At 67.3% G+C, this 57,671-nt stretch carries 43 protein-coding genes, 1 tRNA gene and 1 pseudogene (1 of these 45 cut by a window edge); 21 read left to right on the top strand and 24 right to left on the bottom strand.

All coding sequences use genetic code 11. The features are described 5' to 3' along the window. Positions 1 to 1,322, bottom strand: the 5' portion of a protein-coding gene (locus tag F8S13_08265; protein ID KAB8143882.1) for an MATE family efflux transporter. 82 nt of this gene lie to the left of the window's left edge; the window shows 1,322 of its 1,404 coding nt (coding positions 1–1,322); it begins with the start codon at positions 1,320 to 1,322; the stop codon falls past the left edge of the window. Between the two features lie 373 nt (positions 1,323 to 1,695). On the opposite strand from F8S13_08265, the gene F8S13_08260 reads away from it, so the two are divergent. After that, complete coding sequence (locus F8S13_08260) at positions 1,696 to 4,203, top strand: hypothetical protein (GenBank protein ID KAB8143881.1); 2,508 nt, start codon at positions 1,696 to 1,698, stop codon at positions 4,201 to 4,203. Between the two features lie 452 nt (positions 4,204 to 4,655). On the opposite strand, the gene F8S13_08255 is transcribed toward F8S13_08260, so the two are convergent. The 7 genes from F8S13_08255 to F8S13_08225 all read right to left on the bottom strand — a co-directional run bounded on the left by F8S13_08255 (position 4,656) and on the right by F8S13_08225 (position 11,253). Continuing rightward, positions 4,656 to 4,889, bottom strand: coding sequence for a DUF2267 domain-containing protein (locus F8S13_08255; protein KAB8143880.1), 234 nt, complete (start codon positions 4,887 to 4,889; stop codon positions 4,656 to 4,658). Between the two features lie 589 nt (positions 4,890 to 5,478). Further along, positions 5,479 to 6,129 (bottom strand): hypothetical protein, encoded by a 651-nt coding sequence (locus tag F8S13_08250; GenBank protein KAB8143879.1) that lies wholly within the window; start codon positions 6,127 to 6,129, stop codon positions 5,479 to 5,481. Positions 6,130 to 6,337: 208 nt separating this feature from the next. Next, on the bottom strand, positions 6,338 to 6,772 hold the full coding sequence (locus tag F8S13_08245; GenBank protein KAB8143878.1) for a hypothetical protein: 435 nt from the start codon (positions 6,770 to 6,772) through the stop codon (positions 6,338 to 6,340). 191 nt (positions 6,773 to 6,963) lie between these two features. Next, on the bottom strand, positions 6,964 to 8,058 hold the full coding sequence (locus F8S13_08240; protein ID KAB8144099.1) for a spermidine/putrescine ABC transporter substrate-binding protein: 1,095 nt from the start codon (positions 8,056 to 8,058) through the stop codon (positions 6,964 to 6,966). A gap of 292 nt (positions 8,059 to 8,350) precedes the next feature. Beyond that, complete coding sequence (locus F8S13_08235; GenBank protein ID KAB8143877.1) at positions 8,351 to 9,223, bottom strand: ABC transporter permease; 873 nt, start codon at positions 9,221 to 9,223, stop codon at positions 8,351 to 8,353. Then, positions 9,220 to 10,077 carry an ABC transporter permease gene (locus F8S13_08230; GenBank protein KAB8144098.1) on the bottom strand — a complete coding sequence of 286 codons (858 nt, stop codon included), beginning with the start codon at positions 10,075 to 10,077 and terminating at the stop codon, positions 9,220 to 9,222. Before F8S13_08230 ends, F8S13_08235 begins: the two co-directional genes overlap by 4 nt. A 78-nt stretch (positions 10,078 to 10,155) precedes the next feature. After that, on the bottom strand, positions 10,156 to 11,253 hold the full coding sequence (locus F8S13_08225; protein ID KAB8143876.1) for an ABC transporter ATP-binding protein: 1,098 nt from the start codon (positions 11,251 to 11,253) through the stop codon (positions 10,156 to 10,158). A gap of 753 nt (positions 11,254 to 12,006) precedes the next feature. On the opposite strand from F8S13_08225, the gene F8S13_08220 reads away from it, so the two are divergent. Continuing rightward, positions 12,007 to 12,936 carry a cytochrome c biogenesis protein CcdA gene (locus tag F8S13_08220; protein ID KAB8143875.1) on the top strand — a complete coding sequence of 310 codons (930 nt, stop codon included), beginning with the start codon at positions 12,007 to 12,009 and terminating at the stop codon, positions 12,934 to 12,936. A gap of 287 nt (positions 12,937 to 13,223) precedes the next feature. Here F8S13_08220 and F8S13_08215 read toward each other — a convergent pair whose 3' ends face one another. The 3 genes from F8S13_08215 to F8S13_08205 all read right to left on the bottom strand — a co-directional run bounded on the left by F8S13_08215 (position 13,224) and on the right by F8S13_08205 (position 16,741). After that, the gene (locus F8S13_08215) at positions 13,224 to 14,795 is read right to left on the bottom strand and encodes a DUF790 family protein (GenBank protein KAB8143874.1); all 1,572 of its coding nucleotides are present in this window, start codon (positions 14,793 to 14,795) and stop codon (positions 13,224 to 13,226) included. A gap of 23 nt (positions 14,796 to 14,818) precedes the next feature. Beyond that, positions 14,819 to 16,156: a DEAD/DEAH box helicase gene (locus F8S13_08210; protein KAB8143873.1), complete on the bottom strand. Its 1,338-nt coding sequence runs from the start codon at positions 16,154 to 16,156 to the stop codon at positions 14,819 to 14,821. Positions 16,157 to 16,258: 102 nt separating this feature from the next. Continuing rightward, entirely contained in the window at positions 16,259 to 16,741 is a 483-nt protein-coding gene (locus tag F8S13_08205) for a hypothetical protein (protein KAB8143872.1), read from the bottom strand. A gap of 344 nt (positions 16,742 to 17,085) precedes the next feature. Between F8S13_08205 and F8S13_08200 the strand changes: the two genes are divergently transcribed. Next, on the top strand, positions 17,086 to 17,673 hold the full coding sequence (locus F8S13_08200; GenBank protein ID KAB8143871.1) for a response regulator: 588 nt from the start codon (positions 17,086 to 17,088) through the stop codon (positions 17,671 to 17,673). A 57-nt stretch (positions 17,674 to 17,730) separates the two neighbouring features. Continuing rightward, entirely contained in the window at positions 17,731 to 18,312 is a 582-nt protein-coding gene (locus F8S13_08195) for a hypothetical protein (GenBank protein ID KAB8143870.1), read from the top strand. A 3-nt stretch (positions 18,313 to 18,315) separates the two neighbouring features. Here F8S13_08195 and F8S13_08190 read toward each other — a convergent pair whose 3' ends face one another. Then, positions 18,316 to 18,618 (bottom strand): helix-turn-helix domain-containing protein, encoded by a 303-nt coding sequence (locus tag F8S13_08190; protein ID KAB8143869.1) that lies wholly within the window; start codon positions 18,616 to 18,618, stop codon positions 18,316 to 18,318. A 181-nt stretch (positions 18,619 to 18,799) separates the two neighbouring features. On the opposite strand from F8S13_08190, the gene F8S13_08185 reads away from it, so the two are divergent. Together F8S13_08185 and F8S13_08180 are read left to right on the top strand one after the other, a co-directional pair. Then, positions 18,800 to 19,966: a tungsten formylmethanofuran dehydrogenase gene (locus F8S13_08185; protein KAB8143868.1), complete on the top strand. Its 1,167-nt coding sequence runs from the start codon at positions 18,800 to 18,802 to the stop codon at positions 19,964 to 19,966. 33 nt (positions 19,967 to 19,999) lie between these two features. Further along, positions 20,000 to 20,830, top strand: a complete 831-nt coding sequence (locus tag F8S13_08180; GenBank protein ID KAB8143867.1) for a reverse transcriptase-like protein — start codon at positions 20,000 to 20,002, stop codon at positions 20,828 to 20,830. Here the strand turns inward: F8S13_08180 and F8S13_08175 are convergent. After that, complete coding sequence (locus tag F8S13_08175) at positions 20,827 to 21,180, bottom strand: DUF983 domain-containing protein (GenBank protein KAB8143866.1); 354 nt, start codon at positions 21,178 to 21,180, stop codon at positions 20,827 to 20,829. The two genes, F8S13_08180 and F8S13_08175, sit on opposite strands and share 4 nt — an antisense overlap. Positions 21,181 to 21,370: 190 nt before the next feature. On the opposite strand from F8S13_08175, the gene F8S13_08170 reads away from it, so the two are divergent. The 3 genes and pseudogenes from F8S13_08170 (at position 21,371) to F8S13_08160 (ending at position 24,975) form a co-directional block, all read left to right on the top strand. Beyond that, positions 21,371 to 21,925: a PadR family transcriptional regulator gene (locus F8S13_08170; GenBank protein ID KAB8143865.1), complete on the top strand. Its 555-nt coding sequence runs from the start codon at positions 21,371 to 21,373 to the stop codon at positions 21,923 to 21,925. A gap of 37 nt (positions 21,926 to 21,962) precedes the next feature. After that, positions 21,963 to 24,068: an FAD-dependent oxidoreductase gene (locus F8S13_08165; protein KAB8143864.1), complete on the top strand. Its 2,106-nt coding sequence runs from the start codon at positions 21,963 to 21,965 to the stop codon at positions 24,066 to 24,068. A 703-nt stretch (positions 24,069 to 24,771) separates the two neighbouring features. Then, positions 24,772 to 24,975: pseudogene (locus F8S13_08160) on the top strand (hypothetical protein). A gap of 89 nt (positions 24,976 to 25,064) precedes the next feature. Here the strand turns inward: F8S13_08160 and F8S13_08155 are convergent. Beyond that, positions 25,065 to 25,141, bottom strand: a tRNA-Val gene (locus F8S13_08155). Between the two features lie 406 nt (positions 25,142 to 25,547). On the opposite strand from F8S13_08155, the gene F8S13_08150 reads away from it, so the two are divergent. From F8S13_08150 to aroC, 3 genes are all read left to right on the top strand, one after another. Beyond that, a complete protein-coding gene (locus tag F8S13_08150) occupies positions 25,548 to 27,158 on the top strand; it encodes an amidohydrolase (protein ID KAB8143863.1) in 1,611 nt (536 codons plus the stop codon). Next, positions 27,155 to 28,429 carry a hypothetical protein gene (locus F8S13_08145; protein ID KAB8143862.1) on the top strand — a complete coding sequence of 425 codons (1,275 nt, stop codon included), beginning with the start codon at positions 27,155 to 27,157 and terminating at the stop codon, positions 28,427 to 28,429. Before F8S13_08150 ends, F8S13_08145 begins: the two co-directional genes overlap by 4 nt. A 92-nt stretch (positions 28,430 to 28,521) precedes the next feature. After that, the gene (gene aroC / locus F8S13_08140; protein ID KAB8143861.1) at positions 28,522 to 29,598 is read left to right on the top strand and encodes a chorismate synthase; all 1,077 of its coding nucleotides are present in this window, start codon (positions 28,522 to 28,524) and stop codon (positions 29,596 to 29,598) included. 53 nt (positions 29,599 to 29,651) lie between these two features. On the opposite strand, the gene F8S13_08135 is transcribed toward aroC, so the two are convergent. From F8S13_08135 to F8S13_08115, 5 genes are all read right to left on the bottom strand, one after another. Next, positions 29,652 to 30,248: a hypothetical protein gene (locus F8S13_08135; GenBank protein KAB8143860.1), complete on the bottom strand. Its 597-nt coding sequence runs from the start codon at positions 30,246 to 30,248 to the stop codon at positions 29,652 to 29,654. A gap of 219 nt (positions 30,249 to 30,467) precedes the next feature. Further along, a complete protein-coding gene (locus F8S13_08130) occupies positions 30,468 to 31,280 on the bottom strand; it encodes a biotin--[acetyl-CoA-carboxylase] ligase (GenBank protein ID KAB8143859.1) in 813 nt (270 codons plus the stop codon). Between the two features lie 26 nt (positions 31,281 to 31,306). Next, positions 31,307 to 31,537: a hypothetical protein gene (locus F8S13_08125; protein KAB8143858.1), complete on the bottom strand. Its 231-nt coding sequence runs from the start codon at positions 31,535 to 31,537 to the stop codon at positions 31,307 to 31,309. Between the two features lie 173 nt (positions 31,538 to 31,710). Continuing rightward, a complete protein-coding gene (locus tag F8S13_08120) occupies positions 31,711 to 34,194 on the bottom strand; it encodes a beta-glucosidase (protein KAB8143857.1) in 2,484 nt (827 codons plus the stop codon). Between the two features lie 63 nt (positions 34,195 to 34,257). Next, complete coding sequence (locus F8S13_08115; protein ID KAB8143856.1) at positions 34,258 to 35,532, bottom strand: MFS transporter; 1,275 nt, start codon at positions 35,530 to 35,532, stop codon at positions 34,258 to 34,260. A 194-nt stretch (positions 35,533 to 35,726) separates the two neighbouring features. Between F8S13_08115 and F8S13_08110 the strand changes: the two genes are divergently transcribed. Both F8S13_08110 and F8S13_08105 read left to right on the top strand, forming a co-directional pair. Then, positions 35,727 to 36,785, top strand: coding sequence for a LacI family transcriptional regulator (locus tag F8S13_08110; GenBank protein ID KAB8143855.1), 1,059 nt, complete (start codon positions 35,727 to 35,729; stop codon positions 36,783 to 36,785). Positions 36,786 to 37,083: 298 nt separating this feature from the next. After that, a complete protein-coding gene (locus tag F8S13_08105) occupies positions 37,084 to 38,901 on the top strand; it encodes a peptidoglycan DD-metalloendopeptidase family protein (GenBank protein ID KAB8143854.1) in 1,818 nt (605 codons plus the stop codon). An 80-nt stretch (positions 38,902 to 38,981) separates the two neighbouring features. Here the strand turns inward: F8S13_08105 and F8S13_08100 are convergent, their stop codons facing one another. Next, entirely contained in the window at positions 38,982 to 39,791 is an 810-nt protein-coding gene (locus tag F8S13_08100; protein KAB8143853.1) for a DeoR/GlpR transcriptional regulator, read from the bottom strand. Between the two features lie 271 nt (positions 39,792 to 40,062). On the opposite strand from F8S13_08100, the gene F8S13_08095 reads away from it, so the two are divergent. The 3 genes from F8S13_08095 to pfkB all read left to right on the top strand — a co-directional run bounded on the left by F8S13_08095 (position 40,063) and on the right by pfkB (position 45,476). After that, positions 40,063 to 41,853 (top strand): PTS fructose-like transporter subunit IIB, encoded by a 1,791-nt coding sequence (locus F8S13_08095; protein KAB8143852.1) that lies wholly within the window; start codon positions 40,063 to 40,065, stop codon positions 41,851 to 41,853. A gap of 120 nt (positions 41,854 to 41,973) precedes the next feature. Then, positions 41,974 to 44,448 carry a phosphoenolpyruvate--protein phosphotransferase gene (ptsP, locus tag F8S13_08090; protein ID KAB8143851.1) on the top strand — a complete coding sequence of 825 codons (2,475 nt, stop codon included), beginning with the start codon at positions 41,974 to 41,976 and terminating at the stop codon, positions 44,446 to 44,448. A 65-nt stretch (positions 44,449 to 44,513) separates the two neighbouring features. Beyond that, on the top strand, positions 44,514 to 45,476 hold the full coding sequence (pfkB, locus tag F8S13_08085; protein KAB8143850.1) for a 1-phosphofructokinase: 963 nt from the start codon (positions 44,514 to 44,516) through the stop codon (positions 45,474 to 45,476). A gap of 696 nt (positions 45,477 to 46,172) precedes the next feature. Here pfkB and F8S13_08080 read toward each other — a convergent pair. Together F8S13_08080 and F8S13_08075 are read right to left on the bottom strand one after the other, a co-directional pair. Further along, the gene (locus tag F8S13_08080) at positions 46,173 to 47,288 is read right to left on the bottom strand and encodes an IS200/IS605 family element transposase accessory protein TnpB (protein KAB8143849.1); all 1,116 of its coding nucleotides are present in this window, start codon (positions 47,286 to 47,288) and stop codon (positions 46,173 to 46,175) included. After that, entirely contained in the window at positions 47,285 to 47,527 is a 243-nt protein-coding gene (locus F8S13_08075; GenBank protein KAB8144097.1) for a helix-turn-helix transcriptional regulator, read from the bottom strand. Before F8S13_08075 ends, F8S13_08080 begins: the two co-directional genes overlap by 4 nt. 361 nt (positions 47,528 to 47,888) lie before the next feature. Here F8S13_08075 and F8S13_08070 point away from each other — a divergent pair, with 361 nt between their 5' ends. Both F8S13_08070 and tnpA read left to right on the top strand, forming a co-directional pair. Continuing rightward, complete coding sequence (locus F8S13_08070) at positions 47,889 to 48,443, top strand: hypothetical protein (GenBank protein KAB8143848.1); 555 nt, start codon at positions 47,889 to 47,891, stop codon at positions 48,441 to 48,443. Continuing rightward, positions 48,443 to 48,856, top strand: a complete 414-nt coding sequence (tnpA, locus tag F8S13_08065) for an IS200/IS605 family transposase (protein ID KAB8143847.1) — start codon at positions 48,443 to 48,445, stop codon at positions 48,854 to 48,856. The genes F8S13_08070 and tnpA overlap by 1 nt, the downstream gene beginning before the upstream one ends. A gap of 328 nt (positions 48,857 to 49,184) precedes the next feature. Here tnpA and F8S13_08060 read toward each other — a convergent pair whose 3' ends face one another. Next, a complete protein-coding gene (locus F8S13_08060; GenBank protein ID KAB8143846.1) occupies positions 49,185 to 51,200 on the bottom strand; it encodes a flotillin family protein in 2,016 nt (671 codons plus the stop codon). Between the two features lie 201 nt (positions 51,201 to 51,401). Between F8S13_08060 and F8S13_08055 the strand changes: the two genes are divergently transcribed. Next, complete coding sequence (locus F8S13_08055; protein ID KAB8143845.1) at positions 51,402 to 53,756, top strand: hypothetical protein; 2,355 nt, start codon at positions 51,402 to 51,404, stop codon at positions 53,754 to 53,756. Between the two features lie 515 nt (positions 53,757 to 54,271). Continuing rightward, complete coding sequence (locus F8S13_08050; GenBank protein ID KAB8143844.1) at positions 54,272 to 54,841, top strand: hypothetical protein; 570 nt, start codon at positions 54,272 to 54,274, stop codon at positions 54,839 to 54,841. On the opposite strand, the gene F8S13_08045 is transcribed toward F8S13_08050, so the two are convergent. Further along, the gene (locus F8S13_08045) at positions 54,838 to 57,387 is read right to left on the bottom strand and encodes a PBP1A family penicillin-binding protein (GenBank protein KAB8143843.1); all 2,550 of its coding nucleotides are present in this window, start codon (positions 57,385 to 57,387) and stop codon (positions 54,838 to 54,840) included. The two genes, F8S13_08050 and F8S13_08045, sit on opposite strands and share 4 nt — an antisense overlap. Positions 57,388 to 57,671 lie beyond the last annotated feature (284 nt).

The raw sequence follows: 57,671 nt of genomic DNA, 5'->3' as shown, positions 1-57,671 counted from the left end.
CCGATCCACACGCCAGTCAGGCCCCAGCCCAGGTGCAGCATCAGCATGATCAGCGGCAGGCGCACGCCCCAGGTGCTGATCAGCTTGGTGATCAGGGGCCAGCGGGTGTCGCCCGCGCCGCGCAGGCCGCCCGACATAATGAAGTTGACGGCCAGCAGCGGCTGGAACAGGCCCGCCAGCCGCATGGCGTTCGCGCCCGCGTCGGCCACGGCGGGGTCGGGGGTGAACAGGCTGATCAGCTGGTGGGGGAAGAGCATCATCACCACGCCTAGTGCGCTCATCATCAGGGTGCCCTGGATCTGGGCCTCGTAGACATCGGCCTCGGCGTCGGCGGGGCTGCCAGCGCCCAGGTTGTAGCCCACCAGCGCCGAGGCGGCGATGGCGTAGCCAAAGCCGGGCAGGAACGAGAGCGACTCGATGTTGAGCACCACGTTGTGGGCGGCGTAGGCCACCGTGCCCAGGCCGGTGACGAAGCGCACGAAGATCAGGATCGCGCCCTGGAACACCAGCTGCTCCAGCCCGCTGGGCGCGCCGATGCGCAGGATGCGCTTGATCATCTCCACGTGCGGGCGCAGGTCGAAGCTGAGCCGCATGCCGCCGCGCCCGCTGCGCAGCAGGATGGCCAGCAGTATGAGCGCGCCGACGGTGCGGGCGGCGGATGCGCCGATGGCGGTGCCGCGCACGCCCAGCGCGGGCGCGCCGAGGTTGCCGTTGATCAGCAGCCACGAGCCGAGGATGTTGATGGCGTTGACCACCAGCATGATCCACAGCGGGGTCTTGGTGTCGCCCGCGCCGCGCAGCGCCGAGGTGGCCAAGAACAGCACCGCCGCAGGCGCGAACGAGAGCGCGGCGATCTGCAGGAACTCGACGCCCAGCGGCCTGACCTCGGGGGCCGCGCCGAGCATGTCCATGGTGGCCGGGGCCAGCAGCAGCATGAGCAGGGTAGAGAGCAGGCCCATGCCCAGGCCGATCAGCAGCGACTGGCGTAGGGCCAGGTTGGCCGAGGCCATGTCCTTCGAGCCGCGCGAGCGGGCGATCACCGCCGTGGCCCCCACGCCCACCGCGCTGAACAGCACGGTGATCAGGCCCACGACCTGGTTGGCCAGGCCCACGCCGTTCAGCGCGTCGGTGCTGGTGTAGCCCAGCTGCTGGGCCGCCTGCCAGCTGAGGTGGCCTATGAGGAAGGTGTCGGCCAGGCCCACAAAGGTGTTGAGCACCTGCTCGCCCACCGCTGGCAGCGCCAGCCGAAACACCCGCGCGCGCCGCGTGGGCGGGGCCTGTGTCGCACAATCCGATTGCTTTGTCGCCAGAGCCATGACCATTTTCTCCAGTTCAACCTAATAGCTTTCAAAGCGTAAGTCTACTGCCGTTTGCGATTCTGCGCCTCATTCACAAGGCGGGGAACCGTTTTTACCACCAAGACGCGAAGGACAAAAAGATCCGTTTTACCACCAAGACTCCAAGACGCCAAGGGGAAGAAAAACCGTTTTTACTATAAGAGATCTTAGTGTCTTGGTGCCTTGGTGGTGAATCTTCTTGGTGTCTTGGTGCCTTGGTGGTGAATCTTCTTGGTGTCTTGGTGCCTTGGTGGTGAATCTTCTTGGTGTCTTGGTGTCTTGGTGGTGAATCTCCCCAGCGTGCCGTGCTACAATGGCGCTTTTGTGGCACCTGCCTGTTTCTGCACACGATAGATCTATGTCAACATCTACACTTCCCCCAACCCCGCCCGACGAGCGCCCCACCCTGGCGTGGCTGGCGCTGCGCGGTATCGGCGGGGCCATTGCGGCCCTGGTGGTGGCCGCGCTGCTGGCGGGCCGCGCGGGCCTGCCGATCGCCCCCGCGCTGCTGCTGGCCGCCGCCGCGCTGGGGCTGCTGCCCAGCCTGCGCGATCTGGCGCGCGGGCGCTGGCGGGCCGCGCCGGGCGAGCTGGCCACGGCGGCGCTGGCCCTGGCGCTGGTGGGCGGCGTCTCGCTGTGGCTGGCCTGGCCCGCGCTGCTGCCGCTGGGTCGCTCGGTGGATGCCGTGCACCAGTTTCAGCTGGTGGATTGGGTGGCCCGCGAGCAGCGCCTGCCGCCGCTGGACTCGCAGACGCGCGGCCTGATGGGCGAGATGATCGCCTACCCGCCCGGCTTCGCCTTCTTCACCAATGCGCTGGCCGCGCTGGCCCGCACCCCCGCGCTAGAGGCGACCTTCCCGGCGGCGGCGCTGCTGGGCGGGCTGTGCGCGGCGCTGGTCGCGCTGCTGGCCGCGCAGGCTGGCGGCGCCACGGGCTGGCGCGCGCTGCTGGGGCTGGCCGCGCCGCTGCTGCTGCTGGCCCACCGCATGTTCTTCCTGGATGCCTACATCGACCACAGCTACTACGCCCAGATGCTGGGCCTGCTGCTGGTGCTGCTGGTGTGCGCCTGGGCCACCCGCGCCCAGCCCCTGACGCCCTGGGATGCTGCGCAGGCCGGGCTAGCCCTGGCCGCGCTGGAGGCGGCCTACCCGCTGTGGCTGCCGGTGCCCGCCGCCGCGCTGGCCCTGGCCGCGCTGGCCCCCTGGCGCGCTGGCCCGTGGCGGGGCCGCGCCGCCGCGCTGGCCCTGGCGCTCGCGCCCACGCTGGCCCTGGTGCTTGTCGATCTGCCCGCCCGCATGCGCACTGGCCAGCTGGTGCTGGAGCACCAAGGCGTGGTGGCCGACCCCACGCTCCATGGCCTCGCGCCGCTGCTGCTGGCCGCGCCCGCCGCGCTGGTGCTGGCGATCACATCGGCGGGCGGCGCTGGGCTGCCGCGCTGGGCCGCCGCGCTGGGCCGCGTGCCTACGCTGGCCTTGCTGCTGGCGCTGGCCCTGCTGGAGCTAGCGGGGCTGGGCCTGGCCGCACGGCTGGGCCTGGCCGCGCCCTACCACAGCACCAAGATGCTGTTCGTGGCCGTGCCGCTGGGGGCAGCGCTGGTGGGGGCCGCACTCACCCGGTTGGCCGGGCTGCGCGCGCCAATGCGCTGGGCCGCGCCGCTGGGGGCCGCGCTGCTGGTGCTCGCCAGCGCCCCCGGCGCGCTGCCCCTAGCCGCCGAGCACATCCCCACGCCCGACCTGGTGCGGGCCGCCCGCTGGCTGCGCGCCAGCGACCCCAAGGCCGCCGAGAAGGCCGTGCTGGTGGGCGCGCCCGCCGGGCCGATGGCCTACTGGCTCCAGGTGGCGCTGCTGGGCCAGCGGCGCGACCAGGCCGAGGCCGCCATGGCCGCGCTGGCCGCCGCGCCGCCCACCACCGAGGGCTGGGCCATGGACCGCCACCAGCCCAAGGTGGCGGTCTCCACCAGCCTGAGCGCGCCGCCGCCCGGCACCGAGGTGCTGGCCCAGTTCGGCCATGTGGCGGTGCTGCGCCGCGCCAGCCTAGACAGAGAGAGCGCCAACCCGCTGGTGGTGCGCTACAGCTCGCGGCTGGAGGATGGCAGGCTGAAGGCGGCGCTGGAGCTGGTGCACCCGATCTCGGGCACGCTGCCGCTGGCCGAGCTACGCCTGCTGCGCGGGGATGATCTGGTGGCGCGCTACCCGCTGGCCCCGCGCGAGGACGTGAACAAGGATCAGTACCTGGGCGTGGAGATCGACCCCGCGACGCTGGGCGGCTCGGGCTACATCAACGACGACAGCTTCCCCTCCTTCGCGCCGCCCGCCGCCGCGCCCGAGGGCCACATGGAGCTGCGCCTGCGGCTCTCGTTCGACGGGGTGTCGGTGGATGAGCGCACCCTGGCCAGCTTCGACCGCACCCAGGAGGGCCAGCTGCTGAACCTCTCGCCCCACAGCGGCGAGCTGGTCTACCTGCGGCGCGAGGACAGCGCGCCGGTGGCGGCGGCCCACGCCCAATTCGGCGCGGTGCTGGCCCTGGATGGCTGGCAGAGCGCGGGCGTGGCCGAGGGCGCGCTGTCCGTGCGGCTGCGCTGGCACGCCCAGACGCCCATCCGGCGTCCGGTGGCGCTGGAGCTGCGGCTGCTAGATGCCAGCGGGGCCACGGTGGCATCCAGCGCGGGTGCGCCGCAGGGCGGCTTCTACCCGGTGTGGCGCTGGCGGGCCGGGGAGATCGTGGCCGAGACGCGCAGCCTGGCGCTGCCCGCCGACCTGCCCGCCGGGGCCTACACCCTGGCCGTCGCCGCCTTCGACGAGGGCGCGCAGGCCGCGCTGCCGCTGACCGAGGGCAGCGCCACCCTGGGGCAGGTGCGCATCCCCTAGCAGCACAGCGGCACGGTAGAAAAGCGGAGGCGAGGCTGTTTTCGGCCTCGCCTCCGCTCTTTTTGCCCGCACATCGCCGTATTGATCGCTTGCGCAACCAGATTCGGCTACGGTGAGTCGTGCTGCGCCGTGATTGCAGAGCGCTTCAGCTCTTATGCAAGCAGCTTCCACAGCAGCGCCGTATGCATCAGGCGCTTGGCGGCGTGATTTGCCCATGGTGCATGTGGATTCAGCGCTTGCGCGGCGTGCTTCCGCGAACAGATGGGCTTTTCAACACCTAAGCAGCTCGCGCAGCGAGCACAGCACGCCGCCGAAGTCCTCCAGCGCCCCTCTGCCTAGCGCAAGCTACCCGCGAAAAGAAGGCTCGCCGCACCAGCGGGCAAGCCTTCTTTCAAAAGGCAAACAAAAGCCCTGCAAGACACACAAGTCCCACAGGGCCAGCAGCAGGCGAGCTACTTCTTCTCGTCGTCGTCCTTCTTGCCGAAAAGGCCGCCGAGCGCATCCAGCGCCTGGCCCGCCATCGCGCCAAACTGCGGGTTGCTGATGATCGGGTCGATCTGGCCCTTGATCGGCTCCGGCGCACGCTCTTTGATGAAATCGATCACCACCTGCGCGGCCTGGCGCGCCATCTCCGGCGGCAGGCCGGTCTGCGCGCTGATGCGGCTCACAAGCTCTTCCATCCTCATGCCTTTCGTTGCGCGGGGCGTCGGGGCGACACCCAAGAAATACGCTCCGCCATTATCGCCCACAACGGCTGCATCTGACAAGTAGGAACGAGAAAATTCACCACCAACACACTAAGGGAATGCGAAGACCGATTCACCACGAAGACGCGAAGGCATGAAGGGGACGAGAGACCCGTTTACCACCAAGACTCCAAGGCTCCAAGGGAACAAACGGCTTTAAAACGGCGCGGGGCCAGCCCTACCCACCTGGCCCATGCGGCGAAGGTGCCGCTCGTGCGGGCGATGCGATCATTGACGTAGGGGCGGGTTTGGTGCCCGCCCGCGCAGCGCCCATCGTATGCATCCCAGGGGCGTTCGATGACGCCGATGCACGCGAAGCGGATCAGCATCGCCACGCGCCGTTATCATCGGTTGGTGTTCGATGCCTGCGGCGGGCTGCGGTGGGGCGGGCACCAGACCCGCCCCTACGGCTTGGCGGGGCAGCGTGGTCATCGGAACGAGGGCGATGCCGACAATGGTGATCATCGGCAGCCGACCGCGCATGGTTGCCAAAAAGGCCGTGAAGAGGGACACCATGGGGCGATGCCCTTCAGCCGCCAGCGCCGACCGCGCGCTCATAGGCCAGCGCGGCGGCCTGCACGCCCAGCCGGGGGCTGCTGAGGATGGGCACGGCGATGCCCTGGCAGAGCGCCGCCGCGCCCGCCATGGAGGCCTGGGCCAGCACCAGCACATCGGCCTGGGGCGCGGCCTGGGCCAGCTGTGCGGCGATGGCGCGGTGGTACGCCGCCATATCGCCGCGCTCGAAGTGCGCCCACGCGCCCTCGCACAGCAGCTCGGCGATGGCAACCTGGGCGGCGCTGGCCTGGGCCACGCTGGCGATCAGTTCGCGGGTGGGGGCTAGCGTGCTGGCCAGCGCGGCCAGCACCACGATGCGCGGGCCAGCCGCCACCGCCGCCTCGGCCATGGCGCGGTCCACCCGCAGCGCGCCCGCCTCCTCCGCCGCGCCGCCGATGGTGGAGCAGGTGCAGAGCACCAGCGCGGCCCCCTGGGCGGCGGCCTGGGCCACGCGCCGCGCGATCTGGCCGCGCACCTCCGGGGTCAGGCCGTGGGCGCGCGCCGCATCCAGCAGGGCCTCGTCGACCACATGGGCCACGGGGATGTGCGGGGCCAGCTCGGCGGCCAGCCGCCCGAAGGTCTCGATGTGCACGGGCGAGGTGTGCAGGAAGGTGAGATTGGGCATAGCGTTTTCTCCTAGAGAGATTTACCACCAAGACGCCAAGACACCAAGAAAAGAAAACGAATACCATGAAGACGCGAAGGGAACAAATACCACAAAGGCGCGAAGGAACGAAGGTTTTCACCACCAAGACGCCAAGCCACCAAGGGGACAAAAGAGAACGAGTGCCGCGATGGCGCGAAGGGAGGAAAAGGAAAAGAGCGCTGCTGCGCTAGAATGCGCCGACCGCCAGCACTGGCCTGCCAAGACTCTGGGACTGCCGCGCAAAATCGCACATCTCGCCAAGCACAATTGCCAGATCGGGCACAGGCCACGGCTCCAGCTCCTCGTTCTGCTGCCAGAGCGCGGCGACGCTCTCGTGCTCGCTCGGCGCGAGCGAGGCGAGGATCGCCACCAGCTCGGGGCTGACCGCCCAGACAAACGGGCCTTCTTCCGAGCCTTGCAAGAGCAGCTCCGCCCCGTCGCCGACCGCATCCATCGGCAGACCGCGAAGCTGCGCTTCGAGCAGCATCAGATCGATCTCGCCGATATTTTGCAGCGAGAGCCATGGCCAGCCCTCAGGCGGATACTGCTCCTCATCCAGCGATTCGGCGATAGCGGCAGCATCGGCAGGGTCGGCGATCACCCACTCAACAAAAAAGCTCATGGCAGATCCTCTCCAATTATCGCGGGTAGCGGGGGCCTCGCCCCCGCCCATCCGGCGAAGGCGCGGGCGGCGGCACGCTGGCCATGATCACGACCAGCGCGACGAGGCCGCGCCGCACGAGGCGGGCGCACTTCCCCAAAAAGCAAAGCGCGGGGCCGCCCGCAGGCAGCCCCGCGCCGCAATGGGCAGGGCTACTGGCCCTTCACCGCCGACCACAGCGTGCTGAACGCGTCGCTGCCCGTCACCTTGGTGCGCTCTAGGCGCTTGTACATCTCGTCGTTTGGCGCGAAGCCCTGGGCGTAGAGGTCTTGCACCTTCTGCGGCAGCTGCTTGACGGCCTCGGCGTTGGGCGTCAGGTAGTTCACGTACGCGGCGTTCTTGGCCGCCACATCCGGGCGCATGGTGAAGTCGATGAACTTGTGGGCCAGCTCCACGTTGCGCGAGTCCTTCACGATCGCCAGGTTGTCCTGCCACACGATGCCGCCCTCCTTGGGCAGCACCCAGCCGATGTCGTCGCTGCCGGGGAACTCGTCGCCGAGGCCCAGGATGGCCTGGATGGCCATGCCGTTGTAGGCGTGGGCGATCACGTACTCGCCGCTCACCAGCTTGCGGTTCACGTCGTTGGAGTTGTAGGTGGCCAGGTAGGGCTTCTGCTTGATCAGCAGCTCCTGCACCTGCTGGAGCGCCGCCGCGTCGGTCTCGTTCACCGACTTGCCCAGGTAGCGCAGGGCCGCGCCGGGCGTCTCGCGCTCGTCGTCGAGCATGCTCACCTTGCCCTTCACCGCCTCTAGCTTGGCCGTGTCGAACAGGTCGGCCCAGCTATCGGGCGGGGTGGGGTAGGCCTTCTTGCTGTAGGCGATGCCGGTGACGCCGTAGAGGTAGGGCACCGAGTAGCCGTTCTCGGGGTCGAAGTACTGGCCCATGTTCTCGGGCAGAATGTTCTTGAGGTTCGGCAGCTTGCTCTTGTCGAGCGGGGCCAGCAGGTTCTCCTTCACCATGATGTCCACGGCGTAGTCCGAGGGCACCACCACATCGTAGCCGGAGTTGCCGACGCGCACCTTGGCGATCATGTCCTCGTTGGTGTCGAAGGTGTCCAGCACCACCTTGACGCCGTACTCCTGCTCGAACTGCTGCACCACCGCCGGGTCGGTGTAGTCCGACCAGGTGTAGACGTAGAGCGTGCCGCCGCCCGTGGCCGCCGCCCCGCTGGTGGCGGATGTGGCCGCGCCGCCGCTCGCCCCGCCGCACGCGGCCAGGGCCACCGTGGCTGCCAGCAGCAGCCCCATGGAAACAATGCCTCGCTTCAAATTCGGTTCCTCCGTTCATGCCCAGCGCGGGCACACGCAATCTGAGAAGCGCCGTGTGGCGCGAGAGACCATGTTCAGCATACCGCAGCGGCGGGCCAGCCGCCTCGTGCGCAGGTGGGAAGCCAGGGCCGACACGTTCGGCAGCGCGTTTTACCACCAAGACTCCAAGACACCAAGGGGCAAAAGAGAGCAAATCGTCATCATCTCAGCATTGCGCACCCGATCTCGCTCGCTTGGTGTTGCAGAACGCATAGCCCCTGAGCGGGGAAACCTAGCGCTTCTGGCGCTGCACCAGCTGCGAGAGGCCCACCAGCGCCATGGAGAACAGCAGCATCAGCGTGGAGATCGCATTGATCTCGGGCGTGACCGAGCGCTTCACGCGGTTGTAGACCTCGACAGGCAGCAGCAGCGTGCCGGGGCCAGCCACAAACAGGCTGATGATAAAGTCGTCGAGCGAGAGTGTAAATGCAAGCAGCGCGCCGCCGATGATCCCCGGCAGGATGAGCGGGAAGGTCACGCGGCGGAAGGTCTGGAAGCGGCTCGCGCCCAGGTCCATGGCGGCCTCCTCCAGGCGCTGGTCGAAGCCGCGCAGGCTGGTGCGCACCGTCACCACCACGAAGGCCACGCTGAACGTCACGTGCGCGATCACCACCGTGGCCATGCCCTGCTGCATGTGGATGCCGAACAGCGACTCGGCCAGGTTGAAGGCGAAGGCGAAGAACGACAGCAGCGCCACCGCCAGCACGATCTCGGGGATGACGATCGGCAGGTAGAGCAGTGTGTCGGTGGCGCTGCGCCCCCGGAAGCGGTAGCGCTCCATGGCCAGGGCCAGCATGGTGCCCAGCACGGTGGCCACCAGCGTGGAGAGCGTGGCCACCGTGAGGGTGTGGATGGTCGCGTCGATCAGGCGGGTGTTGGACAGCAGCTTCGCGTACCAGTTGAGCGTGAAGCCTGTCCAGCGGATGCCGAACGGGTCGGAGGTGAACGAGAAGATCACCAGCACCACGATCGGCGCGAACAGGTACACGTACATCAGCGCGGCCTCGGCCCCCAGCAGCCAGGTGCGCCACGAGATGCCGCGCTCCTCTAGGCCGGGGGCCTTGTACACGGGCCGCACGTCCGGCGTCGTCTCAGGGTCGCTCATCGGTCATCCTCCGTCGTGCCCCGGAAGTACAGCACAATGATCATGGTCAGGATCAGCATCACCACCACCGCCATGGCCGAGCCGAGCGGCCAGTTCGGCGGGTTGGATCGCAGGAACAGGCGCTGCAGCAGGTTGCCGATGTAGTCGACCTTGGCCCCGCCCAGCAGCTCGGAGACGACGAACTGGCCGATGGTGGGGATGAACACCAGCACCGACCCGGCCACCACGCCCGGCATAGTCAGCGGCAGCATCACGCGCAGGAACGAGCGCCAGCGGTCGGCCCCCAGGTCGGCGGAGGCCTCCAGCAGGCGGAAGTCGAAGCGGTCGAGCGAGGTGTAGATCGGCAGCACCATGAAGGGCAGCTCGCCGTACACCAGGCCGAACAGCGTGGCCCACTCGGTGTAGAGGATCTTCTGCGGGGGCAGCCCGATAGAGCGCAGCGCCATGTTCAGCACGCCGTTCTCGTTCAGGATGATCATCCATGCGTAGGTGCGCACCAGGAAGTTGGTCCAGAACGGCAGCAGCACCAGGAACAGCAGGATGGTGCGCCAGCGGCGCGAGCGCTGGACGATGAAGAGCGCCATGGGGTAGGCCAGCAGCACGGTGATCAGGGTGGTGAGCACGCTGATCACGATGGAGCGCCAGTAGGCGTTGAGGTAGACCGAGCTGGTGAACAGCGTGAGGTAGTTCTTGGTGGTGGTCGCCCACTCCACGCCGCCGAAGCGGCCAGGGGCGAGGAAGCTGTACAGCACAATGATCAGCAGGGGCAGCGCGAAGAACAGCAGCACCCATGCCAGGCCAGGGCTGAGCAGGCCGGTTAGGCGGGCGCGCTCGTTGCGCCGCAGCGCGGCCATGGTCTCGGCCCCGCGCTGCTCGGATGAGGAAACAGACTCTCTTGCCACAGCATATTGCTCCTACACACAGACAGACGGCTACTTGGCCAGCACCAGCGCGTTATCCTCGGGCCACCACAGCCAGCCCTTCTCGCCGGGCTGCCAGTAGGCGCTGCGGTCCAGGGTCGAGCGGTCGTTGGCCTCCCACACGTCGAAGCGCTGCTCGTCGCCCAGGCGCACCACGATCCGGGTGTCGCTGCCGATGTAGGCCACGCGCTGCACCTCCACGGGGAACACGTTCACATCGCGGCTGGGCTGCTCGGTGGTCAGGTAGGCCTTCTCGGGGCGCACCGAGACGGTGACGCGCTGGCCCTGGCTGGCGGCGAAGTCGGCGTAGCCGCGCATCACCAGGCCGTTGGCGGCGCGCACGGCGGCGGCCTGGCCCACCTGCTCGATCACCTCGCCATCCACAAAGTTCGACTCGCCGATGAAGTCGGCCACGAAGCGGCAGTTGGGGCGCTCGTAGATCTCGGTGGGCGTGCCGACCTGGAGCATGCGGCCCTGGTCCATCACCGCGATCCGGTCGGACATGGTCAGCGCCTCCTCCTGGTCGTGGGTCACAAAGATGAAGGTGATACCCAGGCGCTCCTGCAGGCCGCGCAGCTCGAACTGCAGCTCCTTGCGCAGCTGCTCGTCGAGCGCGCCCAGCGGCTCATCCAGCAGCAGCACCTCGGGCTGGTTGATCAGGGCGCGGGCGAGCGCCACGCGCTGCTGCTGCCCGCCCGAGAGCTGGCGGGGGTAGCGCTCGTCGAAGCCGGTGAGTCGCACCATCTCCAGCGCCGCCGTCACGCGGCTGCCGATCTCGGCGCGCGCCACCTTCTTCATCTCCAGCCCGAACGCCACGTTCTGCGCCACCGTCATATGCGGGAACAGCGCGTAGGACTGGAACACCGTGTTCACGTTCCGCCGGTGTGGCGGGGTGGCCCCGATCGAGACGCCGTGCAGCACGATCTCGCCAGCGCTCGGGTAGTCGAACCCGGCGATCATGCGCAGCGTGGTAGTCTTGCCGCAGCCCGACGGCCCGAGCATGGAGAAAAACTCGCCGTCGCGGATCTGCGCGCTCACGTGGTCGACTGCCACGACATCGCCAAAACGCTTGACAACATCGCGCAGTTCGACTGCGGTCCCTTCTTTCAACGCGCCCTCCTCATGCTGCCAGGCAGCAGCGAACACACAAGAACCGCAGGCGGAGCAGGGAACAAAGCGTGCATCGCTTGCAGCTACTTCGTCCGCCGGCGTCCACCTGCGGTTTGTGAACGATCAATTCGTCGGTGTTGCGTGATGTTAAAGCTATCGCCCCGCGTGCGGCGGGAGGATACCCCACATATCAGAGAGAACAGCACCCGCAAGAATGACCACAGTGCAAACAGGGCAGTGGATTCTTGCGCTGATTATTTGCCGTATCAAATTAGGCCCCGATTATACCATATTCATTTTTTGGCGCGGTCTACCCCGGCGCTTGCTTGGCAAATGATGAGCATCGGCGGAGCTAGGGCCTGTACGTTCAGCAAAACATGGTTACCACCAAGACTCCAAGGCTCCAAGAAACAAAAGAAACACCTCCTCCGGCTTCAGCATGGCTCGCGTAAGCTCGATGGGTTGGGGTTGGAAAACGCATAGGCGATGCGACAAGAGGCAAATACATAGCTTTTCATCCCTTCGCGCCTGCGCGTCTTGGTGGTAGACGGTTCCCCTTGCCGTCCTTCGTGCCCTCGCATCTTCGTGGTAAACGGTTCCCGTTCCACACCTTGGTGTCTTGGTGGTAGACGGTTCCCGTTCCACACCTTCGCGTCTTCGTGGTTAAGAAACCTCATCTCCCGCGTATTGTGCTTTTGCTCACAACTGTTCGGGGGTATAATACCGCCGTATACCACATGGAGGAGCCAGACTATGTCCGCAGAACTTCCGCCTTCCGCCCTGCCCACTGCCGAGGCCCCGGCCCCTGCGCGACGCCCGAGCGCCCGCGCCATCGGCATTGGCGCGCTGCTCGCACTAGGGCTGGTGGGGCTGCTCATCCTCAGCCTGGGCAGCGACAGCAGCGTCGCCGGGGGCGGCGGCAGCGTGCTGCTCTTCGCGCCTGCGGCCTTCTTGGCCGGGGTGTTCAGCTTCCTCTCGCCCTGCACACTGCCCATCTTGCCGGCCTACTTCGCCTTCACCTTCCAGGCCCGCCGCGAGCGGATCGTGCTGATGACCGTCTCGTTCTTCCTGGGCCTGGCCACTACCATGGTGGTCCTGGGTACCATCACCTCGGCGATCAGCCAGTTTCTGATCTACCGTGTGGATAAGCTGACCCTGATCGGCGGCGTGATCGTGGTGATCCTGGGGGTGATGAGCTTCTTTGGCAAGGGCTTCACTGGTGTGAAGCTGCTAGACCGGCCCTCGGCCAGCGCCGCCGGGTCGTACCTCTACGGGGCCACCTTCGCGCTGGGCTGGTCGGCCTGCGTCGGCCCCATCCTGGGTGCGCTGTACACCCTCATGGCATCGCAGGGCATTGGCGTGCTGCAGGGCGCGGTGCTGTCGTTCATCTACGCCATGGGCCTGGGCATGCCCCTGATCATCATCGCCACGTTCTTCAGCAAGCTGGGGCGCGGCTCGCGCTTCTGGACCTTCATCCGTGGGCGCGCGTTCGAGATCCCCGTCGGCGGCACCACGATCATGCTGCACACCACCAGCATGGCCAGCGGGCTGCTGCTGATCTTCATGGGCGCGCTGCTGGCCACTGGCCAGATGAGCGTGATCAGCCAGTGGGCCGCTGGCACGCCGCTGGCGCGCTGGGCCTTCGAGATCGAGACCTGGCTGAGCAGCGTGCTTATTCGCTAGATTACTGGGGCTTGTTTGTAGGCACGAAGGCCCAGGAGCGCACCGCTTGCTCGGCTTCAGCTGCTGTCGGCAGAGCCTATACGTTGCATTTCACGCGCTTGTGTGTTCTGCAAAGGATATGCGAGCAACCTTCACAGCATCACAGAGCATGGGGCCGCATGTTGCTATGCGCGAATGAGTGGGCTGGGTAGGCGATGGGGATCGGGCGGCGGCAACAGATCATGTTAGCGCTGCCAAGCCAAACGGGGGCCACAGGCCCCCGTCTTTGTTCAGTAGCTGAACGGTGATTACGCCGCCTGCCGCAGCTCGCCCGCGTCGATCAGCTGGCGTATCTCGCCCAAGTCCTCGGGGGCGCACACGCCCAGGCCGGGCAGCACATGCAGGCCCGCCCCACCCCAGCGCCGCACCGACTCTAGCGCATCGGCGGCGGGGCTGCCCAGCAGTGCGGCCACCTCTTCCAGCCCCACGAAGCCCTCGGCGGCCACCTGGCGCTCTAGGCGCTGCCAGGGCGTCAGCTCGGCGGCGCGGTCGCGGGGGTAGCGGCGGGCTAGCGTGGCCACCAGCGAGGGGATGGCCTCGGCGGGCTGCTGCTCGTAGGTGGCCAGGGGCGCGGGGCTGCTGCGCAGGCGCTCGGCGGCGCTGCCGGGCACCACGGCCAGGGCCTGGGCGCGGCTGCCCAGCTGGCCCAGGTCGCGGGCCAGCGCCTCGGTGGCGGCGCGCCCGGCGGTGAGGCACAGCGCCAGCCGCTCGCCGCCGCGCACCAGAGCGAAGTCGGGCACCACCACGCCGCCCGCGCCGATCAGCGGCTCCGGGTCGCGCCGCAGCCGCCAGCCGTCGGTGCGCCCGCGCACATAGGCCCGGCCCCAGGCCTTGCGGAACAGCTCGATCGCATCCTCCTCCCACGGCTCGCTGGCGTCCGGCTCCAGCCGCGCGGCCACCCCCAGCACATCCAGCACGCGCCGATCGATCTTCAGCAGTAGCGACTGCCCGCCCATGTGGATGGCGGCCTCGCCGTCGGCGAGGCTGTCGGGGTGGGCGGCCAGCAGCCGCAGCAGCACGCGCACCACGCGCCGCCCGGTGCGCAGCCAGCTGCCCATGGCGTCGCGCTGGCCGTGCAGCACCAGCTCCACGCTCTCGTCGAACAGCGTGCGCACCGCGCCGACGGTGTAGCGCACGCGGTAGCGCCGCGCCAGGTTGTGGGCGCTGCGCACGATGTTCCAGATCGGGCCGCGCAGGCGCAGGCGCAGCTGCTCGGTGTGGCAGAGCGCGGTCTCCAGCGAGTGGTAGTTGTAGCGGGCCACGATCTCGTCGGCGGTGGGCGCGGGGCCCTGCCGCACCAGCACGCGCTCGCCCTCGCTGTCGAGGGTCAGGCCCAGCTCAAGCTGCGCGGCGGTGAAGCCCAGCGCCGCGCCCCGGGCCTCGGCTACCTCGGCGGCGAACTGGGCGCACAGCAGATCGAGCGCCTCGGGGCGCTGCGCGGGCAGCAGGAAGCCGTGGTAGCGCCCGTTGGCCAGGCCGTAGAGCCTGGCGCGCAGGTCGGCGGGGGTGCGCAGGCCGATGGCCCACAGCAGCTGCGCGGCCTCCGGCCCGAAGGCATCGGCGAACGAGCGCTCGCGCCACACGTAGCTGCGCCCCAGGCAGGCCACCAGGCCGCGCGCCAGCTTGGCGTCGCCGAAGAACTCCAGCAGGGTGTCGGCCTCGAAGGTGGCGCGGCGCTTGCCGACCATGCGCTCGTAGTAGGCGATGGCGTAGCTGATCGCGGCGGTGTAGCGCTCGTCGCGGATCTGGTAGGGGTAGATCTGGCGCGCGCCATCGCTGCGGCGCGTGGTCTTCTTGAACTCGGATGTGGTAAATGCCATTGGTTTCACCTAGGAGCAGGGCGCTACGCGCCGCCCTGGATAGTGCGCTTGCCCTTGGGGGCGCTGCCCTGCCGCCGCTTGCGCGACGCGCCCACCTCGCTGGTGTTGCGGGTCACCAGCTCGTACAGCACGGCCTCGCTCTGCTTGGGGCGGATGACGCGCCCGAGCCGCTGGATGTGCTCGCGGGCGGTGCTGTTGCCGCTCAGCACGATCGCCACGTTGGCGTCGGGCACATCCACACCCTCGTTCAGCACGCGGCCCGCCACCAGCTTGGAGTAGGCACCGCTGCGGAAGGCTTGGAGCGCGCGCTTGCGCTCATCCGCCGCAGTGCGGTAGGTGATCGAGGGCAGCGCCAGCTCGCGGCTGACGGTGTCGACCAGCAGGTTGTACTCGGAGAAGACCAGCACCTTGTCGTTCTGGTGCTTGGCCAGCAGGTCGGCCAGCACGCCCAGCTTGGCCTCGGCGTTCAGGGCGATCATGCGGGCCTGGTGGTGGGCGCGCAGGGCCGCGCGGGCGGCGGGGTCGCTCCCCGAGCGGCGGATCAGCTCGCCGAAGAAGTCGCCGCCGCGCGAGAGCATGGCGCGGTTCTGGGCCACGAACCACTTCCACTCGGTCATCAGCACGCCGTAACGCAGCGCCTCCTCGGGCTGCATGTCGACGTAGATGCGCTTCTCTTTGAACTTGGCGAGGTGGCCCTGCTCGGAAAGCTCCTGGGGGGTGCGCGAGTAGACCGCCGGCCCCAGCAGGCGGTCGAGCGCGCCCTCCGCGCCGTCGCTGCGGTCGGGCGTGGCGGTGACGCCTAGGCGGTAGGGCGCGCCGCAGCGCTTGGGGATGGTGCTATAGGATGGTGAGGGGAGGTGGTGGGCCTCGTCGCAGATCAGCAGGCCAGTGCCCGCGATCGGGGCATCGGGCATGGCCGCCGAGGCGTAGGTGATGATCGTGATCGGGCGCAGCTCCTTGCGGCCATCGCCCACCACGCCCACCTTGGCGGGCGCGACGCCCAGCCGCTCGATCACGGCGTCGCGCCACTGGTAGAGCAGCTCGATGGTGGGCACCACGATCAGGGTCTGGAGCTTCAGCTTCTCGATCGCCATCAGGGCCAGCACGGTCTTGCCCGCGCCGGTGGGCAGCACCACCACGCCCTGCCCATTTCGCCCTAGCCATGCAGCCAGAGCCTCTTCCTGATAGGCACGCGGCGTAAGCGCCAGCTTCGCTCGAAACCCACCAGATAGCTCGCTGTCGTCTGCTGCTGCCTGCGTCGTGTCGGCTGCCGTCGATCCGTCGTCCAACGTCGCATCAAGTAGTCCATCTTCGGCCTCTTCAAGCTCAGCAAACAGCTGTTCAAAGTTTCTCTGCTGCATCTTCTCACCGTCGCATTCGTGCTACAAGAGCGCGAGATGACAAGATGGCAACATTCTGCCGCCTTGCGCATGCCCAACGCCTATGGTCGTGATCCGTATCGGTCAGGTGAAGAGCGGCTCCTGGTAGGCCGGGGCCTGTGGCCTCAGCACGCGCAGGATGGCCGCGTTGCGCTTGGGGCCCACGCCCAGCACATGCAGGAGCGACCCCGCCAGGGCGGCGCGGCGCAGGCTGGCCGCGTCGGTGCTGCCCAGGTACTGCTGGATGCGCTGGGCCATAGCGGGGCCAAGCCCGGCCTCAAGCAGCAGCGTGCGGCTGTCCTTGGGCTGCTCGGCGCGCAGCTGGTCGTAGAAGGCCATGTGGCCGGTGGTGGCAAGCTCGGTGATTTTGGCCGTGAGGCTCTTGCCCAGGTTGGGCAGCCCGATCAGCTCGCCCTTGGCGATGCGCTGAGCCACTGGCTCGCGCATGCGTAGCAGGCCGTAGGCGGCGTTGCGGTAGGCGCGGATGCGGTAGGGGTTGGCACCCGGCTGGGCGGCAAGCATCGCGGCGATCCGGAAAAGGATGGTGGCCATCTCGCGGTTGGTCATAGCTCTACCTCGTGTACTACTCGTGTTTAAAGTTTCGTTGCTCTGGTTGGTAAAACCGCGCTATGAAGTTGTGTGCTGGTATTATAGCACACTTGTTCGTATAGATCAAGGTTCGCCTACGAGGTGGATGCCATTGCAAAGCCATCGGCCAAGGCTTTCTAAAGCGTTGCCCATCGCCTGCAATCTTGACCAGCAGCTAAACAGTATGCTATACTTGCGACACTAGATTTAACGATTCCTGACGTGCACCGACGCCCCAGATCGGCGACCGTGCGCGTTTTCACATCGCCATCGTTCACGATGCAGATGATGCGCGCGACGGCGCAAACAGAAGGAGATCTCCGATGGCTCAGCCACAACTCCGGCTCGTCATTGCTGACGATGAGTCTATCATCCGAATGAATCTCAAGGAGACGCTGGTCGGCCTGGGCTACCTCGTGGTAGGCGAGGCTGGCGATGGCGTCAGTGTCATCAACCTTTCGCGCGAGCTGCGCCCCGACCTGGTGGTGATGGACATCAAGATGCCCAAGCTCGATGGCATCCAGGCCGCCAAGGTGCTGACCGAGGAGAAGATCGCGCCGGTGCTGCTGCTGACCGCCTACTCGGATCGCGAGCTGGTGGATCGGGCGCGCGAGGCCGGTGTGGTGAACTACATCGTCAAGCCGTTCCGCGACGCCGAGCTGCTGCCCGCCATCGAGATCGCGCTGGCCCGCTACGCCGAGTTCGCCGAGATGGACAAGAAGATCGACGACCTGCAGGAAACGCTGGAGACCCGCAAGCTGGTGGAGCGCGCCAAGGGCGTGCTGATGGATACGCAGGGCCTGAAAGAGCAGGAGGCCTTCCGCAAGATCCAGCAGCTTTCCATGAACACCCGCAAGTCGATGAAGGAGATCGCGCAGGCCATCCTCCTGACGGCGCAGATCGAGAAGTAGCCTTCGAGCTAGCATGGCGCAGGTGCCACCCGGCCCTGCGCCATACTTTTTTCTACCGTGACACAGCCCGAGCGTGAATCTTCCCCCAGCCTATCGGTGCGCGCGCAGCGACTGCGCTGGCTGCGCCTGCTTGCACCGCACCTGCTGACGGCGTGCGTGGCGGTGGCCGTATCGCTTGCGCTATCTGCTTGGCTGCGCCCCGCCCCGGCGTCGCTGCCCGCGCCCGGCGCTGCCGCCGCGCCCAGCGCCACCCCCGCCCCCACCAGCACGCCCGCCCCCACCTCGCCGCCGCTTGCGGCGGGGGTAGCCCGCCAGGAAATAGCCGACCTGCGCGCCGCCGATGGGCGACTGTGGACCACCGTCTACGCCCTCAAGGCCGTCGGCCAGCTGGCCGATGCCGAGGGCGCGCTACGCACCAACGACATGCCCAGTGTCGACCAGGCCCTGATCGCCGCTGACTACTCGCTCTCGCTCGCATCCAGCCACGCCGACGACACCCAGAAAAGCCCGATCGACCAATTTCACCGCACCCTCGATCGCATCCACGGCGATCTCTACCTCTACCCCGATCATATGGATACGCGGCTTGCCCAGCTGCGCCAGCTGCTGCTGACGCTGGTGGATGAGCCGAAGAAATAGCCACTAGTGGTCGCCAGCCCAGCTGGCCACATCGGGCAGATGCACATTGCGGAACACGCCATCGTTTGACGGTGTGGGGCCTGCGCTGGCGCTGGCATCGGGCTGGCGCTCGAGCTTGGCGTCGGGCTGGATCGTGCAGAGCGCGTCGATATCGGCCCGGCGGTAGAGCCGCCGCCGCCCCACCGGCTGGCGGTAGGACTGCAGCACCCCCCGGCTCACATAGGTGTAGATGGTCGCCTTCTTTACACCCAGCAGTGCGACAGCTTCATTGATATCGACGTATTCTTCGTCTTCAATTAGTTGCATAACACCTCCTGCCCTTAGTATAGCAATCGCTCTGGTCCTGTCAATATAAATCGATGTAAATCAACATATATTGACAATGCAAATCGGCCATGCTATGCTCAGCAGGACGAGGCAGCGCCGCCTCTGGATTCCCACCGCTGGTTTTCTCTAAAGCGTTCCTTCTGGCCATCTTGCTGCGCCCATGCGGCGCGAAAAAGGAGCAGGGACTATGGGAGCAGTTACAGCACCACAGGGGCTTGAAAATGTGGTGGTGGCCCGCACCGCGCTGAGCGCGATCGACGGGGTGGCGGGGAAGCTGAGCTACGCCGGGTACAGCATCCACGATCTGGCCGAGCGCGTGAGCTTCGAAGAGGTTTTCTACCTGCTGCTGAACGGCGATCTGCCGACCCCCGCGCAGCTGACGGCGTTCAGCACCGAGCTGGCCGCGCTGCGCACGCTCGACGCGGTGGATCTGGCCACGGTTTATGGTATCCCTTCCCAAGGGCACGGCATGGATGCGCTGCGCACCCTGGTCTCGGCGCTGGTGCAGCGTCTGCCCAAGTTCCCCTTCACCACCGAGGGCGCGACCCAGCTGGGCATGATCATCGCGGCCAAGATGCCAGGCCTGATCGCGGCCTGGCATCGCGCCCGCAGCGGCCTGCCGCCCGTGCCCGCCGACCTCTCGTTTGGCCACGCCGAGAACGTGCTGTGGATGCTGCATGGCGAGCGCCCGACCCCGGCGGCCACCCAGGCGCTCAACACCTACATGGTGCTGCTGGCCGAGCACAGCCTGAACGCCTCCACCTTCGCGGCCCGTGTGGCGATCAGCGCGCACTCGACGGTGGGCGACGGCATGGTGGCGGCGATCGCCACGCTGCGCGGCGCGCTGCACGGCGGCGCGAACCAGGAGGCGATGGAGACCTTTTTGGCCATCGGCGCACCTGAGAACGCTGCGGCCTATGTGGATGGCCTGATCGAGCGCCACGAGCGCCTGATGGGCGTGGGCCACCGGCTCTACAAGGTCGAAGACCCCCGTGTGCGCCACCTGAGCGGCCAGGTGGCCGCGCTGGCCGCCCACGGCCAGGGCGCGCAGTGGCAGGCCGTGGCCGACGCCGTGGCCAAGGTGATCGCCACCCACCCCCACTTCACCAAGCGCCAGCTCTCGCCCAATGTGGAGTTCTACAGCGCGCCGCTGCTCTACGCCCTGGGCTTCCCGCTGGATCTGTTCACATGCGCCTTCGCGATGAGCCGGATCGCCGGGTGGACCGCCCACATCCGCGAGCAGATCATCGAGAACCGGCTGATCCGACCCAAGGCCGAGTACTCCGGCCCCGAGCCGCGCACCGTGGTGCCGCTTACCGAGCGCTAGCAGGCTGAGGAGAGCGGAGGAGCGAGATACCGCATGCCACTACCCACTGTGACCCTGACCACCGACGGTGCCGCGCGCGGCAACCCCGGCCCTGGCGGCTGGGCCGCCCTGCTTGAGGCCAATGGCAAGGAGAAGCTGGTGGTGGGCGAGGAGCCGATGCCCACCACCAACAATGCCATGGAGCTGCGCGCGGTGATCGGCGGGCTAGATGTGCTGAAGAAGCCCTGCGCGGTGATGCTGCGGGCCGACTCGCAGTATGTGCTGCAGGGGCTTGAGCGGCTGCGGGCGGGCGCAGGCCTGCCCGAGAAGAACCGCGAGCTGTGGGCGCGCCTGCTGGCGCTGTCGCGGGTGCATAGCATCCATGGCCAGTGGGTGCGCGGCCACAGCGGCGACCTGCGCAACGAGCGCGTGAACGAGGCCGCCAACCAGGCCGCCGCCCGCGCCTATCAGCGCGCTGAATCGGCCCGCCCCGAGGCCGCGCCTACTGGGGCGTGGGTGCTGGCGCTGCTCTCGCCCGCCGCAGGCAGGCCGGTGCAGTGGCTGGTGCAGGCCGGTGCCGAGCGCCGCAGCGGGGCGCAGCCGGTGGCGCGCGGCGTCACCCAGCCCACCGCGATCTACCAGGCCCTGGTGGCCGCGCTAGATGCGGCTGGGGCTATGCCGGGTGCGGCGGACCACACGCTGGTGGTGCGCTCGAACTACGAGCTGATCGTCAAGCAGGGCCGGGGCGAGTGGAAGGTGCGGCAGCCTGAGCAGCAGCCCCTGGCTGATCAGGTGGCGGCGCTGCGGCGGCTGTTTGCCGAGGTGCGCTTCGAGCACGCCCCGACCGATGCGCTGCTGCCGCTCTTCGCCGAGGCCGCGCCCTAGTCCTCGAACATCGACCCCGTGAGGTAGAGGATCCCCACCCATAGCCCGCGCGCGTGACGGTAGAACACCAGCGGGAACAGCACCACAATCCCCGCCAGCAGCAATACCAGCGGGATGATCGGCACCTCGGGGCTGAAGGCGAAGCCCGCGCCCACCATGGCGATGGCCATGGTCAGCGTGGCGTTGATCGCCAGCCCGCCAGTCAGCTCGCCGCTGTCGCGCTCGAACACCACGTGGCACACCGGGCAGCGCACATTCATTCGAAACCCCGAGCGGAACATATTGCCGTGCTGGCAGGCCGGGCACGTCAGCAGCAGGCTTTGGGTCAGCACCCGCAGAGCGCGTGGCATGGTTGTTCCCTCTTTCCTCTTGGTTGAGAAATGGCAACCGCGCGGGCATTATAGCACCCCCGCTCTGGCTGTGCTCGCTTGGGTTACCTGCCCTCAGAGTACCTGAGCACTCCATTTACATTCCCTCTTGACAAATGTATACCTCCATGAGAGTATGTCTATGTAGATATACTCTCATGGAGGTATAGCAATGCCGCTCGAACATGCGATCCTCGCCTTTCTTGGCTACAGCCCGATGACGGGCTATGACCTGAAGAAATTTTTCGATAATTCAGTTGCGCACTTTTGGACTGCAACCCAAAGCCATATCTACAAGGCGCTTGGCGAGCTTGAGGCCAAGGGTTGGGTACAGAAAGAGCTGGTGCAGCAGGATGACCTGCCAAACCGCAAGGAGTACCACATCACCGAGGCTGGGCGGGCCGAGCTGCGCACTTGGCTCTCCACCCCGCTGCGCCCCGAGCCGGTGCGATCGGCCTGGCTCATCCAGATCTTTTTCGCGCACGGCCTGCAGAACGAGGAGATCGCCAGGGTGCTGGAGGCGCGGCGCGATATGATGCGCGAGCGCATCCATACCTACCAGACCAGCGGCCAGAGCTACCTGGATGCGAATGCTAGCGATGTGCCCGAGCGCATCCGCACGCTCTGGCAGATCACCTTGGACTATGGCATCCGCAGCTATCAGGACGAGATCGTGTGGCTTGATGAGACGATCGCGCGTGTGCTGAGCCTGCCGCCGATCGATTAGCCGGAATTATAAGTAGACATAATACAAGAAGGTTGATATGGGACAGGCATTTGTGGGCTTTCTGCCCTGGATCATCTTTTGGGTCTGCTCGGGCTTTGGGATGTGGGGTGTGGCGCTGGTGGGCGGCGCGCTGGCGGCGGCGGCGCTGGTGGGCTGGCGCAGGGCACGCGGGCAGTCGCCCAAGACCATGGAGCTGATCACGCTGGGCTACTTCTGCGTGCATGCGGTGGTCACGCTGGCGCTGGGCCTGCCCTTCCTGAAGGAGCACGGCGCGGTGGTGAACAACGGCGTGCTGGCGCTGATGGCCTGGGGCAGCCTGGCGGCTGGCTCGCCCTTCACCTACGAGTACGCCCGCGACAGCTGGGACAAGTCGCTGTGGAATAACCCGCTGTTTCGCGCGATCAACCGCCGGATCACGGCGGTGTGGGGCGGCATCTTCGCGGGCAGCGCGGCGGTGGCGCTGGCGGGCGAGCTGCTACCCAGCGGCTACCAGCTGCTGACCAACATGGTCATCCCGATGGTGGGCCTGGTGGCGGGTCTGGCCTTCTCCAGCCGCTACCCGGCGATCGCCACGCGGCGCAGCATGCAGCGGCACCTGGATGCGCAGAACCCCTACCCCTGGCCTGCGCCCAGCTTCGCGCCCAGCGCCACCGAGGGCCAGGCCGATGTGGCCGTGATCGGCGCGGGCCTGGGCGGGCTTTCGGCGGCGGCGCTGCTGGCCAAGCGCGGCCTGCGCGTGGCGGTCTACGAGCACCACTTCCTAGCTGGCGGCTACTGCACCTCATGGGAGCGCGGGGTGCGGCGTGGCGACGAGCGGCTGCGCTATGTGTTCGACGCGGGCGTGCACGATGTGAGCGGCCTGGGCGAGCGCGGCGGTGTGCGCAGCCTGCTGCGGATGCTCGAAATCGAGGATCGCCTAGCGTGGGTGCGCAACAGCCAGGAGTACTTTCTGGGCGACCTGCACCTGAAGATCCCCGACGACGCGGGCGAGTTCGCCAAGCTGCTCGGCCAGCACTTCCCCGCCGAGGCCGAGAACATCACGCGCTTCTTCAGCGAGATGGAGCTGGTCTACCGCGAGATGTACGCCGACATCGAGAAGACCGGCGGCGTGCCGGGCGACCCCACCACAGTGGATGATATGCTGGCCTACCCCAAGGCTCACCCGCACGCCTACCGCTGGATGGAGCGCCCGTTTAGCGAGATGCTGGATGCCTTTTTCAGCGATGCCAAGCTGAAGCGGGTGTTCAGCGCGCTGACCGGCTACCTGAGCGACGACGAGGGCGCGCTGAAGGTGCGCCATATGGCCCCGATTTTCGGCTACTACTTTGATGGCGGCTTCTACCCCGTGGGCGGCTCGCAGCAGCTGGCCGACGCGCTGGTGGAGGTGATCGAGCAGCACGGCGGCAGCGTGCGGCTGCGCACGCCGGTGCGGCGCGTGCTGGTGGAGGGTGGCCGCGCCACTGGCGTGGAGCTGGCCGACGGCACAGTGGAGCGCGCCACGGCGGTGATCTCCAACGCCGACGTGCAGAAGACCTTCGGCGAGCTGGTGGGGAGCGAGCATCTGCCGCATGCGTTCGCCGAGCGGATCGCGGCGCTGCGGCCATCCACCTCGGCGTTTATGGTCTTCCTCGGCGTGGATATGGTGCCCGAGATCGCCTCGATCACCATGACCCAGGGCGTGGGCATCATGGTGCCCTCGAAGATCGACCCTAGCCTTGCGCCCGCAGGCCACTCGGCCATCACGCTCATCCGCCTGCTGCCGCAGGAGGAGGTCGAGCGCTGGGAGCGCAGCGAGGCTGGCTACAGCCAGCGTAAGCGCGCCTTCGCCGACGAGCTGATCGCGCGGGCCGAGCAGGCCATCCCTGGCCTCTCGCAGCACATCGTGTATCGGCAGGAAGGCTCGCCCAGCACGTTTATGCGCTACGCCTGGGCCAGCGGCGGCAGCATCTACGGCCCCGCCGAGGGCCAGGGCCGCATGACGGTGACGACGCCGGTGGAGCGACTGTACCTGGCCGGGTCGGGTGTGATGGGCGGCGGGGTGGAGGCGGCGGTGATCGCCGGGGTGATGGCGGCCAACGCCATCCTGCCCGCGCAGGCGGCGCGGGCGGCGCAGCCCCTGGCCCGCGAGGTGGGCGCGGCGTAGGCCCGGCGCTGGCGCGGCCCGCAGGGTCTCCCCTGCGGGCTTTTTTGCGCCCCGGGCTAGGCCAGCCGCTTGCCGCCGATCACCGGGCTGGGCGACTGGGGCACATAGATGCGCTGGGCGTTGACCAGCAGGGTGGCGATGTACTGCGCGCTGGGGTGCTGGATGGAGATGCTGGCGCTGCCCAGCCGAAAGCCGACCGTGGCGGGCGGGGTGAACTGGATGGCGCTCACGCTGCGCCAGGGGGCGGCCTGCCCACCCTGGCTGGCCAGCACCATCAGGCGCTCGCTGGTGACGACCAGCAGACCATCGCCCGCCGTGAGCTGCTGGCTGCGGCCCAGGTAGAAGGCCACGCGCGCCTCGAAGTGGCAGGCCTCGTTGCCATACAGATCCACGCTGGGCGCGATGGTGGGCAGCGTGCCGCTGGTGAGCTGGGCCAGCTCGTGCTGGTGCTCAAGCGTGGCGATCAGCCGCTGGTAGATGGTATCCGGCAGGGCGTAGCTGGCGATCTCGTCCTTTAATCCCTGCACGGCGGGGGCCGAGCCAAGGTAGGCCGCCCGCGCGATGATCCGGTCCTTGATCTTCTGCTCCACCAGCTCGTAGAAGCGCTGGGCCGCGCCGCTCTCGGGCGAGAGCCGCAGCCGCCGCAGCAATGCGCTCAGCTCGATGATCTCGGCCTTGGCGATCTGGCGGTCGTGGGTGATGCGCTGGAGCTGGAAGCGCACTAGGTGCTCGGCATCCTCGCGCACGTAGTCGCGGGCGGCGGTCCAGTCGAGCTCGTTGCGCTGGCACCATGCGTAGAGCAGCTGCTGGCGGTCGGGCGGGTAGGTGCCGTCGGCGATCAGGGTGCGGAAGTTCTCGCGGAACAGCTGGAGCTTCTCTTTTTCGCTCACACGGAAGAGACCCATAGGCACACCTCTGAGGTTTTGGTGCGAGAGCGTGCGGGTGATAATAGCCAAAACGGGGAAGCAGTTTCCCGCTTCCCCGTTTTGGCTGTTATGGTGGGCGATACTGGACTCGAACCAGTGACCTCCACGATGTCAACGTGGCGCTCTAACCAGCTGAGCTAATCGCCCGTAACGCGGGCTATAATAGCATCGCTCGCCATGTTTGTCAAATGTTTGCCCGATCGTGCTAGCGCCTGTGCGTTCTCGTTCGGCAGAACATTTTTACCACCAAGACTCCAAACTGCACTGGGGCAAACATAGGCTATGCTTGGAACGTTGCCCGTTTACCCCAGCGTAAAGGCTGCGTAGAACGCATAGACCCTGTTGATCTGAACTCGTGCTTTTTACGTTTCATGAACTATTGGCGCTTATGGGGTATGCTTTCCCCAGCACTCTTTAACCGCTTTTCTATTGACTGTCGCAGGAAAAAAAGGGTACGATAGCCTAACCCGTTCTGCGTGAAACTCTGTGCCTGCGGCAGCGTATAGAACCACTGCAGGGCATAGTGCGCCTTGCGAAAGAGATGGCACCGACAATGACGATCATCTTTCACAACGGCCCGGTCTACACGCTCGACCCGCAGAACCCCAAGGCCAGCGCGATCGCCGTGCGCGACGGGCGGGTGCTGGCCGTGGGCAGCGTGGGCAAGGTCTTCGCCGCCGCCGGCTCGCAGGCCGAGTCGATCGACCTGCGCAAGCGCGCCCTGATCCCCGCGCTGACCGACGCGCATGTGCACCTGGTGGCCCACGCGCTGCGGCGGCGCGAGGTGAGCCTGGATGGCGCGGCCAGCTACGAGGATGCGCTGGCGCAGATCGGGCGGGCGGCGTCGGCGCTGCCCCCCGGCGTGTGGCTGCAGGGCGGCGGCTGGGACCACGTGCGCTGGGGCGGGCGCTGGCCCACCGCCGCCGAGCTGGATGCGGTGGTGCCCGACCGCCCCGCGCTACTGTTCCGCAAGGATGGCCACTGCGCATGGCTCAACTCGCACGCGCTGGCGATCGCTCAGGTGAGCGCCGAGACGCCCGACCCGGCGGGCGGCGCGATCCGCCGCGAGGATGGCCTGCCGACCGGCCTGCTGTTCGAGACCGCCATCGACCTAGTGCGCCGCCACATCCCGCCGCTCACCGACGAGGACCGGCTGGCTGCGGTGCGCGACGCCATCGCCGAGGCCCACTCGTATGGCATGGCCGGGGTGCATGTGCCACCCTACCTGGATGTGGGCGATGGGGCCATGGTGCTGCGCACCGCCCAGCAGCTGCGCGAGCGCGGCCAGCTGGCCCTGCGCTGCCTGGTGCACCTCGATATCGGCACGCTGGATTCGGCTATCGCGCTGGGCCTGCGCAGCGGGCTGGGCGACCGCTGGCTGCGCCTGGGCGGCGTGAAGATGTTTGCCGACGGCACCCTGGGGTCGGAGACCGCCGAGCTGCTGCGGCCCTACGAGGGTTCGCGCAACACCGGCATCCAGACCTACAGTACCCAGGATCTGAACGCATCGGTGCGCAAGGCCAACGCCAGCGGCATCGCCGTGATCGTCCACGCCATCGGCGATGGGGCCAACCGACGCGTGCTGGATGCGATCGCGGCGGCGCGGGCCGAGGGTGCGCCCGCCAGCTTCGGCGGCATCCCTAACCGGATCGAGCACTGCCAGCTGCTCGACCCGACCGACATCCCGCGCTTTGCGCAGCTGGGCGTGGTGGCATCCATGCAGCCTATCCACTGCACATCCGACATCGAGACGGCGGACCGGCTGTGGGGCGAGCGCTGCGCCACGGCCTACGCCTGGCGCGCCCTGCAGGATGCGGGCGCGACGCTGGCCTTCGGCTCGGATGCGCCGGTGGAGTCGCTCAACCCCTGGCTGGGCATCCACGCCGCCGTCACCCGCCAGCGCCCGGGCGGCCAGCCCGAGGGCGGCTGGCACCCCGAGCAGCGGCTGACGTTGGCCGATGCGCTGCGCGGCTTCACCACGGGGGCCGCCTACACGGCGGGCATGGCTGGCAGGCTGGGCGCGCTGGCCCCCGGCATGCTGGCCGATCTCGCCGTCCTTTCCGACGACCCGTTTACCCTGCCGCCGACCGAGCTTCATCGGGTGAGCGCCGACCTGACCATGGTCGAGGGCGCAGTGGTCTGGACAAAACAGAAAAACACATGACTCTATCAGATGCGATGGCGGCGGCCCGTGCTGGCCGCCGCGAGGAGGCGCGCGCCTTGCTGATGCGCGTGCTTGAGACCGACGAGCGGAACGCGCAGGCCTGGCTGTGGCTCTCTGGCGTGGTGGATGACCCCGAGGAGATGCGGGTCTGCCTAGACAATGTGCTGCACCTGGAGCCGAGCAACCCGCATGCCCTCAAAGGTATTGCCATCCTTGATCAGAAGTATGGCAGGCCCCAGGCGCGCGAGGTGGGCCAGCCAGCGGATGCGCCCGCCGCGCCCGCCGAGGCTGCCGCACCCGCTACCCCTGCGCCCGCCGCCGAGGTGGCCGCGCCCGCTGCCGAGGTGGCCACGCCCGCTGCGCCTCCCAGCGAGCCGATGGCCGCGCCCGCTGTGGCCGACGTCGAGGTTGCGCGGCCCGCACCTGCCGCACCCGTGGCAGGCGATGCGGCCCCCTGCCCCTGCTGCGGCGCGATGATGCCGCTCAAGCTACGGCGGTGCACCCAGTGCAGCCGCCCCATGCTGCTGCACACCCCGCCGAACCCTGAGGAGGGCAGCCGCTCGCTCACGCTGCTGGCATTTCTCTGGGTGCTGCCGGTGATTATCGCCTTTGTGTTTGTGATTTTCCTTTGGGGTCCAATCATGAATAGCAGGGTTGATCTGCTGTTGGATGGCGCCAGCAGGATTATCGTGCTTATCATCTTGTCCGTCATATCCCTTCCCGCCATTCTGATCGCGCGCGGCCTGTTCCTGCGGCGGCGCTGGGCCTTCATCGTGGCCGTCATTCTGCTTGGCCTGAATACGCTTGGCTTTCTCCAGCGTGTTGTTGAGTTTGTGATCATGGTTGCACAAAGCGATGATATCCAGATGCTCACGTCCTCAACGATGATCATGGTGCTGATGCTAGTTGTGCTCGTTATCAGCTTCCTATGGATCTCGTTCCAAGGGTTTTTGCTCTACCGAGGCTACCCCAAGGTCTTTGGCAGCAAGGTGCGCTTTGTGCACACGGTGGGCGCGGGCACAGCCGCTGAGCACTACAATACCGGGATAGCCCTGAAAGAGCAGGGAATGTGGTATGCGGCCATGCAAGAGTGGGAGGCGGCAGCCTATGGCGATGCGGCAAACGTGCAGTACCTGCATGCGCTAGGCCTCGCCTACGCCCAGGTCAAGCAGCGCGCAAAGGCGATCTCCACCCTCGAACACGCGATCACGCTTGCGCCAAACGACCAGCGGCTGCGCGAGACCTACCAGATGGTGCAGACACTGGCCTAGGTGCGGTTGACGCCCGCCGCGCAAGCCGCTATGATCGGCACAAAGCAGCGCCATCACGCGGCGCGGCGTCGCGATCAGGAGCAAGAGAGACCATGGGTGGAAATAGCTTCGGGCAGATCTTTCGGCTGACCACGTGGGGCGAGTCGCATGGGCCGGGGGTGGGCTGCGTGGTGGATGGCTGCCCCGCCGGCCTCGCGCTGGGCGAGGAGGACATCCAGCGCGAGCTCGACCGGCGGCGGGTGGGCCAGAGCCGCATGACCTCGGCGCGGCAGGAGCCGGACAAGGTGCAGATCGCATCGGGCGTGTTCGAGGGCCGCACCACCGGCACCCCGATCGCCATGATGGTCTGGAACCAGGATGCCAAGTCGGCCCACTACAGCAATATCAAGGACATGTATCGCCCCGGCCACGCCGACTACACCTGGGATGCCAAGTACGGCTTCCGCGACCACCGCGGCGGCGGGCGCTCCAGCGCGCGCGAGACCATCGGGCGCGTGGCGGGCGGCGCGGTGGCCAAGCTGCTGCTGGCCAGCGCTGGCATCTCGGTGCTGGCCTGGACATCGCGCCTAGGCGACCTGGAGGCCAAGGAGTTCGACGAGGCCGAGATCGAGCGCAACCTGATGCGCTGCCCCGACGCCGCCGTGGCCGCCCAGATGGTGGAGCGGGTGGACGCTGCGCGGCGCAGCCTCGACTCGCTGGGCGGCGTGGTGGAGGTGCGGGCGCGCGGCGTGCCGCCCGGCCTGGGCGAGCCAGTGTTTGACAAACTGCAAGCCGATATCGGCAAGGCCATGTTCTCCATCCCGGCGATTAAGGGCGTGGAGTTCGGCGAGGGCTTTGGGGTGGCGGGCTTCCGTGGCTCCGAGCACAACGACCCGTTCGTGCGCCGCGCCGACGGCAGCATCGGCACCACATCCAACCACCACGGCGGCATCCTGGGCGGCATCTCTAGCGGCGAGGAGATCGTGCTGCGACTGGCGGCCAAGCCCCCGGCCTCGATCGCCCAGCCCCAGCAGACGGTGGACCGCGACGGCGAGGCGCAGACCATCGAGATCCACGGGCGGCACGACCCGACGGTGCTGCCGCGCCTGGTGCCGATCGCCGAGGCCATGCTGGCCCTGGTGCTGGCCGACCACCTGCTGCGCCAGCGCTCGGCGCGGGTGGCGCTCTAGCCCAGCGCAAAGAAAAGGGCCAGGGCACGCGCCCTGGCCCTTTTCGCATGTTGCTACTCGCCCGCCGATGGCTCCTCGTTGCCATCCTCGTAGCCATCCAGCGCGTCGTAGTAGCGCGCCAGGCCGCCCACCATCATCTGGGCTAGCAGCGGTGTGATCGCCTCGCTCATCAGGGTGAGGAAGATGTTGTACTCGACGGCCAGCGCCTCGCGGATCTTGCCCTCGGCCACCAGCCCAGGCAGCAGGCGCGAGGCCTGGCTGGCCAGGGCGCGGCGCACGCGGCTGGATGCGATGCCCTGCACCGCCGCCCGCAGGTAGTTGCTGAACGCCGGGTCGTCGTCGCTCTCGACCACGGGCGGCTCGCCCAGGCCGTCGATCACCTGCTCCACCACCCAGTCCTCGAAGTAGAGCGGGGCGAAGCGGTCCTCGCGCAGCACCTGCAGGCTGAAGCGGTTGGCGGCGTCCTCGTCTTTGGCCAGCTCGGCGGCGATGTCGCGGTGCTTGGCCAGTTCCTGGCGGGCGGCGGCCACGCGCTGCTGCTCATCCTTGTCGGGCTGGCGCTCTAGCCAGGTGCCCTCGCAGGCGGTCAGCCCGCTGACAAATTCGACTGCCTCGCGGCGCTGGCGCTTGGCTCGTGCTGCACGTCCCATGGCGGTTTCCTTATCCTTCATTGGCGTCCTGCGGCGAGTGTACCCCATCTCTTTTGGCCCGTCAATGAAGGTTCCAAGAGAACGAATACCACGAAGACGCGAAGGCACGAGGGTTTTTACCACCAAGGCTCCAAGACACCAAGAGGGTAGAAGAGTAGAAGAAACGAATAGCAAGAAGTTTTCGTTTTTCGCGTCTTCGCGCTTTGGGCAGAGTAGCTCCTACGCCTGCACGTCGCCAGCGGTGATGGTGTGGCGCTGGCCGTCGCCGCCGCGCAGGATGAGCGAGCCGTTGCGGTCCACGCCCTCGGCCAGGCCGCGCAGCACGCCCGCGCCGGGGATGCTCACCTCCACCTGCTGGCCGAGTGTGGCCAGCCGCCCCTGCCACTCGGCAAACAGCGACTCGCGGTGGCCGCGCCGCAGCGCCGCGTAGCGGGCGTCGAGCCTGGTCAGCAGCGCGGCCAGCAGCCGCTCGCGGTCCACCGGCTGGCCGCTGGCCGCGCCCAGGCTGGTGGCCTGCGCGCCCAGATCGCGGCCATCCACCACGCCCTGCGGGTGCCAGCTGACGTTCACGCCGATGCCCAGGGCCACGTGGGCGATCTGGCCCCGCTCCACCGCCAGCTCGCAGAGGATGCCTGCGGCCTTGCGCAGCGGCGCGTTGGGCTGCGGCGCGGCGGGCAGCAGCAGGTCGTTGGGCCATTTCAGCCGGGCCCGCAGCTGGGGCGCGGCCAGCTCGGCGGCCTCGCACAGCGCGGTGGCGGCCAGCATGGTGATCAGGAACGAGTCGGCGGGCGGAAGCCACGTGGGCCGCAGCAGCGCCGAGAGCAGCAGGCAGCCGCCGGGCGGCGCGGCCCAGGCGCGGCCCAGGCGACCGCGCCCCTTGGTCTGCTCGTCGGCGATGATCGCCAGGCCCTCGGCGGCCCCGGCCCTGGCGCGCTCGCGCACCATGTCGTTGGTGGAGCCGACCTGCGCGTGGCGCTCGATCTGGCTCCCGATGAGAGGGGTGTCGGTTGTCATGGCGGCAGTATAGTGCATTCTGAGCGTGGGTGGGGCGGGTATTTTTACCACCAAGAAGGCTCCAAGTTTTGTTTGGTGGCGACGATAGATTTTGATGCGTATGTATGATGTATACCGCACAGCACCATCGCCGGAAGCTTAATCACCATCGCCGGAAGCTTAATCACCATCGCCGGAAGCTTAATCATCATCGCCGGAAGCTTAATCATCATCGCCGGAAGCTTAATCATCATCGCCGGAAGCTTAATCACCATCGCCGGAAGCTTAATCATCATCGCCGAACGATAAAGAATGCTGTGTCATCTATGGGATACAGTATTTTTGTGTGAAGAAAAGAAGCGGCTGATCATACACTTTTTGTAACAGAAAAAGCCTCGCCCCAGCGACGATCTGCACGTAACGATGGCAGATAGCTGCTAAGGCGAGGCTTGCGGCTAGGGCTTGAGCGCTAGGCGCTCACAGGCGAAGATTTGGCGCTGGCTGGCTCGTGCCACTCCTCGGCTAGGCTGAAGCTGGCGCGCTGGTGGATGTCGGCGGCGGAGCTGCCGATCAGCACCTCGAACGCGCCTGCGTCGGCCACCCAGGCGGCGCGGGCGTCGTCGTAGTAGGCCAGCGAGCGCATGTCGAGCGTGATCGCCACGCTGCGGGTCTCGCCGGGGGCCAGCTCGACCTTGGCGAAGCCCTTCAGCTCCTTCTCGGGGCGGGCCAGGCGCGACTGCGGGTCGCGCACGTAGAGCTGCACCACCGCCTGCCCGGCGCGCTCGCCGGTGTTGGCCACATCCACCGTGGCGGTCAGCTGGCCGCCTGGCAGGATGCTGGATGCGCTCAGGCGCAGGTTGGTGTAGGCGAAGCTGGTGTACGAGAGGCCGAAGCCGAAGGGGAAGAGCGGCGCGATCTTCTTCTTCTCGTAGTAGCGGTAGCCGATGAAGATACCCTCGCCGTAGCGCACCTTGCCATTCTCGCCGGGGTAGTTGAGGAAGGCCGGGTTGTCCTCCAGCCGGTGCGGGAAGCTCTGGGGCAGGTGGCCCGAGGGGTTGACCGCGCCGAACAGCACATCGCTGATCGCGTTGCCGCACTCCTGGCCGGGGTACCATGCCTGCAGCACGCCCGCCACCTGTCCCAGCCAGGGCATGGTGATCGGCCCGCCGGTCTGCAGCACCACCACGGTGCGCGGGTTGGCCGCCGCCACACGGGCGATCAGCTCATCCTGCCGCCCCACCAGATCCATGTGAGGGCGGTCGGCACCCTCGCTGTCCCACTCGCCGCTGAGGCCCACGAACAGCACCGCCGCATCGGACTGGGCGGCCAGCCGCGCGGCCTGCTCGATCGCGTCCTCGCCCAGCGGCAGGATGACGCCTGCGCGCACGGCGTTGATGCCCAGGCCGCTCGCGCCGGTGGAGCCGTACTCGACGCTGAGCACGTAGGTCTGGCCCTTCTTGCACACCAGGGTGCCGATCGCCTCCACGCTGCCGCCGCCGAAGTAGGTGTCGCCGGGCTGCCACTGCTCCCAGTTCTCCACCACCAGCTTGCCATCCACCAGCAGGCGGCTCTTGCCCGCGCTCACCAGCCCAAAGTGGTACTCGCCGTCCTCCTCGGCCACGAACTGGCCGCTGATCCGCGCCGAGAAGCGCTGCGGGTTGATGCCCGGGCCGATCTCGTTGAACCACATCAGCTCGGCCTCGCTGGTCTGGCTCTGCCAGACGACCGGGCCGGAGAGGTCGGGGCTGTTGAAGTACTCGACGACGAAGCCGCCGCCCAGCAGCGGCAGCAGCTTGTGGTTGGTGCTGCCCGGCGCGAAGGCCAGCTCCACCTGCTCGCCCACCTGGGCCGCCACGCCCTCGTAGGGGCTGACGCGGTAGTGCGCGTTCACCTGGGCGCTGCCGCCGCCCATGATCCGGGCGGTCTTGGCGTTGGGGCCGATGATCGCGATGCTGTCGATCTTGGCCGGGTCGAGCGGCAGCACGCCCTCGTTCTTCAGCAGCACGATGCCCTCGGCGGCGGCGCGGCGGGCCAGCGCCTGGTGGTCGGGGCGGTTGACCGCCTGCTCGTCGGGGATGCCGCCCTGGCGCTCGAACGCGCCGGTGCGGGCGATCAGGCGCAGCATGCGGCGGGCGCTCTCGCGCACCGCCTCGGCGCTCACCTGGCCCTGGCGCACGGCGGCCACCAGCTGCTCGCCGCGGAACTTGGTCGGCCCGGGCATCTCCAGGTCGAGGCCGCCGTTCAGCGTCTCGGCCACGCTGTGGGTGGCGAACCAGTCGGACATCACCACGCCGTCGAAGCCCCACTCGTCCTTCAGGATCTCGATCTGGGTGCGGGCGTTCTCGCTGGCGTAGGTGCCGTTCACCTTGTTGTAGGCCGCCATCACCGCCCACACGTGGGCCTGCTTCACGGCCACCTCGAAGGGCAGCAGGTACAGCTCGCGTAGGGCGCGCTCGTCGATCTCCGAGTTGATCGTCATGCGCTCGAACTCGGACTCGTTGCCCACATAGTGCTTGATGGTCGCGCCCACGCCGGTGCTCTGCACGCCCTCGATATAGGCCTTGCCGATCTCGGCGGTCAGGTAGGGATCTTCGGAGTAGGCCTCGAAGTTGCGCCCGTTGAGCGTGGAGCGGTGCAGGTTGACGGTGGGGGCCAGCAGCACGGTCGCGCCCTTGGTCTTGGCCTCCTCGCCTAGGGCCTTGCCCACCTGCTCGATCAGAGCGGTGTTCCAGCTGGAGCCGAGCGAGATGCCTGCGGGGAAGCAGGCGGCGCTGACGCCGCCCACCAGGCTGCCGCCGCCGCGCGCGCCGTTCGGGCCATCCGAGACCTTGATGGCCGGTATGCCCAGCCGCTCGACCGGCACTGTCTCCCAGAACGAGGCCCCGGCCAGCAGGGCCACCTGCTCCTCAAGCGTCATCGCGTCGAGCAGCTGGTTGATCTTCGTCTCATCCATGATGTTTTCTCCGTCGTCGTTGACCGAATACTGCGAGTGTATCAGAAATCGCCGCGCTGTGCGCTAGCGCACGCTGCGCACCGGAATGATCGCCGCCGCCGAGCCGAGGGCCAGCGCGGCCCCGCTCACAAACAGCGCCGAGTAGCCGCCCAGGCTGGAGATGACGACCGCCGCGATGAACGGGGCGATGATCTGCGGCCCGGCGTTGGCCAGGTTCAGGATGCCCAGATCGCGGGCGTTGTTCTCCTGGTCGGGCAGCACCAGCGTGATCAGGGCGGTGTCCACCGCGTTGTAGCAGCCGAACGCGAAGCCGTTGATCGCGCTAAAGAGCATCATGGCCGCGAAGGTGGGCGAGAAGAACGGGATCAGCAGCGCCCCGGCCATCAGCAGCGCGGCCACGCCCACGAAGATCTTGCGGCGGCCCAGCTTGTCGGACAGCAGCCCGCCCAGCAGCGTGGCGACCACCATCGCGACGGTCGAGATGGTGGTGAGCGTGACCACTAGCGCGGCGGGGTCCTGGCCCGCATCCAGCCGGATATAGTCCTTCAGCAGGTAGAGCTGGTAGCCGCTGACCAGAAAGTAGCCCAGCATGATCAGGGCGCGGCTGGCGAAGGCCCAGGCGAAATCGCGGTGCGACAGGCTGGAGAAGAAGTCGGCCAGCATGCGCCCTGGCGAGAAGCTGGGCTTCTGGGCGGGCTGGGCCTCCTCGGCGGGCAGCGGCGGCTCGTGGTTCAGCGCCACGAACAGGAAGGACACCACCGCGATGATCAGGCCGATGACGGTGTAGCCGGTGAGCAGCGACTGGGCGAACATGGAGGCCAGCGCCACTCCTGCGATCGAGCCGATCGGCACGCCGATGCCCACCACCGCCGATGCGGTGCCGCGCTTCTCGGCGGCCACGCGCTCGGGGATGATCGCGGTGATCGCCGACTGGAAGCAGTTCATGGTGGCCTGCACGAGGCACCACGCCACGGTGATCCAGAACAGCGTCTGCATATTGCCCAGCAGCATCAGCGCCAGCAGCGCGCCCAGGCCGCCGCCCAAGATCCAGGGCGTGCGCCGCCCGAAGCGGCTGCGGGTTTTGTCCGAAAGCGCCCCGGCCAGCGGGTTGGCCACCGTGGCCACGATCGCGCTGATGCCGGAGACAATGCCGAAGTTGGTAACTTTATTTGCGGGGTCGAGCAGCTCCACCTGCTGCGGGAGGAAGATCTGCAGCACGCTGATGTAGACCACGTACATCGCGACGTTTGCGAACAGCAGGGAGAACAGCAGACGGCCAAAGCTCGGGGCTTTTTTCTCGACAGGGAGAGTGCCCGCGTGCTGAATATTCGTGCTCATCGTTGAACGCTCCAATTCATTGGGTATGGTTGTGTAGCGACGGTGCTCTTGCCTGCGGCAGCGCAAGGCCACCGGCCGTATGGCGGTGCGTTCCTCGCAGGCGTTTGGAAATCGTGTGGTGACACGTGTAAGCAGTATACGCAGATTCGAAAGCGCTGTCAAGCCGAGAGAACTTGGCATATAATGAGCGCTGAATGAGCAAAGAAAGCAAGAGCGTGAGCAACACCAACAACCCGCCGGACGCCGCCGAGCCTGGGCCGCGCCGCCCGCCCACCAGCGCCGACGTGGCCCGCAGCGCCGGGGTCTCGCGCGCCACCGTCTCGTATGTGCTAAACGGCGTGGCCGATAGCCGGATCAGCGAGGAGACGCGGGCCAAGGTCCGGGCCGCCGCCGACGCGCTGGGCTACACCCCGCATGCCATGGCCCGCTCGCTGCGGGCTGGCAGCAGCCAGATCGTGCTGCTGCCGCGCTACGAGCTGCCCAGCAGCCCCATGCCGGTGCAGTTTCAAGAGGGGCTGGCCGCGCGCATCGGCGAGAAGGGCTACACCGTGATCTCGCACCTCGACCCGCTGGCGCAGGGCGTCGAGGCGGCGCGCACCTGGGCCTCGCTGCGGCCTGTGGGACTGTATGTCGAGGCCCAGCGCCTCAACCGCCGCGCGATCGAGATCCTGCGGATCGCGGGCACCAAGGCCATCCTGCTGAGCAGCGAGAAGCCCTCGCGCCTGGCCCCCACGCTGGTGGTGAACCATAAGGATGTGGGCGCGTGCGCCGCCGAGCACCTGATCGGGCGCGGCCACCGGCGGCTGGCGGCGGTGGTCCCGCGCGAGGCGGGCATCCATGGTCTGGGCATCGAGCGCTACACCGGCATGGCCAAGGTGGCCGAGCAGCACGGGCTGGCGGTGCAGCGGATCGATATGGCCTACGACGCCCAGCAGGCCACGCGTGTGGTGGCCACATGGCGGGCAGGCCCACGCCCCGACGCCGTGCTCACCTACAACGACGACTTCGCCATGCTGCTGATGCGCGCCATCCAGGATGCGGGCATGGCCATCCCCGGCGACGTGGCGGTGATCGGGGTGGATGACCTCTCGTACTGCGACCTGCTGCGCCCGCGCCTCACCTCGGTGCGGCTGGGGGTCGAGCACGCCATCGATGTGGCCGCCACCGCCTTCCTGCGCCTGATCGAGGGCCACGAGATCGACACCTCGGTGCGCTACCTGCTGCCGTCGGTGGTGGTGCGCGAGTCGGCGTGACAGGGTCTATGCGTTCTCGTTCGGCAGAACGTTTTACCACCAAGGCTCCAAGACACCAAGGAATATACGACCCTATTTACCACGAAGACTCGAAGGCACGAAGAAAAAACCGATTTGTCCAAGATGCAACAGGGCATCATACACAGCGCATCGGCCCGGGCGTGACGCGCCGCCCGCCCACAGCGGGCAGAAGTTGTGGTACACTCCGCCCGCTATGCAAAGAACACGACACACACGCCCACGGCAGGCTAGCGGCTGGTGGCTGATCATTGCCAGCATCTTTGGTCTTGCTGCGATCTTGAGCGGGGTGATAGGCTTCATCATCTGGCAGCGCCACGGCACCGAGGTCGCGCAGGCCACGCCCACCGCCTCGGCGCTGGCGCTGGCCCCCAGCCCCACGCCCACGCGCACGCCCGCCATCCCCACCGAGGCGCCGACGCCCGTGCCCGCGCCCTACTTCGACGGCCAGCGGCTCACCTACGAGCCGGGCTTCAATGTGCCGCAGATCCAGGCCTGGCTCGATACGCAGCCGGGCAGGCTAAAGACGATGGCCTTCTCGGTCGGCGATCGGCGGCACAGCTTCGCCGAGTCGCTCTACAGCCAGACCAGCTACTACAGCGTCAACCCCAAGGTGATCCTGGCCCTGCTGGAGCTGCAGGGCGGCCTGGTGTCGAACCCCGACCCCAGCCCCGACGCGCTGGGCTGGGCGGCGGGCTACCAGGGCGATGAGGGCCGCTACCGTGGGGTGCAGTCGCAGGTGCGCTGGGCGGTGCGCCGCATCCTCTACGCCAAGCGCGATTTCCCCAGCGGCGCGCCCTTCACCTTCATCGACAAATCCACCGCCCCGCCCGACGCGGGCCTGAGCTACGGCGCGTATGTGATCGCCGCCGTGCTTGCGCCCACCACCACTCAGGAGGGCCTGCCGGGGCTGATGCAGCGCTACCGCGAGACCTACACGCGCATGTTCGGCGACCCCTGCCTGCCGCTGGCGGGCATGCCCGCGCCCGCGATGCCCTTCCTGCGCTGGCCGCTGGAGGGGCCGGAGCCGATCAGCTCGTTCTTCGACCACGACGCGCCCTTCCTCACCCGCGTGCCCGGCGCGCCGATCACTACCTACTGGGGCAACGACGAGACCGACCCGGCCTTCGCCTACGACGGCCACGACGGCTGGGACTACGCCGCCGCGCCGCCCGACCTGGTGCTGGCCGCCGCCGATGGCGAGGTGACGTTTGCGGGCAACGCCGACGACAACTGCGCCACGCGGGCGGTGATCATCGACCACGGCAACGGCTACCGCACCATGTACTGGCACCTGGCGCTGGTCTACGCCGAGATCGGCGAGCAGGTGAAGGCGGGCGAGACCCTGGGCGTGGTGGGCGAGAGCGGCTGCGCCAAGGGGCCGCACCTGCACTTTGGCGTGCAGTACCTGGGCCGCGACATCGACCCCTACGGCTGGTGCGGCAAGGGCACCGACCCGTGGGCCAGCAACCCCTCGGGCAGCGCCAGCGCCTGGCTGTGGGCCGATAAGCTCTCGCCCTGCGCCGCGCCGCCCAGCCACGTGCTGCTGGTGGACACCGACGCGCAGGGCTTCACGCGCACCGGCGAGGGCTGGAAGACTGTGGTTCCCGGCTACGGCGGCGACGCGCTGGCGATCGCCTCCATCCAGCGCCCGCCCACGCCCACGCCCACGCTCGCGCCCGGCACGGTGCTGCCCACCGAGCCGCCGCGCACCGCCACGCCCACGCCGTCGGTCTCGCCCACGCCCGTGACGCCCACGCCCATCCCAACCCCGGCCACGGCGCGCTGGACCACCGTGATCCCGCGCAGCGGTCGCTATCAGGTGATGGCCTACATCCCCTATGCGCTGAGCGGCCTGAACGACGCGCGCGAGGTGCGCTACCGCGTGACCAGTGACGACGGCGAGCGGGTGGTGACGGTCAGCCAGTCGGTGGATGCCAACGAGTGGGCCTACCTGGGCACCTATAGCTACACGGTGGGCCAGCAGGCCAGCGTGCTGCTGGACAACCAGGCCGAGCTTGGCGGCTCCAGCGTGTGGGCCGATGCGGTGGTGTGGGTGCCCGAGGATGGCGAGCCAGCCGCGCAGCAGCCGCGCTAGCCACATTCTTTCGCCAAACGACAAGCGCCAGGGCATAGAGCCCTGGCGCTTTGCTATGCCATCGGGTGATGCGTGCGGCGCTAGGCGATCACCACCGCCACGCCCATGCGCTCTAGCGTGCGGCGCATGTCGGCGTCCAGCCCGCTGTCGGTGACGACCGTGTGGATGGCGTGCAGCGGCAGCACCTTGATAAAGCCCACCCGCCCCCATTTTGTCGAGTCGGCCAGCAGGATGATCTGCTTGGATGCGCGGATCATGGCCCGCTTGACCTGGGCGATCTCCACCGTCGAGTCGGTGATGCCCGCCTCCAGATCCACCGTCTCGGCGGCGAGGAAGAGCTTCTGCACCACCAGATTGCCCAGATCCTGCTCGGCCAGCGGCCCCTGGGTGCCAAACGTCTCGTAGTTGACGGTGCCGCCCAGGATCAGGCTGCGCACATCGCGCAGGGCGCGCAGCTCCAGCGCCACGTTGAGCGCGTTAGTCACCACGGTCAGCGGCGCGGCGGGCTGCAGGTGCTTGGCCATCTCCACCACGGTGGTGCCAGCGTCCATCATGATCGTGTCGCCGGGGCACACCAGCTGGGCGGCGGCCTGGCCGATCTGGCGCTTGGCGTCGGGGTTGATGCTGGTGCGCAGGTCGAAGGCCACCAGGGCGCTGCGCTGCACGTGGGCCACCGCGCCGCCGCGGTCGCGGATGAGCTGGCCATCTTTCTCCAGCTGCACCAGGTCGGTGCGGATGGTGACGGTGGAGACCTGGAACAGATCGGCCAGCTCCTGCACGCGCATGGAGCCGCGCTGGCGCACCAGATCGGCGATCCGCGCCCTGCGGTCGAGCATCAACGGTGTGGGCGTGTCCCCTAGGACATCCTCGATTGCACTTCCCTGCGCCATAGGTTGCTTTCTGTCGGGTTGCATTGTCCGCACATTGTACGATCTCCTTTTTCGAAAGTCAAGGAAAGTGGAGGGAACTGTTTGTCTGTGCCTCAGTTTGCCTCGCTCGAAGAAAATAGACGACTTTAGGTGATTAGGATAGGCTGTATTCATAGCGCTGTCTTCATAGCTCAGAAAGCCAGCGAAAGGTTTTATTGACAAAATAAAAACAAGTGATAGTATACGAAAGTAAAAGAAACCCTGATCGCAGATCTCCAAAGGAGGATGGGTTATGAGCCGCATTGTTGCGATTGCTGCCAGCCGCAGTGGCATGGCCCACACGGCCATGGCAGCCGAAGCCCTACGACGTACCGCGGCTGCGCTTGGTCACGAGCTGGCGGTGGAGGTGCAGGATGCCGACGGCGCATCGGGCACGCTCTCGCCCAGCCAGATCGCCGCCGCCGATGTGGTGGTGCTCGCCACCGACGACACCATAGATACCAGCCGCTTTGTCGGCAAGCCGGTGTATGGCACGCGCACCAGCGAGGCCATCACCAAGACCAAGGCCGTGCTGCTGGCCGCGCTCTCGCTGGTGCCAGGGCCTGGCCACGCCGCACCTGCGCCCGCCCCCTCTGCGCCTGCGGCTGCCCCCTCCGCGCCCGCCCCCAAGCGCGTGGTCGCGATCACGTCTTGCCCCACCGGTATCGCCCACACCTTCATGGCCGCCGAGGGCCTGCAGAAGGGCGCGCGCAGCCTCGGGCTGGAGATCAAGGTCGAGACCCAAGGCTCGGTGGGCGCGCAGAACACGCTGACCGCCGCCGACATCGCCGCCGCCGATGCGGTGGTGATCGCCGCCGACACCAAGATCGACCTGAGCCGCTTCGGCGGCAAGCCCGTCTACGAGACCTCGACCAAGGCCGCCATCCACGATGGCGCGCAGGTGATCCGTAGCGCCTTCGAGCAGGCCACCACGCGCGCCGCCTCGCCCGACCTGGTGCAGCAGGTGGCCGCCGCCAAGGCCGAGCGTAGCGCCGCTTCCACCGGCCCCTACAAGCACCTGATGACCGGCGTCTCCTACATGCTGCCCTTCGTGGTGGCGGGCGGCCTGATGATCGCGCTGGCCTTCGCCTTCGGCGGCATCTACGTGTTTAACGATGAGTATAAGAACACGCTCGGCTGGGCGCTGTTCCAGATCGGCAGCCCCTCGGCCTTCGCGCTGATGGTGCCCATCCTGGCGGGCTTTATCGCCTACTCGATCGCCGATAGGCCGGGCCTGGCCCCCGGCATGATCGGTGGCATGCTGGCGGCGGCGGGCGGCTCGGGCTTTCTGGGCGGCATCATCGCGGGCTTTATCGCGGGCTACAGCGTGCAGTGGCTGAACAAGGTGCTGAAGCTGCCCAGCGTGCTGGCGGGCCTGAAGCCGGTGCTCATCCTGCCGCTGCTGGGCGCGGCGATCGTGGGCCTGCTGATGATCTACGTGGTCGGCGGCCCGGTGAGCGCTATCCTGGGCGCGCTCACCGAGTGGCTCAAGGGCATGCAGTCGAGCAGCGCGCTGGTGCTGGGCCTCATCCTGGGCGCGATGATGGCCTTCGACATGGGCGGGCCGGTGAACAAGGCCGCCTACGCCTTCGCCACTGGCCTGCTGGCCTCGCAGGTCTACAGCCCGATGGCGGCGGTGATGGCGGCCGGTATGACCCCGCCGCTGGCGCTGGCGCTGGCATCCATCCTGTTCAAGGATCGCTTCAGCGAGGAGGAGCGCGAGGCGGGCAAGGCCGCCGCAGTGCTGGGCATCTCGTTCATCACCGAGGGCGCTATCCCCTTCGCCGCGAAAGACCCGTTCCGCGTGATCCCCTCGCTGATGCTTGGCTCGGGTGTGGCTGGCGCGATCTCGATGGTCTCGGGCTGCGCGCTGCAGGTGCCGCACGGCGGGGTGTTTGTGCTGCTCATCCCCAACGCGGTCTCGAATCTGGGCATGTATATCGTCGCCATCCTGGCGGGCACGCTGGTCTCGACGGCCATGCTGTTTGTGCTGAAGCGGCCAGTGACGGCTGCTGGCACCCAGGCGGTGGGGCAAGCCGCGTAGGGCGGGGCGCTAGCGCACTGCCCGGCCCCTATCTACTCTCTGCGGTTTGGCGCGCCCCGGCGCTCCACGGCCCTAGGCTTTGGAGCGCCCGTCGCGCCCGCTAGACGAAGGAGTCCCCCTATGCTCGAACTGACGAGCGCCACGATCCGCCTGCACGCCACCGCCGCATCCAGCGAGGATGCCATCCGGCAGGTGGGCCAGCTGCTGGCCGACGCTGGCTTTATCGAGCCAGCCTATATCGAGAGCATGCTTGGCCGCGAGCAGCAGGCCAACACCTACCTGGGCAACGGCATCGCCATCCCCCACGGCCTGAACGAGCACCGCGACCTCATCCGCCGCACCGGCATCGCGGTGCTGCAGGTGCCGGGCGGGGTGGCCTGGAAGAATGGCGAGCAGGTGCGGCTGCTGGTGGGCATCGCGGCCCGATCCGACGAGCACCTGGGCCTGCTGGCCAACCTGGTGGATGTGATCGCCGACGCCGATGTTGCCGCGCTGCTGGCCAGCACCGATGACCCCGCCGTGGTCATCCAGCACCTGGGCCGCCGCCGCGCGGGCGCTGCATCGCCCGCCAGCGCGGGGGCGGGCGATGCGACGGCGCAGGTGCGTATGGGCAGCGCCCACGGCCTGCACGCCCGGCCCGCCGCCCTGTTTGTTCAGCTGGCCAGCGGCTTCGCCGCCGATATCCAGCTGGCCTACGGTGCCCACACCGCAAATGGAAAGTCGCTCGCCTCGCTCCTGCGCCTTGGTATCCCCTACGATGCCCTTTTCACTATCTCGGCCACTGGCCCCGATGCCCACGATGCCGTCGCCGCCCTTCAGGCTGCGGTGGAGTCCGGCCTGGGCGAGGCACCCGGCAGCGCAGCGCCCGCGCCCGATGCCGCCGAGCAGTTCCGCTGGCAGCCCGCCTCGGCGCTGCGCCCGCTGCAGGGCGTGGCCGCGTCGCCTGGGCTGGCTGTGGGGCCGCTGTACCACTACCGCGCCCAGCGCGTGGTGGTGCGCGATGCCCCCGCCGCGCCCGAGCAGGAGCACGACGCGCTGCGCCAGGCGCTGGCGGCGGCGCACGCCCAGCTCGGCCAGCTCCACCAGGATGTGCGCGCCCGCGCTGGCGATGGCGACGCCGCGATCTTTTTGGCCCACCAGGCGCTGCTGGCCGACCCCGAGCTGGCGGGCCAGGTCGGCTCGCTCATCGACGACGGCCACAGCGCCGCGTGGTCGTGGCAGCGCGCGATCGAGGAGCGTGTGGCCGCCATGCAGCAGCTGGCCGACGAGCGCCTAGCGGCCCGCGCCGCCGACCTGAGCGACGTGGGCCAGCGCGTGCTGCGCCTGCTGGTGCCCGCCGCCCAGGCCGGGCCGCAGCTGCCCGAGTCGCCCGTCATCCTGGTGGCCGAGGATCTGCTGCCATCCGACACCGCGCGGCTCGATCCCCGGCTCATCCTGGGCCTGTGCACCGCGCTGGGCGGCCCCACCGCGCACACCGCGATCATCGCCCGCTCGCTGGGCATCCCGGCGGTGGTGGGCGCGGGCAAGGCCCTGCTGGATCTGCCCGCCGACGCCCAGGCCATCCTGGATGGTGGACAGGGCGCGATCTACCTCGACCCCACACCCGCCGATGTCGAGTCGGCCCGGCAGGCCCAGGCCGAGCTTTCGCGCCTGCGCGACGCCGAGCACGCGACCCGCTACCAGCCCGCGCTCACGCTGGATGGCGAGCGCGTGGAGGTGGCCGCCAATATCCAGCGCCCATCCGACGCCGAGGTGGCGGTGCAGGCGGGGGCCGAGGGCATCGGCCTGATGCGCACCGAGTTCCTGTTCCTGGAGCGCGCCGCGCCGCCCAGCGAGGACGAGCAGTACCAGGCCTACGCGGCCATGGTCGCGGCGCTGAACGGGCTGCCGCTGATCATCCGCACGCTCGACATCGGCGGCGACAAGGCCGTGGCCTACTTCGACCTGCCCGCCGAGCAGAACCCCTTCTTGGGCGTGCGCGGCCTGCGGCTGTGCCTCCAGCGCCCCGACATCTTCCGCACCCAGCTGCGCGCTATCTACCGCGCCGCGCTGGAGGGGCCGGTCAAGATCATGTTCCCCATGGTGGCCACGCTCGACGAGCTGCGCGCCGCCAAGGCCATAGCCGAGCAGGTGCGGCTGGATGTGGGCGCGCCGCCGGTGGAGATCGGCATTATGGTGGAGGTGCCCTCGGTGGTGATGATGGCCGAGGAGTTCGCCCGCGAGGCTGACTTCTTCTCGGTGGGCACCAACGACCTGACCCAGTACGCCATGGCCATGGATCGCCTGCACCCGACCCTCGCCAAGCAGGTGGATGCGCTCCACCCCGCCGTGCTGCGCATGATCGCCCAGGTGGTGCGGGCCGCCAGCGCGGCGGGCAGGCCGGTGGGCGTGTGCGGCGGCATCGCGGGCGAGCCGCGCGGCGCGGTCATCCTGGCCGGGCTGGGCGTGGCCGAGCTGAGCATGAGCATCCCCAGCATCCCCACGGTGAAGGCGCGGCTGCGCGGCATCTCCATGGCGCAGGCCCAGGCCGTGGCCCAGCGCGCGCTGGCCTGCGCCACCGCCGAGCAGGTGCGCCAGATTCCGCTGGCGGTCTAGCCATCCGAGCGCGGGCGCTTGGGCCTGGCCCCAAGCGCCCGTTTTGAGAGAGGGAGAGCGACCCTATGAGTGATCCCGTTTTGCCGCATGCGTGCGATGTTGTCACCGTCACGCTGAACCCCGCGATCGACCGCACGGTGGAGATCCACAGCTTCACCGCTGGCCGCGTCAACCGCGCCGAGTCGGTGCACGACCACCCCGGCGGCAAGGGCGTGAATGTGGCCGCCGCGCTGGCGGATGCCGGCCATACGGTCTCCGTCACCGGCTTTCTGGGCCGCGAGAACGCGGCATCCTTCGAGCAGATGTTTGCCCAGAAGCGCATCCACGATGCCTTTGTGCGCATCGATGGCCAGACCCGCGTGGGCATCAAGATCATCGACCCGGCCATGAGCGCCACCACCGACATCAACTTCCCCGGTGCCGCGCCCAGCCCCGCCGACGCCGAGGCGCTGCTGGCCGCGCTGGGCCAGATCCACGCGCCCTGGGCGGTGCTCTCGGGCAGCCTGCCGCCGGGGGTGGATGCGGGCATCTACCGCGACCTCATCCGCGTGCTGAAGTCGCGCGGCTGCCGCGTGGTGTTGGACACCAGCGGCCCGCCGCTGCGCCACGCGCTGGCGGCCCGGCCCTCGGTGATCAAGCCCAACATCCAGGAGCTGGAGGAGCTGCTCGGCAGGATGCTGGCCACCGAGGAGGCCATCCTGGCCGCCGCGCACGAGCTGATCGTGGGCGAGGATGATCTGGTGGTGGTCTCGCTGGGGCCGGATGGTGCGCTGTTCGTCACCGCGCACGAGGCGGTGCGCGCCGCGCCGCCCGAGGTGGCGGTGGTGAGCACGGTGGGCGCTGGCGACGCGATGGTGGCGGGGATCGTGGCGGGCCACCTGCGCGGGCTGCCCCTACCCGAGGTGGCGCGGCTGTCCACGGCGTTCTCGGTGGATGCGATCAGCAAGCTGGGCGCGGGCCTGAGCGCCTCGGCTGTGATCGATGCGCTGGCGGCGCAGGTGGTGGTGGATGTGGTGGCGCGCTATTAGATAGCGGTCGTTTTGTGTCACTACAGGGAAAGTATATATCTGGGCTGGTAGAGTAGATATCACAAGCTATCGTGCCAAACCCTGCCCACCGCATTGCGGGTGCGAAAGCTCAATCTCAACCGCATGGGCAATAATCGAGGCGCGGCATCTCACCCTTCCCATGCGGCGAAGGTGCCGCGACGGCAAACTGGCCATATGCACGAACACCAGCCGCTTGCGGACCGCACGGGAACGCCCAAAATTGGGAGATCGAAGGGGGCAACGCCCCCTCGTGGGGTTCCTAGGGGCTAGCCCCTAGGCGCCGCCCGCGCAGGGCACCCACCCACCCATCAAGAAGTACCGTGCTCGGGGATGGCGCACAAAAGGCTCAAAAGTGACATCTGTTGAGCGGGCTGGCCCTCACACAATCCAGCGAAACTGCTTGCGGCTGCATCAGTGCGAACATACCGATAAGAAACAGAATCAACACAAGCATACCCCCAATCATCCCAAGCAGTGAATATCTGTTCTGCGACTGTCTATAGCTCACATCTCCAAGGAAAACCCCCACAGATGCGAGGATCAACGTTAGCGCGATGCTCCATGAAAAGGCATAGAATCCAGCTTTTTCTGGCAGGAGATGGGCGGCTGGTACAATCGCGCACTCCAAGATAAAGGCAGCCAGCGAGCTACTGAATGCAGTAAACAACCCACGGCTTAAGCCGCAGGCTTTGGCCCTGCCAGCCCGGTAGGAGTACCGTCTCGCGAGCCGTGTGGCGGGTTTACAGCCGCCCGGCGGGAAATGTTTCCTGCCGCGATCACATCTGCGAGGCCAGCGAACCCGCACGATGTGCAAACAAACGAGGCTTGTGTTTTCCGGTTCTCTTTCGCGGTATGTCCACCGTTCGGGCATTCCCGCGATGTATTCCGAGGGTCGACAAAATGGACGGTCACACCCGCCAATTGCGCCTTATAGGTGACAAACGCCCGCAGTTGTGCGAATGCCCAACTGTGCAGCGTGGCGTGCTGCGACCGTCTAGCCCTAACCCGCGTGCGAATATGCGTCAAATCTTCCAACGCAATCGCCCGCTTCGTGCGTTTGGCCGTCGCCACAAGCTGCTTACTGAGGACATGGTTTACGTGCCGTGCGAACCGATATTCCTTACCCGACAGGGCTTGAAGCCGTCGCCGTGCGCTTTTGGTGCCCTTCTTTTGGAGTTTGCCACGCAACCGCCGATGGCGATAACGCACGTTCTTGATAGCCTTGCCGCTGTAGATGGTGCCGTCGCTATCGGTGGCAATGTTCGTCACACCAAGAGCAACGCCCAACACGCCCGACGCGCATTCTGTTCCCGCTGGCACTGCCTCGCAGGTAACAAGCAAGTACCACTTACCGCGCTTGAACACCAGATCGCTTTCACCCTTCTGGTGTTCAAGCATCGCCCGCTGGCGTTCGCCACACACGAAGGGGATAGCCTGACGCCCATCCATTGTCCAGATGGAGACCGAGGAACCGGCGAGATTAAACGACAGGATGCGCGCGTCATAGGCCACGGCACCAAGCAGTGCAAACGTGCGCTGCGCCTTCTTATCCAGCTTGTAGGCATCGGCAACTTTCGCAATGCAGCGCACCGTCACTTGCGCCGACAGACCGAATGCGGCCCGTGTATCGGCATAGCACAGCTTGTGCAAAGCGAATTGCCCGAACGTACCCGTTTCCCACGCCGTTGCGCTCATTGCGTTGCACGCGGCGTTTGCCGTTTCAAGCGTGCGCCTGAGGGCATCGGCTTGCGCGGGTGTGGGGCGAAGCTGGATTTGAGCGGTGAGCTTCATTCGGCGGGGGTGTACTCCAGAATATCGCGAATGTCCGTCGTCTCGAAAAAACGCATGAGTTTATCAAGCGTCTCAAAGTCTACACGTTCGCTTTGGTTGTTTACGAGCTTCACGAGCGCCGAGTGGGTAATCCCTGTCTCACGAGACAACCGACGGACGCTAATCAACTCCTCGCCTGAACGTGTTCGATCTAAGTTGCGTTCCGCTAGAAGTACCTTTACGCGACTTCGAATAGGCATAGGAAACCCTTGCATGCTGTTTGCTCCTTCCCCTGTGCAAGAGTATATCGTAACTGTACGCAGTATATCACATATGTACCTATATTGCAATACATGTATATATAATGTAGGTACACTGTGCTATAATACAGGCACAGAAACGAAGCGCGGCCCCGCAGGTGTTCGTACCACCCACGAGGCCACTACACTGGAAGGACGAGTTCCAATGCAAGCCGATTCTACCACAAAGTCAATCCGCTACGACCGAATCACCCGCGACGACAACTGCTATCTCATCTTTGCCAATGGCACCGAGAACTATCTTGGCAGCCGCTCTCCTTACGGCGAAGGTGAAACGCTCTGCAACGCCGAGTAGTACAAATTGCTTGAGAACGCACACAGCGAGGCGGCAGTCAATCAGGAAGCCCCCGCTACCATTCCTGAGGATGTAGTTACCACCGAACACAACGACGAACGGGAATGCACCGCTTATGTGTGTGGCAAGGTCAAGCTGGCCCTGTTTGACGACTCGGAAGATGGCTGGGTTGGCTATCTTGATGCACTTGACCGAACGGCTGATTTCAAGGCTTCCGGTATTGCCGAGTTGCGCGCCCTGTCTTACCTGCTTGAACATCCTGACATTCGCCGCTTGATTGGTCGCGATACATCGCAACCTGTAGAGGTAGAGCGGTGGACAGGCCCTGATCACGAAATTGATGGTGTAACGTTCAAAGCTAGCGATGTTGAGGTTGACTTGACTGAGGTAGGACGGTTTGCGGGTCATATCGGCGTTGCGTTCGTTCGAGCGTACATCGAAGGTGACGAGGATCTGGAAGCACTCACCCAAGCGCCAAGCCTCGCCAGTCTTGCTCCCCGCATCGCCCACGCACGAGCGCGGGTACTCGCTGGCTTGCCAGCCGTTCGGGTTGCAGCGTGATGGAAGTTACGCATGTCAAATCAACGCCGGGAGCACGGTACCACATCAACTACCACCTGGTGTGGTGCCCGAAGTACCGCTGTCCGGTGCTTGTTGGCAAGATTCAGGAACGATTGCAAGGGCTTCTCGGTGAGATTGCGGAGCGATGGGGGATTGAAGTGGTCGCACAGGAAGTCATGCCGGATCACATTCACCTATTCGTTTCCGCGCCGCCAAAGTTCAGTCCTGCGCAACTGGCCCAACTCTTTAAGGGAACAACGTCGCGTGTTTTGCGGCAAGAGTTCCCTACAGAGATTGACCGCCATATCTGGAAAGTTGGCACGTTGTGGGCACCTTCTTATGACGTCGGCACCGCAGGGCACGTGAGTGCATCGGTGATTAAGCGGTACATCCTAGAGTGCCAGAAACTTTAGTGAACGTCGGATGCCCGCGCCGCTGAATGCGGCGACGCTGGAACCTTGTACAAGCGAGGAATGTGGGTAAAGCCTCATTCCTCCCCCGCCTAAAGAGCGGGGGTTTCCTGAGGCTATTTCTATGAACGCGGGCGTTCGGCTAGCTTGAACAGGTGCCATAATCTCCTCCTGATCGTCTTGTGTGGTGATACATGCCTGTATACCATGGCATCCTCACAGCGACATCAAGGTCATGTAACAGCTATGTAACACATCCAAAACACGACAAAGGCCCCAGGCGCACTGCCTGGGGCCTTTGTCGTGTTTGTGCGGCGATGCCGCGTCGGGGCTACTTGCTGCCGTTGGGCTGCGGCGGGGCCACCGGCGGCTGGCCCGCCTTGGGCAGCTCCGACGAGAGCTGGCGCAGGATCTGCTCGCGCATGGCCGACACCTCGGGCTTGGCATCGGCTACCGCATTGATCGGCACTCCCAGCTTCTCCGACAGCAGCGTGGCCAGCAGGCCCTCCATCAGGTTCTGGCTGCTGCTGCCGCCCTCGCTGCCGCCGCCCACCACCACCTGTGGCACGATGTTGACCTTGGCGGCCTCGATCGCATCCGCGAAGCGGGTCATCACCTGCTGCGTCACCTGGAACTGCGGGCCGCCGTAGGCGCGCACCTTCTCCTCGATGGCGATCGCCTCGGCCACGCCGATGCGGGCGGTCTTCTCGGCCTCGGCCTCGGCCAGGGCGCGGATCTGGGCGGCCTGCTGCAGGGCGCGCTGGTACTCGGCCTTGCCCTCGTTCGACTGCACGGTGATCGACAGCTCGGACTGGGTGAGCACGGCCTGCTGCTTGGCGCGGGCCTCGGCCTCGCGCAGCTCGCGCTCCTTCACCGCCGCCTTCTCCTGCCGCGCGTAGGTCTCGATCTGCTCCTCGGCGATCTGGCGGGCGCGCAGCTGGGTCAGGATGTCCTCGATCTTGGTGTCGCCCTTGCCGGATGACGGCGTGCCGATCAGCACCTCCTCCAGCTCCAGGTTGTAGTTGACGAACTTCTCGCGCATCTGCTCGCTGGCCAGCGACTGGATGACGCTGCGCTCCTGGAGCAGCTGGATGAGCGTGCGGGTCTGGCCGATATTCTTGAAGTAGGCCGCCACCATGGGGTCGAGTGTCTGCTCGACCAGCCGCTTCACATCGCCGAAGCGCTGGATGACCAGCGGGGCCTTGCGGTAGTCGATGTGCACCACCACCGAGAGCGGCAGCGACGGCTCGAAGGCGTCCTTGGTGATCAGCGAGATCTCCGACAGGTTCTCATCTAGCTTGTGCGCGCCGATCTCGCTGCGGCTCCACTTCAGGATGATATTGGTGGTGGGCACCGGCACCACCTGGCCGGCGTAGGTGTTGAAGGCGTACTTGCCGGGCATCAGCGGGGTGCTCCACACGCCACGGCTGCCACGGCTCACCAGCTCGCCGTGGGTGTAGTCCTCGCCCGAGAGGTCGGCCCCTATCTCGCCTGCGTAGGAGATGACCACACCGGCGTAGCCCACCTCGATCACGGTCTTGTCGATCAGCTCGACGGTGGCGAACAGGCGGTTGATGTAGTAGGTGCCCTCGACCAGCACCTGGTACTGGCGACCGCGCTGGCCGCCCGCCGCCAGGAACTTCTCGGGGTCCTGGAAGCTGTTGTGGTAGGTCTCGGGTGTACTTGGCTCGTTGCCCACCAGCGGGGCGATGATCTCGCCCTCGCCCAGCGAGGGGCCGTCGTGCACCGTCACGATGCCCACCGCGTCGTCGGTATCCTTGATCACCACCGGCTCGAAGCCGTCGCGGTCGCTGATCACCTCGGCCATGCGCTTGATCATGGCGTCCTCGTCGCGGCTGAGCGGCAGGTAGTAGACACGCTCCTCGGTGATCACCATGAACTGGGCGAGGTTGATGGCGTAGGTGCCCTCGCGCAGGATCTGGCGCTGCGGGCCGCGCTGGCCGCCGCTGCGCAGGAAGCTGGCCACATCCTGGAAGTCGTTGGCCGCCACGTTCGAGGCCAGGGTCTGCGCCGGGGCCAGGGCTTGGCCGTCGCGGGCGAACACGTAGCCGATCTTGCCCTGCGGGATGGTGACCAGCGGCACGATGTGCAGGTTGTACTGGAACGGCGTGAAGAAGTGGATGCCGCCGCGCAGCACGTTGGGCTGGAAGCCCGCCTCGTGGTTCAGCGCGATCAGGCCGCTCTTGACCGACTTGCCGCCGAAGCGCTTCTCGACGATGCCGATGCGGTTGTTCGGGATGAAGCGGACGAACTGGAAGAAGATCCAGAGCACCGCGATAACGATGATGAAGATGCCGATCATGTTGAGGAGGAGCATTGCCCCCATGGTGGTATCCTTTCTTGATACCTGCTGCGCGCCGCGCCAAACTGGCCGGTGTCTCTCGCCGCTAGAGATGCGCCGTGTCGGGCGCTCTGGAGATATATACGCGCTGTGGTGCGCGAGGTTCCAGCGATTCACATGTACAATAGCGGCGTGCTTGGTCTATATCATAGGGGAGACAGAGTGACACAAAAGCTGCCTATCGTTATGCTACTGCTGCTGGCGCTGCTGCCGCTGGCGGGGGCGCAGGCCGCGCCCGCCGCCGCGCCCGCCAGTTCGGCGTTTGGCATCAACAGCCATATCTCCAGCCGCTACCCTGGCGTATCGGGCATGGGCAAGGCCGCCGATGCGGTGGCCCAGCTCCAGGTCGGCTGGGCGCGCGAGGATTTTCAGTTTAGCCGGATCGCGCCGCGCAAGGGCGCGTACGACTGGTCGTTCTTCGACGCTGGGGTGAACCATCTGAGCCAGCGCGGCGTGCAGATCGTGGGCCTGCTGAACGGCCCCACGCCCGCGTGGGCATCGGCCAGCGGGCGCGGCGGGTTCGCGCCGCCCACCCCGGCAGCCTACGCCGAGTTCGTGGGCGCGGTGGTGGCGCGCTACAAGGATCGCGTGCACCACTGGCAGATCTGGAACGAGCCGGACAACGCCGCCTACTGGTCGCCCGCGCCCGACCCAGCGGCCTACGCCGCGCTGCTGAAGGCGGGGTACGCCGCCGTGAAGCAGGCCGACCCCAGCGCGCTGGTGCTCTCGGCGGGCATCGTCTCGCCCGAGCCGGCCACCAGCTTTCTCAAGGCGATCGCGGACAACGGCGCGTGGGGCGCGTTCGACATCCTGGCCATCCACCCCTATGTGGACCCGCGCAGCCCCGAGGATGGCCAGATCGCCGCCGCCGGGGTGGGCCAGGTGAAGGTGCTGGCCGACAAGCTGGGCGCGAAGCCGATCTGGGCCACCGAGTTTGGCTGGTCCACCGGCGCGGGCGACCGCAAGGGCAACCGCGTGGATGAGCAGACCCAGGCCAGCTACCTGGTGCGGGCCATGGCCCTGCTGCGCGAGGCCGGGGTGGAGAAGCTGTTCTGGTACACGCTGAAGGATCTGAGCGCATCCGAGGGGCTGGGCCTGCTGCGCTACGCGGGCAGCACCACCAGCTACGCCGACCCCAAGCCCGCCTTCAGCGCGCTGCGCACCATGGCCAGCCAGCTTGGCAGCGCCGCGCCCCAGGGCATGCTCGACTTCGGCCAGCGCCGCGTGGTGTGGGATGCCGAGCGCTTCGGCACCTGGAAGCGCGGCAACCAGCCGAACGGCACCTTCGCGGCCAGCGCGGCCCAGGCCCACAGCGGCGGCGCATCCGGCGAGCTGCGCTACAGCTTCCCCAGCGCGGGCAACGACTACGTAGTGTTCACCGCCGCCGACCCGATCGACATCGGCTCGCCCAGCCAGGTGGGTTTTTGGGTGTACGGCGACGGCAGCGGCCACGCCCTGAAGGTGTGGCTGCGCGATGCCCAGGGCGAGGTGCTGCAGTACCGGCTGGGCTTCGTGGGCGTGGGCTGGCAGTTCCTCTCGGCCAGCGTCGGCGGCGCGGTGGAGCGCTACAACCGGATCAGCGGCGGCGGTAACCTGCGGCTGGATCTGCCCGCCACGCTCACCGCGATCGTGCTGGATGATGAGCCGGACAAGTCCTCGGGCAGCGGCGCGATCTACCTGGATGATCTGACGGCGGTGAGCGGGGCCGACGCCTACGGCGCGCGCTTCGGTGTGGGCGGCGGGGTGGTAGATGTGCTCTGGGCACCAGGCGAGGCCCAGATCTCGCTGCCCACCAGCTCGGCCAGCGGCACGATCACCGCGCCGGATGGCACGCAGCGCAGCATCAGCGCCAGCGGCGGCCAGTTCACGCTCAGCCTGGGGCCGTCGCCCATCCTGCTGGCTCACCAGGGCGGCGGCAGCCCGGCCCAGCCCGCCGCGCCCCAGCCCACCGCCGCGCCCCAGGCCGATCCGCAGCAGCGCTGCTTTGATGAGACCGGCTTCTGCATTGGCGGGCGCATCCGCGAGTTCTGGGAGCAGAACGGCGGCCTGCCGGTGTTTGGCCTGCCCATCGGCCCGCAGCAGGCCGAGGTGGTGGAGGGGGCCACGCTTCAGGTGCAGCGCTTCGAGCGCAACCGCCTGGAGCTGCACCCCGAGAACGCCCGCCCCTACGATGTGCTGCTGGGCAGGCTGGGGGCCGACCGCCTGGCCCAGCTGGGCCGCGACTGGCAGTCCGAGTTCCCCAGCACCAGCGCGGCCAGCGGCTGCCGCTTCTTCCGCGAGACCGGCCAGAACGTCTGCGGCGAGATCCTGGCGGCCTGGCGCGCCAGCGGGCTAGAGCTGGATGGGCAGGCAGGCCCCAGCGAGGCCGAGAGCCTGGCCCTGTTCGGCCTGCCGCTCGGCCCGGCCCACGAGGAGTCCATGGCCGACGGCCAGCGCCGCACCGTGCAGTGGTTCGAGCGCGCCCGCTTCGAGCTGCACCCCGAGAACCAGCCGCCCTACCGGGTGCAGCTGGGCCTGCTAGGGAGTGAGATTGTGCGTTAGGTGATTTCTAGCCTAGCGCCGCCCGCCTGCGCGGCGCTCTGCCCGTACCCTGCCAAGAAGGATCTATGCGTTCTCCAGAAAGCATGCAAGAAGGCAACGCAGGAGTCGTGGCTTCGTGATAGATGAGGTCTTTTTGTTCCTTGGAGTCTTGGTGGTAAAACGTTTTGCAGAACGAGAACGCATAGGCCCATACTCTGCCAAAAAGTCCTGCTTTACCGGGGCGGGCGGGAATGGTATGATCGGAGAGAATCGCGAGATCTTTCTGAATATGTTGTTATCTGCGGCACGCGTTTTTTTGCCGCGCAGATAGATTTTCTTGCTATACTGAGGGCAAGCGAGCGGATGAGGGCTTGCCCTCGAAACCAAACGTAGGACCAACTTTGCCGGAGCGCTAGGAGCCACCCCAGGCGGGCCTTGTGGCGCTGAAGACCCCGAGGCCGCGTGGGCCGCTTGAAGCAGCAGGCATCCCCCGAGGATCTCCACCTATCTGCCAGCATTGAAAATAGAGGTGCTCCATGGAAGATCCATCTACGACGGCCAAGTTTTGGCAAGCACCGATCGCCGATCTCGCGCAGATCATCGGGCACGACCTCCTTGAGTGCCCCGTCTCGATCAAGAGCATCGCCAGCCTGCTGCAGGAGCAGTGTCGGCTGGATGCGCCATGCCAGCAGGCGCTGGAGCAGATCATCCTGCACAACCGCCAGATCGACATGCTCATCCGCCGCGTGCTGTTCGGCATGACCTACAGCCGAGGCATCCTTGAGGTGCGTCTGCTCTCCACCGACGATCAGGCCCGCGCCAGCCTGCCCGAGGAGTGGCAGCGCGCGCTGCCGTGGGCGCTCAGCCAGCCGCTCGATCAGGCCGCGATCAGCCTGGCCGAGCTGCTGCTGCAGCACGCCGATGAGATCTCGCGGCTGGTCGCCGAGCACCAGTCGGCCTTCTTCACCCAGATCCCGCCGCCGCTCCAGCCGCTCTACGACCTGATGAAGACGGCGGTCGAGATCTTCCACGATTCGATCAACACGCTGCTGCGCGGCATCCTGGCCCAGCGCATCAAGCAGGAGCTGGTGGTCTCGCGCGGCTAGGGCCGCGCCACCACCACCGTGCGCCGCGTCTCGGCGTCCACGCCCTCGGGGGTGCGCACCCGCAGCCGCAGCGTGTAGCTGCCCGGCGCGAGGCCGCCCGCATCCCACACCCCCAGCACCCCGCCGCCGATCGGGCTGGCCCCGGCGTTGATCCGGCTGAAGCCGCTGGGGCTGTCGCCCTTCCCCACATCGAGCGTAAACGGCCCGCGCGCCGTGCCGCTGACAAACACCTGGCTGGTGGTCACCACCGCGCTGGCCGAGGGCAGGGCGATGCTGGCCAGGCTGCCTGCGGCGTCGCCTGCGGGCGGCGGGCAGTAGGCCGTGGGCGGCTGCGGGATGCCGCGCTGCCTGGCCCACTCGCGGTAGCGCTCGGGGTAGAGCGGGAACTGCTTCATGCGCACCTGGTCGGGCGGGGTGTACGAGGCGGCCAGGCAGCTGCCGTCGCCCGCCACGCGCACCGTCTGGGTCTGCGAGTCCTGCTGGCTCGGCTCGGTCCCGGCGATGAAGCGCTCCTCCACGGTGCCGCCCGCGCAGCCCTGGCTGGCCAGCGCGCCGGTGTCGGCGCACACCTGGGCATCCACGATGCCTTTGGGGCGCTCGAACGCGCGGATGGGCCTGCCGTCGTTGTAGCTGTTCATCAGGTCGCGCCAGATCACGCCCGCGCCGTTCACGCCAGCGATCTCCTGCATGGGCGTGGAGTCGCTGTTGCCCACCCACACGCCCACCGTCACCTCGGGGGTGTAGCCGATGGCCCAGGCGTCGCGCCAGTCGTTGGATGTGCCGGTCTTCACCGCCGCAGGCCGCCCCTCGGGAAGCTCCATCACATTGCCCCGCCCGAACATGAACCAGCGCGCCTGGTTGTCGCTCAGCATGTCGGTGATCAGGTAGGCCACCTGCTCGCCCTGCGCCCCCAGCGCCTGGCGTGTGGGGCGGCTCGCGCCGCTGTCCAGCACCGCCCCGCGCGAGTCGGTGACGCGCAGGATGGCCACCGGCTGGCGCATCTTGCCCGCGTCGCGGAAGGTGCTGTACACATTGGTCAGGTCTAGCAGCCGCACCTCGTTCGAGCCGAGCGCCATGGCCAGCCCAAAGCGGCTGGGGTCGTTCAGCGTGGTGATGCCCAGGTCGTGGGCCTGCTGCACGAAGGCGTTGATACCCACGAAGTCCAGCGTCTGCACCGCCGGGATGTTGAGCGAGTTGGCCAGCGCCATGCGCACGCGCTGCGGGCCGTGGAAGCTGTTGTCGTAGTTCACGGGCGCGTACACCGCGCCGTCGCCCAGCTTGAACTCGGTCGGCTCGTCCCACAGCACGGTGGCGGGCGTCCAGCCCCGCTGCAGCGCGGCGGCGTAGATGATCGGCTTGAGCGCCGAGCCGGGCTGGCGCAGCGCCAGGGTCACATTCACCTGCCCGTTGATCGCCTCGTCGTTGTAGTCCACGCTGCCCACCATGGCCAGGATCTCGTTGTCGGCGGAGAGCATGATCGCGCCGGCGTTGGTGGCGTTGCGGCTGCGCAGCGGGCGCTCGCCATCCACCCCGTTCACCACGCGGTCGGCCACGATCTGCTGGGCCTTGTTCTGCATCCCCACATCGAGCGATGTTACCACCTTCAGCCCGCCGCGGTAGAGCGCGTCGGGGCCGTAGCGCTCCTCCAGCAGCTGGCGCACGTAGAACACGAAGTGCGGGGCCAGGATGTCGCTGCGCGGCGCGACCAGCTTCAGCGGCGTGTTGTAGATGCCCTTGGCCGCCTCGGCGGAGAGCGCGCCGGTGCGCACCATCTGATCGAGCACCACGCGCTGGCGGGCCTTGGCGGCCTGGTAGTTGTTGAAGGGGTCGTAGGTGGTGGGCGACTGCGGCAGCCCAGCCAGCATGGTCGACTCGGCGTCGTTCAGCTGGGCCACCGGCTTGCCGAAGTACATCTGGGCCGCCGCCTCCACGCCGTAGGCCTGGTGGCCGTAGTAGACCTCGTTGAGGTAGCGGCCCAGCACCTGATCTTTGCTGTACTCGCGCGAGACCCGGAAGGCCAGGAAGGCCTCGCGGATCTTGCGCTCCATGGTCAGCTGGGTGCGCTCCTCGGGGGGCAGCAGGATGTTGCGCACCAGCTGCTGGGTGATGGTGGACGCGCCGCTCACGATCGAGTCGCTGCGCTGGTTCTGCACGAAGGCGCGCACGATCGCCTTAAAGTCGACACCGGGGTTCTGGTAGAAGCTGGCGTCCTCTACGGCCACAGTGGCGCGCCGCAGGGTCAGCGGGATGTCGGCGAAGGGCACCACCGTGCGGCGCTCGCCCTGCGGGTCGACCAGCTCGTAGAGCAGGGTGGTGCCGTCGCGGGCGTAGATCTTGGTGGTCTCCGCCGGGCGGCGCAGGCTGATCTCGGAAGGCTCGGGCAGATCGCTGGCGTAGGTGCGGTAGAGCCACGCGCCCCCGGCCATGGCGGCGATCGCGGCCAGCAGCGCCAGCACGGCCCCTAGCTTGAGCGCCAGCAGAAACCAGCGCCAGGCGTGGTCGATGGCCGACTGTGGCCAGCGTCGTTGTGTTCGTCTTGGTGCCATAGGTAGCTTTGATATGCCTCGTAGGGGGTAGTATAGCACGCCCTACGAGGCAATCACATTTCTGCGCAGAGCATGTGGGTGCGATCGTGCACATCATCTCGCGCGCCAGGGTATGCCTGCAAAGCAGAATTGCGCTGCGCCGTTCAGCCCACCCCGCCCATGTGGCGAAGGTGCCGCTCGTGCAAACTGGCCATATGCACGAACACCAGCCGCCAGCGAGCAGCATCGGAACGCTCAACATTGGGGGTTCGGAGGGTGCGACGCCCCCTTGTGGGGTTCCTAGG

The organism is Chloroflexia bacterium SDU3-3 (genome assembly GCA_009268125.1).
Lineage (GTDB): Bacteria > Chloroflexota > Chloroflexia > Chloroflexales > Roseiflexaceae > SDU3-3.
Note: the sequence above shows the minus strand (reverse complement) of the source record. Positions and strands in the feature narration are given on the sequence as shown.

Excerpts from the sequence above, each read along its gene's own strand:
- F8S13_08260 (KAB8143881.1), top strand. The coding sequence starts at position 1,696 with ATGTCAACATCTACACTTCCCCCAACCCCGCCCGACGAGCGCCCCACC.
- F8S13_08255 (KAB8143880.1), bottom strand. The coding sequence starts at position 4,889 with ATGAGGATGGAAGAGCTTGTGAGCCGCATCAGCGCGCAGACCGGCCTG.
- F8S13_08250 (KAB8143879.1), bottom strand. The coding sequence starts at position 6,129 with ATGCCCAATCTCACCTTCCTGCACACCTCGCCCGTGCACATCGAGACC.
- F8S13_08245 (KAB8143878.1), bottom strand. The coding sequence starts at position 6,772 with ATGAGCTTTTTTGTTGAGTGGGTGATCGCCGACCCTGCCGATGCTGCC.
- F8S13_08240 (KAB8144099.1), bottom strand. The coding sequence starts at position 8,058 with ATGGGGCTGCTGCTGGCAGCCACGGTGGCCCTGGCCGCGTGCGGCGGG.
- F8S13_08235 (KAB8143877.1), bottom strand. The coding sequence starts at position 9,223 with ATGAGCGACCCTGAGACGACGCCGGACGTGCGGCCCGTGTACAAGGCC.
- F8S13_08230 (KAB8144098.1), bottom strand. The coding sequence starts at position 10,077 with ATGGCCGCGCTGCGGCGCAACGAGCGCGCCCGCCTAACCGGCCTGCTC.
- F8S13_08220 (KAB8143875.1), top strand. The coding sequence starts at position 12,007 with ATGTCCGCAGAACTTCCGCCTTCCGCCCTGCCCACTGCCGAGGCCCCG.
- F8S13_08215 (KAB8143874.1), bottom strand. The coding sequence starts at position 14,795 with ATGGCATTTACCACATCCGAGTTCAAGAAGACCACGCGCCGCAGCGAT.
- F8S13_08210 (KAB8143873.1), bottom strand. The coding sequence starts at position 16,156 with ATGCAGCAGAGAAACTTTGAACAGCTGTTTGCTGAGCTTGAAGAGGCC.
- F8S13_08205 (KAB8143872.1), bottom strand. The coding sequence starts at position 16,741 with ATGACCAACCGCGAGATGGCCACCATCCTTTTCCGGATCGCCGCGATG.
- F8S13_08200 (KAB8143871.1), top strand. The coding sequence starts at position 17,086 with ATGGCTCAGCCACAACTCCGGCTCGTCATTGCTGACGATGAGTCTATC.
- F8S13_08190 (KAB8143869.1), bottom strand. The coding sequence starts at position 18,618 with ATGCAACTAATTGAAGACGAAGAATACGTCGATATCAATGAAGCTGTC.
- F8S13_08185 (KAB8143868.1), top strand. The coding sequence starts at position 18,800 with ATGCGGCGCGAAAAAGGAGCAGGGACTATGGGAGCAGTTACAGCACCA.
- F8S13_08180 (KAB8143867.1), top strand. The coding sequence starts at position 20,000 with ATGCCACTACCCACTGTGACCCTGACCACCGACGGTGCCGCGCGCGGC.
- F8S13_08175 (KAB8143866.1), bottom strand. The coding sequence starts at position 21,180 with ATGCCACGCGCTCTGCGGGTGCTGACCCAAAGCCTGCTGCTGACGTGC.
- F8S13_08170 (KAB8143865.1), top strand. The coding sequence starts at position 21,371 with ATGCCGCTCGAACATGCGATCCTCGCCTTTCTTGGCTACAGCCCGATG.
- F8S13_08165 (KAB8143864.1), top strand. The coding sequence starts at position 21,963 with ATGGGACAGGCATTTGTGGGCTTTCTGCCCTGGATCATCTTTTGGGTC.
- F8S13_08150 (KAB8143863.1), top strand. The coding sequence starts at position 25,548 with ATGACGATCATCTTTCACAACGGCCCGGTCTACACGCTCGACCCGCAG.
- F8S13_08145 (KAB8143862.1), top strand. The coding sequence starts at position 27,155 with ATGACTCTATCAGATGCGATGGCGGCGGCCCGTGCTGGCCGCCGCGAG.
- aroC (KAB8143861.1), top strand. The coding sequence starts at position 28,522 with ATGGGTGGAAATAGCTTCGGGCAGATCTTTCGGCTGACCACGTGGGGC.
- F8S13_08135 (KAB8143860.1), bottom strand. The coding sequence starts at position 30,248 with ATGGGACGTGCAGCACGAGCCAAGCGCCAGCGCCGCGAGGCAGTCGAA.
- F8S13_08130 (KAB8143859.1), bottom strand. The coding sequence starts at position 31,280 with ATGCACTATACTGCCGCCATGACAACCGACACCCCTCTCATCGGGAGC.
- F8S13_08125 (KAB8143858.1), bottom strand. The coding sequence starts at position 31,537 with ATGATGATTAAGCTTCCGGCGATGGTGATTAAGCTTCCGGCGATGATG.
- F8S13_08120 (KAB8143857.1), bottom strand. The coding sequence starts at position 34,194 with ATGGATGAGACGAAGATCAACCAGCTGCTCGACGCGATGACGCTTGAG.
- F8S13_08115 (KAB8143856.1), bottom strand. The coding sequence starts at position 35,532 with ATGAGCACGAATATTCAGCACGCGGGCACTCTCCCTGTCGAGAAAAAA.
- F8S13_08110 (KAB8143855.1), top strand. The coding sequence starts at position 35,727 with ATGAGCAAAGAAAGCAAGAGCGTGAGCAACACCAACAACCCGCCGGAC.
- F8S13_08100 (KAB8143853.1), bottom strand. The coding sequence starts at position 39,791 with ATGGCGCAGGGAAGTGCAATCGAGGATGTCCTAGGGGACACGCCCACA.
- F8S13_08095 (KAB8143852.1), top strand. The coding sequence starts at position 40,063 with ATGAGCCGCATTGTTGCGATTGCTGCCAGCCGCAGTGGCATGGCCCAC.
- ptsP (KAB8143851.1), top strand. The coding sequence starts at position 41,974 with ATGCTCGAACTGACGAGCGCCACGATCCGCCTGCACGCCACCGCCGCA.
- pfkB (KAB8143850.1), top strand. The coding sequence starts at position 44,514 with ATGAGTGATCCCGTTTTGCCGCATGCGTGCGATGTTGTCACCGTCACG.
- F8S13_08080 (KAB8143849.1), bottom strand. The coding sequence starts at position 47,288 with ATGAAGCTCACCGCTCAAATCCAGCTTCGCCCCACACCCGCGCAAGCC.
- F8S13_08075 (KAB8144097.1), bottom strand. The coding sequence starts at position 47,527 with ATGCCTATTCGAAGTCGCGTAAAGGTACTTCTAGCGGAACGCAACTTA.
- tnpA (KAB8143847.1), top strand. The coding sequence starts at position 48,443 with ATGGAAGTTACGCATGTCAAATCAACGCCGGGAGCACGGTACCACATC.
- F8S13_08060 (KAB8143846.1), bottom strand. The coding sequence starts at position 51,200 with ATGGGGGCAATGCTCCTCCTCAACATGATCGGCATCTTCATCATCGTT.
- F8S13_08055 (KAB8143845.1), top strand. The coding sequence starts at position 51,402 with ATGCTACTGCTGCTGGCGCTGCTGCCGCTGGCGGGGGCGCAGGCCGCG.
- F8S13_08050 (KAB8143844.1), top strand. The coding sequence starts at position 54,272 with ATGGAAGATCCATCTACGACGGCCAAGTTTTGGCAAGCACCGATCGCC.
- F8S13_08045 (KAB8143843.1), bottom strand. The coding sequence starts at position 57,387 with ATGGCACCAAGACGAACACAACGACGCTGGCCACAGTCGGCCATCGAC.